Annotated in this window: 57 protein-coding genes, 5 tRNA genes, 4 pseudogenes and 1 riboswitch (2 of these 67 only partly in view); of the genes and pseudogenes, 46 read left to right on the forward strand and 20 right to left on the reverse strand. The window is 39.1% G+C overall.

Annotation, left to right across the window (positions count from 1 at the left end; all coding sequences use genetic code 11):
• The 3 genes in view from JEU79_RS13375 to JEU79_RS13385 are tightly spaced (at most 15 nt apart) and all read left to right on the forward strand, a layout consistent with a single transcriptional unit that may run on beyond the window.
• On the forward strand, positions 1-4,870 hold the 3' portion of the coding sequence (locus tag JEU79_RS13375) for a protein kinase domain-containing protein (protein ID WP_198264505.1). Its footprint begins 74 nt before the window's first position; 4,870 of the gene's 4,944 nt are visible here — the last part of the coding sequence; the start codon falls outside the window, past its left edge; its stop codon occupies positions 4,868-4,870.
• A gap of 15 nt (positions 4,871-4,885) precedes the next feature.
• Positions 4,886-6,238 (forward strand): protein kinase domain-containing protein, encoded by a 1,353-nt coding sequence (locus JEU79_RS13380; RefSeq protein ID WP_198264506.1) that lies wholly within the window; start codon positions 4,886-4,888, stop codon positions 6,236-6,238.
• A gap of 3 nt (positions 6,239-6,241) precedes the next feature.
• Complete coding sequence (locus JEU79_RS13385; RefSeq protein ID WP_198264507.1) at positions 6,242-7,012, forward strand: PP2C family protein-serine/threonine phosphatase; 771 nt, start codon at positions 6,242-6,244, stop codon at positions 7,010-7,012.
• A gap of 206 nt (positions 7,013-7,218) precedes the next feature.
• Here JEU79_RS13385 and JEU79_RS13390 read toward each other — a convergent pair whose 3' ends face one another.
• Positions 7,219-8,007 (reverse strand): carbonic anhydrase, encoded by a 789-nt coding sequence (locus tag JEU79_RS13390; protein ID WP_198264508.1) that lies wholly within the window; start codon positions 8,005-8,007, stop codon positions 7,219-7,221.
• A gap of 206 nt (positions 8,008-8,213) precedes the next feature.
• Between JEU79_RS13390 and rlmD the strand changes: the two genes are divergently transcribed.
• The 11 genes and pseudogenes from rlmD (at position 8,214) to JEU79_RS13445 (ending at position 18,928) form a co-directional block, all read left to right on the forward strand.
• Entirely contained in the window at positions 8,214-9,578 is a 1,365-nt protein-coding gene (gene rlmD / locus JEU79_RS13395) for a 23S rRNA (uracil(1939)-C(5))-methyltransferase RlmD (RefSeq protein ID WP_198264509.1), read from the forward strand.
• Positions 9,579-9,799: 221 nt separating this feature from the next.
• Entirely contained in the window at positions 9,800-11,335 is a 1,536-nt protein-coding gene (locus JEU79_RS13400; RefSeq protein ID WP_246540283.1) for an ABC transporter substrate-binding protein, read from the forward strand.
• Positions 11,336-11,347: 12 nt separating this feature from the next.
• Entirely contained in the window at positions 11,348-11,917 is a 570-nt protein-coding gene (locus JEU79_RS13405) for a L,D-transpeptidase (RefSeq protein ID WP_198264510.1), read from the forward strand.
• The gene (gene nikB, locus JEU79_RS13410) at positions 11,910-12,836 is read left to right on the forward strand and encodes a nickel ABC transporter permease (protein ID WP_198264511.1); all 927 of its coding nucleotides are present in this window, start codon (positions 11,910-11,912) and stop codon (positions 12,834-12,836) included. The genes JEU79_RS13405 and nikB overlap by 8 nt, the downstream gene beginning before the upstream one ends.
• A gap of 15 nt (positions 12,837-12,851) precedes the next feature.
• Complete coding sequence (locus tag JEU79_RS13415) at positions 12,852-13,640, forward strand: ABC transporter permease (protein WP_198264512.1); 789 nt, start codon at positions 12,852-12,854, stop codon at positions 13,638-13,640.
• A gap of 54 nt (positions 13,641-13,694) precedes the next feature.
• Positions 13,695-14,768, forward strand: coding sequence for a beta-N-acetylhexosaminidase (gene nagZ / locus JEU79_RS13420; RefSeq protein WP_198264513.1), 1,074 nt, complete (start codon positions 13,695-13,697; stop codon positions 14,766-14,768).
• A 201-nt stretch (positions 14,769-14,969) separates the two neighbouring features.
• Positions 14,970-16,130 (forward strand): mechanosensitive ion channel family protein, encoded by a 1,161-nt coding sequence (locus JEU79_RS13425; RefSeq protein ID WP_198264514.1) that lies wholly within the window; start codon positions 14,970-14,972, stop codon positions 16,128-16,130.
• Between the two features lie 14 nt (positions 16,131-16,144).
• The gene (locus JEU79_RS13430) at positions 16,145-16,567 is read left to right on the forward strand and encodes a DsrE family protein (RefSeq protein WP_198264515.1); all 423 of its coding nucleotides are present in this window, start codon (positions 16,145-16,147) and stop codon (positions 16,565-16,567) included.
• Positions 16,568-16,598: 31 nt separating this feature from the next.
• Positions 16,599-17,546: pseudogene (locus JEU79_RS13435) on the forward strand (IS1595 family transposase).
• 41 nt (positions 17,547-17,587) lie between these two features.
• Positions 17,588-18,148, forward strand: coding sequence for a hypoxanthine-guanine phosphoribosyltransferase (locus JEU79_RS13440; protein WP_198264516.1), 561 nt, complete (start codon positions 17,588-17,590; stop codon positions 18,146-18,148).
• Complete coding sequence (locus JEU79_RS13445) at positions 18,149-18,928, forward strand: S-methyl-5'-thioinosine phosphorylase (protein ID WP_198264517.1); 780 nt, start codon at positions 18,149-18,151, stop codon at positions 18,926-18,928.
• Positions 18,929-19,079: 151 nt separating this feature from the next.
• On the opposite strand, the gene JEU79_RS13450 is transcribed toward JEU79_RS13445, so the two are convergent.
• On the reverse strand, positions 19,080-19,958 hold the full coding sequence (locus JEU79_RS13450; RefSeq protein ID WP_198264518.1) for a CsiV family protein: 879 nt from the start codon (positions 19,956-19,958) through the stop codon (positions 19,080-19,082).
• Positions 19,959-20,056: 98 nt separating this feature from the next.
• Here JEU79_RS13450 and def point away from each other — a divergent pair, with 98 nt between their 5' ends.
• Positions 20,057-20,602, forward strand: a complete 546-nt coding sequence (gene def / locus JEU79_RS13455) for a peptide deformylase (RefSeq protein ID WP_198264519.1) — start codon at positions 20,057-20,059, stop codon at positions 20,600-20,602.
• Between the two features lie 9 nt (positions 20,603-20,611).
• Here def and mutH read toward each other — a convergent pair whose 3' ends face one another.
• The 3 genes from mutH to JEU79_RS13470 all read right to left on the reverse strand — a co-directional run bounded on the left by mutH (position 20,612) and on the right by JEU79_RS13470 (position 22,308).
• Positions 20,612-21,286 carry a DNA mismatch repair endonuclease MutH gene (gene mutH, locus JEU79_RS13460; RefSeq protein WP_198264520.1) on the reverse strand — a complete coding sequence of 225 codons (675 nt, stop codon included), beginning with the start codon at positions 21,284-21,286 and terminating at the stop codon, positions 20,612-20,614.
• A 79-nt stretch (positions 21,287-21,365) separates the two neighbouring features.
• On the reverse strand, positions 21,366-21,545 hold the full coding sequence (locus JEU79_RS13465; RefSeq protein WP_198264521.1) for a hypothetical protein: 180 nt from the start codon (positions 21,543-21,545) through the stop codon (positions 21,366-21,368).
• Between the two features lie 97 nt (positions 21,546-21,642).
• The gene (locus tag JEU79_RS13470) at positions 21,643-22,308 is read right to left on the reverse strand and encodes a Bax inhibitor-1/YccA family protein (RefSeq protein WP_198264522.1); all 666 of its coding nucleotides are present in this window, start codon (positions 22,306-22,308) and stop codon (positions 21,643-21,645) included.
• Between the two features lie 244 nt (positions 22,309-22,552).
• Here JEU79_RS13470 and JEU79_RS13475 point away from each other — a divergent pair.
• From JEU79_RS13475 to JEU79_RS13530, 12 genes are all read left to right on the forward strand, one after another.
• Positions 22,553-22,642: transfer RNA gene (locus JEU79_RS13475), tRNA-Ser, on the forward strand.
• A 428-nt stretch (positions 22,643-23,070) separates the two neighbouring features.
• Positions 23,071-23,400, forward strand: coding sequence for an IS66 family insertion sequence element accessory protein TnpA (tnpA, locus tag JEU79_RS13480; RefSeq protein ID WP_198263342.1), 330 nt, complete (start codon positions 23,071-23,073; stop codon positions 23,398-23,400).
• Between the two features lie 166 nt (positions 23,401-23,566).
• A complete protein-coding gene (gene tnpB, locus JEU79_RS28645) occupies positions 23,567-23,662 on the forward strand; it encodes an IS66 family insertion sequence element accessory protein TnpB (protein ID WP_425511173.1) in 96 nt (31 codons plus the stop codon).
• Positions 23,662-23,760, forward strand: coding sequence for an IS66 family insertion sequence element accessory protein TnpB (locus JEU79_RS13490; RefSeq protein WP_198262440.1), 99 nt, complete (start codon positions 23,662-23,664; stop codon positions 23,758-23,760). The genes tnpB and JEU79_RS13490 overlap by 1 nt, the downstream gene beginning before the upstream one ends.
• Positions 23,761-23,865: 105 nt before the next feature.
• The gene (tnpC, locus tag JEU79_RS13495) at positions 23,866-25,356 is read left to right on the forward strand and encodes an IS66 family transposase (RefSeq protein ID WP_246540285.1); all 1,491 of its coding nucleotides are present in this window, start codon (positions 23,866-23,868) and stop codon (positions 25,354-25,356) included.
• A 9-nt stretch (positions 25,357-25,365) separates the two neighbouring features.
• The gene (uvrY, locus tag JEU79_RS13500; RefSeq protein WP_198266009.1) at positions 25,366-26,001 is read left to right on the forward strand and encodes a UvrY/SirA/GacA family response regulator transcription factor; all 636 of its coding nucleotides are present in this window, start codon (positions 25,366-25,368) and stop codon (positions 25,999-26,001) included.
• A gap of 21 nt (positions 26,002-26,022) precedes the next feature.
• Positions 26,023-27,882, forward strand: coding sequence for an excinuclease ABC subunit UvrC (gene uvrC / locus JEU79_RS13505; RefSeq protein WP_198264523.1), 1,860 nt, complete (start codon positions 26,023-26,025; stop codon positions 27,880-27,882).
• Positions 27,883-27,899: 17 nt separating this feature from the next.
• Positions 27,900-28,469 (forward strand): CDP-diacylglycerol--glycerol-3-phosphate 3-phosphatidyltransferase, encoded by a 570-nt coding sequence (gene pgsA / locus JEU79_RS13510; RefSeq protein ID WP_198264524.1) that lies wholly within the window; start codon positions 27,900-27,902, stop codon positions 28,467-28,469.
• Positions 28,470-28,558: 89 nt separating this feature from the next.
• Positions 28,559-28,634 (forward strand) — tRNA-Gly (locus tag JEU79_RS13515).
• A gap of 117 nt (positions 28,635-28,751) precedes the next feature.
• Positions 28,752-28,825: transfer RNA gene (locus tag JEU79_RS13520), tRNA-Cys, on the forward strand.
• A gap of 57 nt (positions 28,826-28,882) precedes the next feature.
• Positions 28,883-28,958: transfer RNA gene (locus JEU79_RS13525), tRNA-Gly, on the forward strand.
• A 13-nt stretch (positions 28,959-28,971) separates the two neighbouring features.
• Positions 28,972-29,058 (forward strand) — tRNA-Leu (locus JEU79_RS13530).
• 127 nt (positions 29,059-29,185) lie between these two features.
• On the opposite strand, the gene JEU79_RS13535 is transcribed toward JEU79_RS13530, so the two are convergent.
• Positions 29,186-29,380, reverse strand: coding sequence for a hypothetical protein (locus tag JEU79_RS13535; RefSeq protein ID WP_198264525.1), 195 nt, complete (start codon positions 29,378-29,380; stop codon positions 29,186-29,188).
• Between the two features lie 420 nt (positions 29,381-29,800).
• On the opposite strand from JEU79_RS13535, the gene JEU79_RS13540 reads away from it, so the two are divergent.
• The 8 genes from JEU79_RS13540 to JEU79_RS13570 all read left to right on the forward strand — a co-directional run bounded on the left by JEU79_RS13540 (position 29,801) and on the right by JEU79_RS13570 (position 33,760).
• Complete coding sequence (locus tag JEU79_RS13540) at positions 29,801-30,070, forward strand: type II toxin-antitoxin system TacA family antitoxin (RefSeq protein WP_198264526.1); 270 nt, start codon at positions 29,801-29,803, stop codon at positions 30,068-30,070.
• The gene (locus JEU79_RS13545; protein ID WP_198264527.1) at positions 30,067-30,615 is read left to right on the forward strand and encodes a GNAT family N-acetyltransferase; all 549 of its coding nucleotides are present in this window, start codon (positions 30,067-30,069) and stop codon (positions 30,613-30,615) included. The genes JEU79_RS13540 and JEU79_RS13545 overlap by 4 nt, the downstream gene beginning before the upstream one ends.
• Before the next feature lie 502 nt (positions 30,616-31,117).
• On the forward strand, positions 31,118-31,354 hold the full coding sequence (locus JEU79_RS13550) for a helix-turn-helix domain-containing protein (protein ID WP_198264528.1): 237 nt from the start codon (positions 31,118-31,120) through the stop codon (positions 31,352-31,354).
• Between the two features lie 104 nt (positions 31,355-31,458).
• The gene (locus JEU79_RS26555; RefSeq protein ID WP_246540286.1) at positions 31,459-31,791 is read left to right on the forward strand and encodes a HipA N-terminal domain-containing protein; all 333 of its coding nucleotides are present in this window, start codon (positions 31,459-31,461) and stop codon (positions 31,789-31,791) included.
• Positions 31,792-31,806: 15 nt separating this feature from the next.
• A complete protein-coding gene (locus tag JEU79_RS26560; protein WP_246540294.1) occupies positions 31,807-32,271 on the forward strand; it encodes a HipA domain-containing protein in 465 nt (154 codons plus the stop codon).
• 288 nt (positions 32,272-32,559) lie between these two features.
• Entirely contained in the window at positions 32,560-32,937 is a 378-nt protein-coding gene (locus JEU79_RS13560; RefSeq protein ID WP_198264529.1) for a hypothetical protein, read from the forward strand.
• Between the two features lie 329 nt (positions 32,938-33,266).
• Entirely contained in the window at positions 33,267-33,500 is a 234-nt protein-coding gene (locus JEU79_RS13565) for a hypothetical protein (protein WP_198262780.1), read from the forward strand.
• A complete protein-coding gene (locus tag JEU79_RS13570; protein WP_425511177.1) occupies positions 33,476-33,760 on the forward strand; it encodes an IS3 family transposase in 285 nt (94 codons plus the stop codon). Before JEU79_RS13565 ends, JEU79_RS13570 begins: the two co-directional genes overlap by 25 nt.
• Positions 33,761-34,102: 342 nt before the next feature.
• Here the strand turns inward: JEU79_RS13570 and JEU79_RS13575 are convergent, their stop codons facing one another.
• Positions 34,103-35,308: an ATP-binding protein gene (locus JEU79_RS13575; RefSeq protein ID WP_198264530.1), complete on the reverse strand. Its 1,206-nt coding sequence runs from the start codon at positions 35,306-35,308 to the stop codon at positions 34,103-34,105.
• Positions 35,309-35,597: 289 nt separating this feature from the next.
• On the opposite strand from JEU79_RS13575, the gene dinB reads away from it, so the two are divergent.
• From dinB to eno, 3 genes are all read left to right on the forward strand, one after another.
• Positions 35,598-36,671 carry a DNA polymerase IV gene (gene dinB / locus JEU79_RS13580; protein WP_198264531.1) on the forward strand — a complete coding sequence of 358 codons (1,074 nt, stop codon included), beginning with the start codon at positions 35,598-35,600 and terminating at the stop codon, positions 36,669-36,671.
• Positions 36,672-36,722: 51 nt separating this feature from the next.
• Positions 36,723-37,100, forward strand: coding sequence for a DUF2956 domain-containing protein (locus JEU79_RS13585; RefSeq protein ID WP_198264532.1), 378 nt, complete (start codon positions 36,723-36,725; stop codon positions 37,098-37,100).
• A gap of 68 nt (positions 37,101-37,168) precedes the next feature.
• Complete coding sequence (eno, locus tag JEU79_RS13590) at positions 37,169-38,443, forward strand: phosphopyruvate hydratase (protein ID WP_198264533.1); 1,275 nt, start codon at positions 37,169-37,171, stop codon at positions 38,441-38,443.
• A gap of 54 nt (positions 38,444-38,497) precedes the next feature.
• Here eno and JEU79_RS13595 read toward each other — a convergent pair whose 3' ends face one another.
• From JEU79_RS13595 to JEU79_RS13610, 4 genes are all read right to left on the reverse strand, one after another.
• On the reverse strand, positions 38,498-39,940 hold the full coding sequence (locus tag JEU79_RS13595; protein WP_246540298.1) for a BatD family protein: 1,443 nt from the start codon (positions 39,938-39,940) through the stop codon (positions 38,498-38,500).
• A gap of 163 nt (positions 39,941-40,103) precedes the next feature.
• Positions 40,104-40,367 (reverse strand): hypothetical protein, encoded by a 264-nt coding sequence (locus JEU79_RS13600; RefSeq protein ID WP_198264534.1) that lies wholly within the window; start codon positions 40,365-40,367, stop codon positions 40,104-40,106.
• A 20-nt stretch (positions 40,368-40,387) separates the two neighbouring features.
• Positions 40,388-40,708 (reverse strand): transposase, encoded by a 321-nt coding sequence (locus JEU79_RS13605; RefSeq protein WP_343075010.1) that lies wholly within the window; start codon positions 40,706-40,708, stop codon positions 40,388-40,390.
• A 158-nt stretch (positions 40,709-40,866) separates the two neighbouring features.
• Positions 40,867-41,127 carry a hypothetical protein gene (locus tag JEU79_RS13610; RefSeq protein ID WP_198264536.1) on the reverse strand — a complete coding sequence of 87 codons (261 nt, stop codon included), beginning with the start codon at positions 41,125-41,127 and terminating at the stop codon, positions 40,867-40,869.
• A gap of 408 nt (positions 41,128-41,535) precedes the next feature.
• Here JEU79_RS13610 and JEU79_RS13615 point away from each other — a divergent pair, with 408 nt between their 5' ends.
• Positions 41,536-42,531: an IS30 family transposase gene (locus tag JEU79_RS13615; protein ID WP_198264537.1), complete on the forward strand. Its 996-nt coding sequence runs from the start codon at positions 41,536-41,538 to the stop codon at positions 42,529-42,531.
• A 242-nt stretch (positions 42,532-42,773) separates the two neighbouring features.
• Here the strand turns inward: JEU79_RS13615 and JEU79_RS13620 are convergent, their stop codons facing one another.
• The 5 genes and pseudogenes from JEU79_RS13620 to JEU79_RS13640 form a co-directional block, all read right to left on the reverse strand.
• On the reverse strand, positions 42,774-43,883 hold the full coding sequence (locus tag JEU79_RS13620) for an ABC transporter permease (protein ID WP_198264538.1): 1,110 nt from the start codon (positions 43,881-43,883) through the stop codon (positions 42,774-42,776).
• A gap of 7 nt (positions 43,884-43,890) precedes the next feature.
• Positions 43,891-45,042, reverse strand: coding sequence for an ABC transporter permease (locus JEU79_RS13625; RefSeq protein ID WP_198264539.1), 1,152 nt, complete (start codon positions 45,040-45,042; stop codon positions 43,891-43,893).
• Positions 45,035-46,527 (reverse strand): annotated as a pseudogene (locus JEU79_RS28650) (ATP-binding cassette domain-containing protein). The gene JEU79_RS13625 and the pseudogene JEU79_RS28650 overlap by 8 nt, the downstream one beginning before the upstream one ends.
• Before the next feature lies 1 nt (position 46,528).
• The gene (locus tag JEU79_RS13635) at positions 46,529-47,566 is read right to left on the reverse strand and encodes an HlyD family secretion protein (RefSeq protein ID WP_198264540.1); all 1,038 of its coding nucleotides are present in this window, start codon (positions 47,564-47,566) and stop codon (positions 46,529-46,531) included.
• A 355-nt stretch (positions 47,567-47,921) separates the two neighbouring features.
• Positions 47,922-48,137: a hypothetical protein gene (locus tag JEU79_RS13640; RefSeq protein WP_198264541.1), complete on the reverse strand. Its 216-nt coding sequence runs from the start codon at positions 48,135-48,137 to the stop codon at positions 47,922-47,924.
• Between the two features lie 169 nt (positions 48,138-48,306).
• A riboswitch (cyclic di-GMP riboswitch) is annotated at positions 48,307-48,403 on the forward strand.
• A gap of 99 nt (positions 48,404-48,502) precedes the next feature.
• On the opposite strand from JEU79_RS13640, the gene JEU79_RS13645 reads away from it, so the two are divergent.
• The 3 genes and pseudogenes from JEU79_RS13645 (at position 48,503) to JEU79_RS13655 (ending at position 51,431) form a co-directional block, all read left to right on the forward strand.
• Entirely contained in the window at positions 48,503-49,351 is an 849-nt protein-coding gene (locus JEU79_RS13645) for a rhodanese-like domain-containing protein (protein ID WP_198264542.1), read from the forward strand.
• A 243-nt stretch (positions 49,352-49,594) separates the two neighbouring features.
• Positions 49,595-50,167 carry a chalcone isomerase family protein gene (locus JEU79_RS13650; RefSeq protein WP_246540299.1) on the forward strand — a complete coding sequence of 191 codons (573 nt, stop codon included), beginning with the start codon at positions 49,595-49,597 and terminating at the stop codon, positions 50,165-50,167.
• A 269-nt stretch (positions 50,168-50,436) separates the two neighbouring features.
• Positions 50,437-51,431: pseudogene (locus JEU79_RS13655) on the forward strand (IS30 family transposase).
• Here JEU79_RS13655 and JEU79_RS13660 read toward each other — a convergent pair.
• From JEU79_RS13660 to JEU79_RS13670, 3 genes are all read right to left on the reverse strand, one after another.
• Positions 51,422-51,889 (reverse strand): putative iron-sulfur cluster-binding metallochaperone, encoded by a 468-nt coding sequence (locus JEU79_RS13660; RefSeq protein WP_281400904.1) that lies wholly within the window; start codon positions 51,887-51,889, stop codon positions 51,422-51,424. The pseudogene JEU79_RS13655 and the gene JEU79_RS13660 sit on opposite strands and share 10 nt — an antisense overlap.
• A 203-nt stretch (positions 51,890-52,092) precedes the next feature.
• Positions 52,093-52,416, reverse strand: coding sequence for a hypothetical protein (locus tag JEU79_RS13665; RefSeq protein WP_198264544.1), 324 nt, complete (start codon positions 52,414-52,416; stop codon positions 52,093-52,095).
• 118 nt (positions 52,417-52,534) lie between these two features.
• Positions 52,535-52,930, reverse strand: coding sequence for a peroxiredoxin family protein (locus tag JEU79_RS13670; protein ID WP_343075011.1), 396 nt, complete (start codon positions 52,928-52,930; stop codon positions 52,535-52,537).
• Between the two features lie 30 nt (positions 52,931-52,960).
• Between JEU79_RS13670 and JEU79_RS13675 the strand changes: the two are divergent.
• From JEU79_RS13675 to nhaA, 4 genes and pseudogenes are all read left to right on the forward strand, one after another.
• Positions 52,961-54,115: pseudogene (locus tag JEU79_RS13675) on the forward strand (IS3 family transposase).
• Between the two features lie 416 nt (positions 54,116-54,531).
• A complete protein-coding gene (locus tag JEU79_RS13680; protein WP_198264546.1) occupies positions 54,532-54,957 on the forward strand; it encodes a MerR family transcriptional regulator in 426 nt (141 codons plus the stop codon).
• A 191-nt stretch (positions 54,958-55,148) separates the two neighbouring features.
• Positions 55,149-56,051, forward strand: a complete 903-nt coding sequence (gene nhaR, locus JEU79_RS13685; protein WP_198264547.1) for a transcriptional activator NhaR — start codon at positions 55,149-55,151, stop codon at positions 56,049-56,051.
• Between the two features lie 71 nt (positions 56,052-56,122).
• Positions 56,123-57,502 carry a Na+/H+ antiporter NhaA gene (nhaA, locus tag JEU79_RS13690; RefSeq protein ID WP_198264548.1) on the forward strand — a complete coding sequence of 460 codons (1,380 nt, stop codon included), beginning with the start codon at positions 56,123-56,125 and terminating at the stop codon, positions 57,500-57,502.
• Between the two features lie 7 nt (positions 57,503-57,509).
• Here nhaA and JEU79_RS13695 read toward each other — a convergent pair whose 3' ends face one another.
• A protein-coding gene (locus JEU79_RS13695) for an MFS transporter (RefSeq protein WP_198264549.1) crosses the window boundary here: on the reverse strand, positions 57,510-57,671 show its 3' end. It continues 495 nt past the right edge of the window; the window shows 162 of its 657 coding nt (coding positions 496-657); its start codon lies off the right edge, out of view; it ends in the stop codon at positions 57,510-57,512.

The raw sequence follows: 57,671 nt of genomic DNA on the forward strand, positions 1-57,671 counted from the left end.
CTGTAAAAAGTGTCAGCACCGCTTTACGGCTATTGATAGCAGTTCCCCGCAAGAAACTCAATTATACCCACCTGAGCTTATACCTGATCCTACATCTTATTCTAAATCTGATCCTACATCTTATTCTAAATCTGATCCTATACCAGAAGGAACAATCGATCCCCAGGAAACACGTCTGGCTGCTATGACTCATGAGAGTCAAACTGAATCAACAAAATCATTAAGCGATCATCTGCGTGGTGATAAGGCTAAGCGTGAGTCAACACTCAGTGTATTACTCAATTTAGGTTCAGAGCAGTTTTTCGATGAAAAAAAATTATTATCAGGTGGGGCGACAGATTGGCAAGCAGGAGATGTTTTACTTGATCGTTATGAAATAAAACGACTTTTAGGTGAAGGACAATTCGGCCAAGTTTTTCAAGTACGACATCGTGACTGGGGCTTAGACCTGGCCTTGAAGACGCCTAAGCAAAAAGCCTTATCCGCAGGCTTTGAAAGTATAGAGAAAGAAGCTGAAACCTGGGTGAATCTGGATTTACACCCCAATATTGTTAATTGTTATTATGTTCGTCGTATCGATGGTATTCCACAAATTTTTAGTGAATACGTTGATGGTGGCGACTTAAAAAACTTATTGAATAGTGGGCGTTTATATAAAACTGATCCTGACAATACTTTATTATCGATTCTTGATATTGCCATTCAATTTGCCTGGGGATTAGAATATGCCCATCAGCAAGGTTTAATTCATCAAGATATAAAGCCTGCTAATGTGATGATAAGTTCAGAAGGTATTGTAAAAATTACTGATTTTGGCTTGGCCAAAGCCGGTGCAATGCTGGTCAATAATAAGCAAAGCTTAGTCGTTGCGGGAATGGGCATGACTCCGGCCTATGCATCCCCAGAACAACTGGCCGGCAAACCATTGACTTGGCGTACTGATTTATGGAGTTGGGGCGTTTGTGTTTTGGAGATGATGCTAGGCTATTGCTCTTGGGAAGCCGGTTCAATAGCTCCCGCAATATTGGATGCGTATAAGAAAAAACAACTGGATGAAAATCCGGCATTAGCATCTATCCCCGACGCATTATATGACTTATTAATGGCTTGTTTTAATGAGGATGAATCCAAACGTCCAGACAGTCTTCATGTTGTTGCTGATACCTTAGTGCAAATCTATAATACACTATCCGAAAAAAAATATAATAAAATACAGCCTCAGGGTGGTATAGGAACAGCCTCCAGCTTAAATAATCAGGCCATTTCATTACTGGATTTAGGTCAGAAAAATGAAGCGGTAGATGCCTGGAATAATGCTTTATCTATAGAGCCAGGGCATTTTGAAAGCCTGTTTAATTTCCTCTTTTATCAATGGAAATACGAAGGTTTAGAAGAACAAGACTATTTACAGAAAATAGAAATGTTGTTAGAGAATCGTCATAAAAGCAATATTTCTAAAAGCGATCTTCCTAGAAATAAGGCTCAACAAAAAGCAAGAATCAAGTTCGCATTAGCAAGTTTATACTTACACTTTTCATCATTTAAAAAAATACTATCGCTCTATCTCACTGAAAAAAATCCTTTACAGTCCTTAGCTGATTTATCCTATGAAAATGAGAAAAAAATCGTAGGGCTAGCCTTATGTGAGCAATATCGGCTTGATAAAAACGCCCCACATTGGCAATTGATTGCTAATTGCTTGAAAGATGTTATTGCAAGCAATGCTTCTGATCCCTATACAAATACAGCTTATACTTTGGCTTTACAACGAAGTGGCCAAACACGCTTGGCAAACAAGTTCTTTAAGGCCAGTTCAGCGATGGGTATCATTCCCAGGCAATTAAAACAGGCTGTTGCTCTTTTTCTTCCGGGTTATGAAGTACTTTATCGCATTGCAAAAAAGAGTATCAGTTTTTCTCAATTTGTAAATAATGATGAAAATATTGTTCTCAATCAAGGGAGTCGATTATTTCTTTGGAGTATAAAAGCTAAAAAGACGCTGAGAGAAATGTGTGGGCATATTGGAAAAATAACGGCCTTTTGCATCAGTAGTGATGAAAAACTACTATTAACCGGTTCTGATCAGGGTGATGTAAGAATTTGGTCAATGCAAACGAGCGAATTACTGCACGTTTGGTCTGCCCATGATGAAGCGATTAATGCGCTACAAATTTCTGCCTGTGGACAATATGTTTGGACAACGTGTAATGACAGTCTATTGTACTTATGGCAGGTTGATAAGAAACAGCGCTTAAATTCATTCTATGGTGAAGGCCATAGTGGTGAAATTATGGCCATACATTTATCTCCTTTTGTTGGCTCCTCAGCGTCTGCTATAGAAGACACTTTAGTGCCTAATGGGCTGATTGCTTCTGCATCAGCCGACAATATCATACGTATTTGGGAGCTTGTTACAGGAAGAACTTTAATTCTTTTGTCGGGTCATAGCATGCCCGTTGGTGCGGTTCAATGGCTTGATGAAACTCACGTCTTATCAGCAAGCTATGATAAAACTATTCGCTTATGGGATATTAGCTCTGGTCAGTGTCAGAAAGTCTACAAGGGCCACCAGGGTATTGTTAATACTCTGAAAGCAGCCACAGAAGGTCACTTTTTTCTCTCCGGCAGTAGTGATGGTGACTTGCGCTATTGGGATATCAAAACAGCATCGTCCTTTACCTTAACTCAATTCAATAGTGCTATTAGCCATATTAGCTTAGATCATTCTAATCACTTTGCTAGTGTAGTGACCTTATCCGGTGTGCATATTGTAGAAACTAATAATATTTATCGCTATCATGCTACTTATTTATTTTCCTTGCCTGAATCGGCAATGGAAATTGATCAGCTGTCACGCTTATTTGAGCAGAGTATCAGTCAGGCAAAAGCGGCATTGGATAAAAACAAAATTGCAGCAATCGCTCATGTAGAAAATGCCCGTGCTATTCAAGGTTATGAGCGTGATTATAGTGCTTTTAAATTTTGGGCGGGTTTCTATCTTTATTTCCCCCGGATAAAGTTAAAAGATGTTTGGAAATATAATGAATTAAAAGCGCATCAGGCTAGAGTATTGGCCTTAGAATTATCACCCTCAAATCATTTCTTATATTCACTGGGTCAGGATCAATGCCTTTATCAGTGGGATATTCAGAGTCAAAAAAAGAAGCGGATTTTAGAGCAACATCAACAGGCAATTAATCTTATCAAAGTCAGTGATGATGGTGCAGCCATATTACTTGCCTGTGGAAAAAATATTTTTCTTAAAGATATTAAAACGGCTAAACAACTATCATTGTTTAGCCATCATAATGCTGATGTATTAGCGATGACGCTCACGGCTGAAGGACGTTTTTGTTTGTCTTGCGATGATCAGGGTAAGTTTTATTTATGGCGCTTATTGACCGGCGAAATGATGGCGAACTTGAGTGACAAAAGCCATCATGTTGCGGTTGTTAATATTACTCAGGATGGCCGCTTCATTTTAACCGGACAGCGTAATAATAATCATATTGCATTATGGGATATCGCCACGGGAAAAGTAGTCGATCAATTTTCAGAACATGACAATATCGTCACGAGTATAGCGTCTACCACGGATGGTTTATATTTCGTTTCTGCCAGTGCGGACAGTAGTTTACGTTTATGGAAAACTCAGTCCAGCCGGACAAAATCACTGCGGGTGATGAAAGGGCATAGCCAACGTATTAATCAGGTTTGTATTGATGGACAAGGGAAAATTGCTCTGTCGGTCAGTGATGACAAGTCACTGAGGATATGGAGTTTAGCCAGTGGTGAATGCTTGTATGATTTTGAACGTATTGATACTAAAGATACGAGCATTAATATTAGTCTTGATGGGCAATTTGCATTTTCTGGTGATGCACAGGGCTCGATTATGTTTTGGTGTCTGGATTGGTTTTTAAAGAAAAATATTCAATTGGAATGGAATCATGATGCAGACATCTATCTGCAAAACTATTTTTCTACACATAGCAGTAAAGAGCCCGTTAAAGAACTGAACAATATTCGTCGATTGCTAAAGTATGCTGGCTTTGGAGCGATGAATGATAATGAAATTAACATGCAATTGCTGCATTTTTCACAAATAAATATAAATACGCTATTGCCTGGCAGTCGATTAAATTCACCAAAAACCACTTTAAAACAGGGTGTCAATAAAAAACCAATACGGTCAAATAAATTGACTTATGTCATGCTGTTTTTTATTGTATTTCTGGGCTTAATCTTTGTGACTATCGACCAGCCTATCGAAGAACCGCAGCGGGAGACATTAACACTTAATGTCTCTGAGCAAAACACCATTAATAATATGATGGATTTAATTATTCCTCTTGCCAGACTAAATGAAGCCGCTACGTTTGTGAATGGACGGCTTGACAGAAGCACATTACTGGTACCATTAAATATGAAAAATTTCAGGCAACGTTTTCAATTGGGTGAAAACACGCTTGTCGATGACTGGAATAATAAATATATTTATAAGGGAACTATCACCGGTCCATTTAGAGGACGTATGATTTTACGTTCTGCGGGCAGGGATCAGCAACTTAATACCGAAGATGATCTCTTGCTAACGGGCTTTCCTCATTGGCGCTATCTGGAAGTAAAAAGAAATAATGTGAGCTTGTTAAAACTGTCAGAAATAAAGGTGCGTTATGATATTGAGTCAAATCTGAAAGAAGTATTGCCCGAAAATGATCGAGATCATGTCATCGAAGAAAATAATGATGATGCTGAGCTTATTAATAATGGACTCGATAGTGAAAAGAATGAACAATTAGAAACCATTGATGAGGGAATAGAAGTTATGATCCCTCCCGAAGATAAGCGTCCCGTTCTTGTTGAATAATAGGATTTAGACATATTGAATAAAATATCAATTAAAGTAATACATGGACAATTAAAGTCAAAAGAATTTGTCTTTGAGGAACGTACTACCTGTATCATTGGTCGGGCGATAGATAATCATATTCTGTTGCCGGATGATCAGGCGCATAGCACGATTTCTCGTTACCATTGTTTATTAGATATTAACCCACCCGATATTTGTATTCGTGATTTTGGTAGTTTGAATGGCACTTTTGTTAATGGCGAAAAAATAGGTCAGCGGGAAATAGATGCTGACTTAATCAAAGCCAAACAATTAATTTATCCTGAATATGATTTAAAAAGTGGTGACCAATTTAAAATAGGTGAAAGTGTCTTTCAAGTTAGTATATCGGGTTCTGAAAATTTAGTTGAAAAAATAGAAAATGTGTCAACAGTTGAAGTTGATCCCTTAGATAAAATTAATCTGTTGATGAAAAAGGCCGATGATGAGCAACCGGATCTGCTGGCTATAAAGGGCTTCAATATTATAAAAAAAATAGGCAAGGGGAGTATGGGGGCTGTTTATCTGGCACATAAAAAAAATAGTTCAAGTAAAGAACCGTCTGATATTGCTTTAAAAGTAATGTTGCCAAAAGTACAAAGCAATCCCAGAACCCATCAACAATTTATTCGCGAAGCGAAAAATACCCGTTTATTGAAACACGATAATATCGTCAGAGTGCATGATGTTGGTTGCAATGATGACACCTATTTTTTTACCAGTGAATACTGTGAAGCAGGTAGTGTCTCTCAGTTAATACGAAAAAATGGTGGCAAATTACCCTTGTTTTTAGCCTTAAAAATACTCATCAATATACTTGATGGACTTGAATATGCACATAATATAAAAATTCCTATGCTGGTTTTAGCTGATGGTAAGAAAACATCGGCAGTCGGTTTGGTGCATAGAGATTTAAAACCCGGCAATATTCTTCTGACAAAAAACAAGGGGGAATTACAGGCAAAAATTGCTGATTTTGGTTTGGCCAAAGCTTTTGATGTGGCAGGGCTGAGTGGCAGAACGGCAACCGGTGTTTCTGCGGGGACACCTTTTTATATGCCTAGACAACAAGTGATTAACTTTAAGTTTGCCAAGCCTGAAGTGGACGTTTGGGCTGCAGCAGCGACTTTTTATCGCATGAGTACTGGTCGCTATCCACGACGTTATAGTAAAAAAACCGATCCCTGGCTCACCACATTAAAATCACCTGTCTCACCGATTCGTACTTATGATAAGTCTATACCTAAAGCCTTAGCCAAAGTAATCGATAAGGCTTTACTCGAACAACCCGATTTGTTTTATAAAAGTGCCATTGATTTTAAACTTGATTTGTTAAAAGTGATTTAACTTATGACTAATAATTTATTATCTGTTATTAACATTAAAGCATATGCCGGTCTGTCTGATCCTGGACTGGTGCGTAACAAGAATGAAGATAATTATGCGCTATTGCCTGAGCAAGGATTGTTTTTTGTTGCTGATGGTGTCGGTGGTATGCCATCGGGTGATATTGCCTCAATGCTGGTGCTTGAAGTGTTGCCATCTTTAATACAGCAACGTCTTGAGCAACAGCGATTATTTAAACATGATGAGGTCATAGTCTGTTTACGACAGGCAGTGATCGATTTGAGTAATCGCTTGTTAGCGGAAAGTCAGCATCATGCCAGCTATAGCGGCATGGCTTCAACATTGGTGTTAGTGCAGTTCTTACAAGATCGACTCTATGTGGTGCACTTAGGTGATAGCCGTGCTTATTTGTTAAAAGATAAGACTTTATCCCAAATAACCTGTGATCATACTTTAGTGAGAGATTTAGTACAGGCGGGTGCGATTACAGAAGAAGATGCCTTAACACACCCCGGGAAAAATCAATTAGTACAGTATATGGGCATGGAGCTTGCCCCGAATCCAGATGTGAATACCTTGTCTATCTGGTCGGGAGAAAAAATATTGCTGTGTTCTGATGGTTTGACTGATATGCTGAGTGAACAGGAGATTGCTCAGATATTAATAGACAATCCTAAGCCTGATAAAGCCTGCCAAATCTTGATTGAGTCGGCTAATGCTGCTGGTGGCAAGGACAATGTGACTGCAGTTATTGTTGATTTAAAATCGGGCTAGATCAGCGTTAGAGAGTTAGTGCCTATCCGTAAATAGGTTTTTTATATAAAGAACCGTAGGGTGGGCATGGCTTTATCTGCCCACGCTGACTCAAGCGCTTATTATGTACACTTTCAGCGTGGGCACAAAAAGCGTGCCCACCCTACGGTCAAAATTATCAAATAATTCTAGAATAAACGGATGGACACTCTTTATTTAAGCACTCTTTATTTAAGTACAGTACGTGCATTTAAGGGTTGAACCGGACGACTATTAGGGTGTTGTAGCGCTGTCCTGAACACATTCAGCTGACGTTGAGACATCCCCGGTCTGGACTGCATGACAATCCATGTGACGCCTTCGGTACACGGTGGTGTTGTTAAAGAACCATTGTAACGAAAGTAATTTTTTACTGCTTTTTTACGCTCAAATAATTGTGTATCCTGAGCGCTTAGGCGTGATGAACCACCGACTTTCATCGGCATATTTTTCAGTAATGGAAGCAGGGCAAGGTTATCTAAACCAGGTTGATACAAGAGTGATACAACGGCTAATTCATTGTCATCGCTCACATGCACAAAATGCGCTTCTAAAGGATAGCTGACGCCATCAATTTGATTTTCACTGGGGCTATGAAAATGAAATTGCTTCAAGAAGAATTCTTTGTCATCAAATTTTATACTGCCCCCAGAACGAATATTAACCTGAATTGAATGCCCCGTGTTAACAATATTTTCCGGCACTAACATGGCATAATCAAATGCGATGGGTTTGAGTTTGGCTTTGACGGCACGGCTGATATTCTCCGGAGACTGATTCTTGCCCTGTTTACAAGTAAGAAACTCAGAGGAAAGCTCAGCCCAGTGGATAGGGCCCGTATCACCTTGATAGGACCAGTGAATGGGTGCTTTCTGTGTTTTATTGTCATCATTATCACTACTAGCAGAAACTAATAGAGGACTAATGAGTAGGGCAGAAGCAAGAATTGAATAAAATGATTTGCTCAATACTGACATGGTATAAATCCTTGTGGTTGGAATAGTTAAGTCGTTTCTTTATTAATAATGGCACAAAAATCATCAGGTTTGAACTATCGTCGCTGAAAAAGAGGATTAAATCTCTTTAATTAGCCTGCTTTATTCCTAAATATCTGCCATTCTGCTAAAATTCTTGCTTTACTTACCCCTTTCCCTAATCAAAGAGTTTCAGCAAAAAAGCAATTATGGCCAGAAGAAGACGTAGAGCAAAATTACCTCAAGACCCAATCACAGTTACTATCGAATCAGTCAGTCATGATGGTAAGGGGGTCTGTCATGTGGATGATATGACTGTCTTCATTGATGGTGCTTTAGAAGGCGAAGAAATCAGTTTTATTTATACTAATAAACGCAAAAATATTGGTGAGGGCAAGGTACACGAAATTATTAAGGCATCGCCCTTACGAGTCGAGCCTGAATGTGAGCATTTTTCTTATTGTGGCGGCTGTAGCTTGCAGCACCTGGCTGACGATCAGCAAATTCTCCTCAAGCAGGGAATTATGCTGGATAACCTAAAGCATTTGGGCAAGTCTGAACCTGAAACGGTGCTTGAGCCTTTGCGTGGTCCACATTGGGGCTATCGTACCAAAGCGCGATTGGGCGTACGCTTTGTGGTCAAAAAAGATAAAATGCTGGTTGGCTTTCGGGAAAAACACAGTAATTTTCTGGCAGAACTTGAGACTTGTAAAGTACTACACCCTGATGTGGGGCTACATTTAAGGGGCTTGTCTGAATTAATTTTATCTTTATCTATCTATAAACAAATTCCACAAATTGAAGTGGCCTATGGTGATGACCAAGGGGCGTTTATTGTGCGTCACCTAGCCGCATTTACGGAAGAGGATTTGCAGAAAATATCAGCCTATGCAGAAAAAATGTCCCTGCATATTTATCTGCAATCTAAAGGGCCTGATACTGTTATTCGCCTATATCCACCGCTGGAAGACGATGATAATAAGACTGAGGGTACTTTTCAAGAACTCAGTTATGCCTTGCCGGAATATGATATTGTTAATTATTTTCGTCCCACTGATTTCACTCAGGTGAACATGGAAATTAATCGTAAGATGATTGATTTGGCACTGGAATTAATGGCACCCAAGGCAAATGATAAGGTCTTGGATTTATTTTGTGGCCTAGGGAATTTTACCCTACCAATTGCTCGCCAAGTGGCGCATGTCACGGGAGTTGAAGGCAGTTCTGAATTAGTGATTCGAGCCAAAGAGAATGCTTTGAGAAATGGCATTGTAAATACTGATTATTTTGCTGCGGATTTATTTGAAGATTTCGCCACGATGAAATGGGCGCAACAGCAATATGATTGTATTTTGCTTGATCCAGCGCGTAGTGGGGCAATGGCGATTGTCGAATATCTTCCTAAGTTTGGCGCTAAGACGGTAGTGTATGTGTCTTGTAACCCCTCGACCCTAGCGCGTGATACGGAAATTATGGTACATAAGAATGGTTATACATTAGTGAAAGCTGGGGTGATGGATATGTTTCCTCATACTTCTCACGTGGAATCAATTGCCTTGTTTATGAAAAAATAGTTTGTAAAGAAATAGTGGACCCGATCAACCTGCTTTGCACTTCAAATGTAGGATGTGGTGAGGAACGAACCGCATCAATGGCTTTAAACAAACCTTTTTGATGCGGTTCGTTCCTCACCACATCCTACAAGTGTAAAAATAAAGGGCTTATTTGATCTGTCCCGAAATAGTTCGTATAAAATTAGTTTTTATTGAGGGATTGCTTTTAATGGAGAAACACTGTGATTAAACGGATTTTGCTCATCATTCCCAGTTTCTTTTTTCTATTCATATTATTTGCATGTACTGATGAACAGCATGATGAGCCGGAGGCGGATATTATTCGTTTTGGCCTGACCAGTGCGCCGGTCACATTGGATCCGCTTCAGGCTACTGATGCGACTTCTGCCCGTATTAATCGCCTCATTTATCAACGTCTGGTTGAATTCGGGGCAGATAATAAGCCTATTCCCGGCATTGCTACCTGGAAACTATTAGATGCAAAACATTATCGTTTTACTTTAACGGGAAAATCGGTTTTTCATCATGGCCACGTTTTGACTGCAAACGATGTCAAAGCGACTTATGATGCACTGCTCGATCCAAAAACCGCCTCCCCCCATCGCAATGCTTTAAAGCATATTTTACGCATAGAGGTATTGGATGAGCGTACGCTTGATTTCTTTTTAACCCGTTCAGATCCTCTTTTCCCAGCTTTTTTAGCCGTGGGTATTTTACCCGCTGATGCGCTTAAACAAGCACATACTTTTAATCAACAACCGATTGGTAGTGGTCAATTTGAGTTTCTTCGTTGGCCGTTTGACGGACAGTTATTTTTACGACGAAAATCTGATCAGCAAGTATTTGAGTTTCTTAAAGTAAAAAATCCGACGGTGCGAGTGTTAAAACTTCTCCGAGGTGAATTGGATTTAATTCAGAATGATTTACCACCTGAACACATTGCTTTTCTAAAAAGTTCGGATGAAATTCAATTTTTAACTGAGTCAGGTGCTAACTATAGTTATCTCGGCTTTAACTTGCAGGATAAAGATACCGGGCAACAAAAGCTGAGAAGTGCAATCGCCTATGCTTTGGATAGGGATAAAATTATTCAGTATGCTTTAGGTAATGCCGCGCAAAAAGCCAATGGTTTTTTCCCTGCTCAGCATTGGGCAGGAGCACGCTTAAAAAGCTATGATTATGATCCGATTCGGGCAGTGGCTTTGATGTTGGAACTGGGTTATTCAGAAAAAAAGCATCTCAAATTAGTGTATAAAACATCCAGTGATCCTTTTCGTATTCGTATCGCAACGATTATCCAAAGTCAGTTGAAAGATATCTTTATTGATGTGGAAATACGCAGTTATGACTGGGGAACATTTTATGGTGATATTAAAAATGGTCAGTTTCAAATGTATAGCTTAACCTGGGTGGGCATAAAGACACCGGATGTTTTTCGGCAGGTGTTTCATAGTCACTCATTACCCCCTGAAGGGGCAAATCGGGGACGTTTAAATAACCCAAAAATTGACCAAATGATAGAACTGGCGGAACAAGAAATGGATTTGCAACAGCAGGCAAATTTATATCAAATCCTGCAACAGGAATTGCATCAAGTATTACCCTATGTATCCTTATGGTATGAAGATAATATTGCTTTTTATCGTAAAAATATTCACGGCTATCAGGTTTCTCATGATGGTAATTATGATGGCCTGAAGAACGTTTATCGCTCCTTAAACAAAACAAACAAAATAAACAACAAGCAAAAGGATTAGGCTGAAGCATCTATGCACAATAAAAATACTTCACTCATAAAACCGACACGCTATGTGTTTGTTTCGATAGCAGAACAAAGGCTGTTATTGATAGATAATGATTCAATTGAATTTGATGTCAGTATTGCCACTGGGAAAAATGGTGCGGGTGAACAGTTTGGCAGTGAATGCACACCACGAGGCTGGCATAGTGTGCGGGCAAAAATCGGCCAACACTGTGCTGAAAATACCGTTTTTGTGGGTCGTAGACCCACTGGTGAAATTTACTCTGAACACCTGCAAGCAGAGCATCCGGGGCGAGACTGGATATTGACCCGTATTCTTTGGCTTAATGGCCTAGAACCAGGTTTTAATCGTTCTGGCACTCAGGACACGATGCGGCGATATATTTATATTCATGGTTGCCCTGATAGCCATCCCATGGGTATTCCTAGCTCTCATGGTTGCATAAAAATGCGTAACTCAGACATGATTGAGCTCTTTGATCGCATTGATGTGGGCATTGCTGTGCTGATTAGCGAAGATAAATTTTCCAGTATTGCTCAAGAGCATGACATAGCGAACAACGTCCCAGATGCATAATTATATTCTTAGTCGTCTTGCCAGTGCCTTGATCGTTATCTTGGGAGTAGTTTGTCTGGTTTTTTTGCTTATTCACATCGTACCGGGCGATCCAGTAGAGGTGATGTTGGGTGAATCAGCAAGCGGGGCTGATCGAGAGGCATTACGTCATGCTTTAGGCTTGGATCTACCATTATGGCAACAGTTTTTTTCTTTCCTGAAAGGTTTGCTTTATTTGGATTTGGGCACGTCCTTACATTCTAAACAGGCCGTTGTGGATTTAATTGCCAGCCGAATGGGGCCGACCATCGAATTGGCGCTTGCATCACTAGGGGTCGCTTTTATCATCGCTTTTCCACTGGGGATTCTTGCCGCGCTGAACAAAGATCGATGGCTTGATGTCGGAGCAATGAGTTTTTCTTTGCTTGGGGTGTCTATTCCCAATTTTCTCATGGGTCCCTTATTAATTCTACTGTTTTCAGTGTTTCTGGGTTGGTTTCCCGTGAGTGGCAAGAGTGGTATTGGCTCTTTGGTTTTGCCGGCATTAACACTTGGCACAGCATTAGCCGCAGTGTTGTCTCGGATGATTCGCGCTTCATTATTGGAAGTCTTAAACGAGGACTATATTCGTACGGCACGGGCAAAAGGGCTTTCTAGACTGCGTATCATTGGCGTGCATGCATTACGCAATGCGCTATTGCCGGTGATCACATTGATCGGTTTGCAAATCGGTGCATTATTGGCGGGAGCCGTTATTACCGAAATTGTGTTCTCCTGGCCCGGACTTGGGCAACTCACGATAGAAGCGATTCAAAAGCGTGACTATCCCGTCGTGCAAGCTTGTATCTTATTGATCAGTACCACTTATGTCGTGATCAATACGCTGACGGATATTGCCTATGGCATGCTGGAACCGCGCATCAGACTAGAGCATGGATAAGGGGCAGGAATAATAATGAAACTGTACTTTTCCTTAGGTATTTTAGGTCTGTGGCTATTGATGGTTATAAGCGTACCCTTTATGAATTTACAGCCCAATGAAATTGCCCTAGAAAAAATCTTACAGATGGGTGATTCTACTTCATTTCTGGGCTATGATGATTTAGGACGCTCTATCATTGATCGTTTGCTAACAGGGGCTTACACTTCCTTTTTAGTGACGTTCGGAGTGATATTTATTTCTTTGCTACTGGGCACGGCTATTGGCGTGATCAGTGGCTATGTTGGCGGTCATTGGGATCACTTTATTATCCGGGTGATAGATATTTTTATGGCCTTTCCGGGGATTTTATTAGCCATTGCCTTAGCAGGCTTAATGGGGCCGGGTATCAGTAATGTGATTATTGCTTTGAGTGTTGTTGGCTGGGTGGGCTATGCACGGCTTTCCAGAGCACAGGTGATGGCCATTAAACAACGTGAACATGTGCAGTCAGCCAAAGCATTGGGTGCTTCTCATGCACGTATTATTGGCTTTCATATCCTACCGTTGATTGTTGCGCCCTTAATCATTGAGTTTACCTTTGGCATTGCCAGTGTGGTGATTGCTGAAGCAGGACTGTCTTTCTTAGGCTTGGGTGTACAAGCCCCAGAAGCCTCATGGGGCAGTATGATTCGTGATGGTAGTCAATATCTTTTGATGGCTCCACACATGGTCTTAGCACCGGGTTTGGCATTGATGCTGGTGGTTTTAGCCGTTAATCTGCTCGGCGATGCAGTACGGGATAAATTGGATGTAAAAAGTTAATTGCGTATCTGAGAATAGTGACAACAATAATGACAGCGTTTTAAGGAAATAAATATGACATTAGGTCCCGTTATGGTGGACATTGCAGGTCAAGAACTGACTGCAGATGACAAGGCTTTATTAATGGATTCCTTGGTTGGCGGGGTGATTCTTTTTAGTCGCAATTATCACTCGCTCGCACAATTAGAACAATTAGTGACTGACATACAAAGCCTAAAAAAACCACGCTTATTAATTGCCGTGGATCAAGAAGGCGGGCGGGTGCAACGTTTTAAAGATGGCTTTACCATTTTGCCTGCGATGCGACGCTTTGGTGAAATATATGATGCTGATCAAAAAACAGCCTTGGAACTGGCTCAACATTGCGGCTGGCTAATGGCCAGTGAAGTCTGTACAACCGGTGTAGATATCAGTTTTGCACCGGTGTTGGATATTGATAAGGGAATCAGTTCAGTGATCGGTGATCGTGCCTTTCATAGTGATCCCTTTGTCGTAGGGAAAATCGCTCAGGCTTTTATTGCCGGTATGAACGAAGCTGGTATGCTGGCTACGGGCAAGCATTTTCCCGGTCATGGTTCGATTGCCGCCGATTCTCATGTGGCCATGCCTATTGATGAGCGTCCCATGCGGGAAATTGAAATGGATGACTTGAAACCTTTTCAATTCATGATTGATGCGGGCATTAATGCCCTGATGATGGCACATGTGATTTATTCACGAGTTGATCCGCAGCCAGCTGGTTTTTCCAGTTTTTGGATGAAAACCATTTTACGCGATAAAATGCATTTTCAGGGTGCTATTTTCAGTGATGATTTATCCATGGAAGGGGCAGTCATTGCCGGTGACTATCCGCAACGAGCAAAAGTTTCTTTGGAGACCGGCTGTGACATGATCCTAGTGTGCAATAACCGTGCAGCAGCCTGGGATGTGGTCAAAAGCCTGCACGGTTATGAAAATCCGGCATCGAGTCTGCGCTTAGCGCATTTACATCACAAGCAGGCTAAAACGCGTGATGAACTGGTGAAAGAACCACGTTGGAAAGAAGTGAAAGCCATGCTGGATAAGTATGTTGATGAGCCATCGATGAACCTACTTGACCCAACTAATTATCCTAAAATAATCAGTTGAATCGTAGCGAGAGCGACTTAGGTGCTGAAGATTAAGAGTTTTACAGGTTATTTTGGCTTTATTCGTAGTCACCCTACGGGTGAAGTCAAAATGTTCTGGAAAATCCTTAAGATTCAGTACATAAGGCGGTCGCAGTAGGTTCAACTGATTTTTTTAGGATTATGCTAACTAAACCACTTCATAAATCAATAAGGAGTACTTATGGAATCAGCTGAGTTTGAGTTAAAACAGTGGCTGTTACAATTGGAATTTTTACGGGGTGATGGGCTGTGGGTCACGGAAGCTTTTTTGATCATTGTCATTGCATTGATGTTCAATTTTTTCCAAAAGCGCATGATTCATAAACTGTACACGAAATTAAAAACCACCAAAAATCCTTGGGATGAAGCCTTAATTGAATCCCTAGCCAAACCTATCTCGGCATTTATCTGGCTGTGGGGCATTACCATTGCTGCCAACGTGATGGCGGATGCCAACAATGTCAGTATCTTTGATAACCTGGTCAAACCCACCCGACAAGTCGGTGTCATAGTGATACTCACTTGGTTTGTGTTGCGTTTAATTATTCGCGTGGAACGCAATCTGATTAAAATAGGCCGTCAAAAAGAAGACAATTATGATGTCACGACGGTACAGGCAATTACCAAATTGTTTCGTGTATCGGTTGTTATTACCGGTGCATTGATCATGATGCAAGAATTGGGTGTCAGTGTTTCTGGTGTGCTGGCTTTTGGTGGAATTGGTGGCATGGCCATTGGTTTTGCGGCAAAAGACTTGTTGTCGAACTTCTTTGGTGGACTGATGCTTTATTTAGACAGACCTTTTGCTGTAGGGGATTGGATTCGTTCACCTGATCGCAGTATAGAAGGCACAGTAGAGTGTATTGGCTGGCGACTGACAATCATTCGTACCTTTGATAAGCGCCCCCTCTATGTGCCAAATTCCACCTTTGCCAGTATTTCAGTGGAAAACCCATCACGCATGACTCATCGACGCATTAAAGAAACCATTGGTATACGCTATGATGATAGCGCTAAATTGGAAGTCATTTTAAATGATGTGCGAGCAATGCTGAAAAATCATGATGAAATTGATAGTAGGCAAACCTTGATGGTTAATTTTAATGAATTTGCCCCCTCATCTTTGGATTTTTTCATCTATACTTTTACTAAGACAACCAATTGGATTAAGTATCATGAGGTTAAGCAGGATGTGTTATTGCAAATTTTGCAAATCATTGAAAAGCATGGTGCAGAAGTTGCTTTTCCAACCTCGACTTTACATCTTAATGGTGACTTAGGTTCGAATAATCATAGCCTTGGTATTAATAACGATGGCATCAATAACCCTATCAACAAATAATATATGGAGTAATAATGGCAGATAAGTTGCTCATTATCATGGTTAACACCGATCCCAATAACGGCACTGAATTAGGAGCGCCTTTTTTTCAGGCAACGGTGGCAGCTGCGATGGAATATGAAGTGGAAGTTATTTTAACGGGGCGTTCGGGTGAACTCGCTGTCCGTGGTGTGGCAGAAAAATTATTTATCAAACCGGATAGTAAACAAACGGTTTATGATTATATTCGTGAAGCCTATGAGGCTGGTGTTAAGTTTAAAGTGTGTACCCCCACGCTGGATCTTTGGGGTGATGATTTAATCCCCGAGGTCTCTGAAACCATTGGTGGCGCGTATGTTATTTCTGAAGCCATGGATGATAATACTGTTACTTTTACTTACTTGATTACCCACAAAGCTCCGCCATATTTCGATAATTATACTATAATTATACTATAATTAAAGTATAGATTATGTGTGGAGTAGAATGATGTCAAAAAATAAAATTCAGTTTCAAGAAGGTTATAGTTTATTTGAGCTTTTTAATGATTATGGCACTGACAAACAGTGCCGACAAGCCTTATTTAAATGGAAATTTCCTGATGGATTTGTTTGCCCAGAGTGTGGCAATAAGACTTATTGCACTCTAGAACATCGCCATCTTTATCAGTGCCACCATTGTCATCATCAGACATCAGCAACCTGTGGGACAATATTTGATAGTACCAAACTGCCTTTATCTAAGTGGTTTTTAGCGATTCATCTTATGACTCAATTGAAGACAGCGGTTTCAGCATTAGAATTAAAGAGACAGCTTAAGGTAAGCTACAATACAGCCTGGAGTATGAAACAAAAGATCATGCAGGTTATGAAAGAACGTGATGACAGTAAACCTTTATCAGGCATCATTCAAATTGATGATGCCTACTGGGGGTGGTGAGCACAGAGGCGGCTCCAGAGGTCGTGGTTCAGAAAATAAAACACCGTTCGTTGCAGCCGTTTCTACTAATGAAGATGGACACCCGATTGCAATGAATTTAAATGTGCTTAAAGGGTTTAAATCCAGTGAAATAAAACGATGGGCACAAACTCATTTAACACCTGGAAGTACTGTTTACTCAGATGGGTTAAATTGTTTTCCTGCGGTTAAAGAAGCTGACTGTAAGCATGTTCCAATCGTCACGGGTGGTGGTGCGGCAAGTGTTGATAAATTGAGTTTATCTGGGTTAACACTATGATAGGTAATATTAAAAACTCTATGAAGGGAAGCTATCATTCCATTAACTCAAAACATTTACCTCGGTATCTTGCTGAATTTTGTTATCGGTTTAATAGACGCTTTAACTTAAAAGACATGATGCCAAGGTTTTTATGCGTGGCGATGAAAACGCCACCTATGAATGGAAAGCTCCTAAAAATGGCGGAGCTTTATGGGTAATCAAGTTTACTTATTAATATAAAGCTGACTAAAGAAAAAATATGTCTGATTTAAAACAACTTTTTCACCATAGTGAACAGGTCAAAGCCGACGCTGATTGTTTATTTGAACAGTCAGAAGTAATGCGGGCCATTGTCAATATGGCTCGCTCAATTAAAGATGAATTAGCCGATAGTCATCCAATTGTTATAGGTATTATGAATGGTGCCATGATCCCGATGGGATTATTATTACCTGAGCTAGATTTCCCTTTGCAGGTTGATTATTTACATGCCACGCGCTATCGCGATAAAACTTCGGGGGGTGAAATGCAATGGCTGGCATCCCCTAAAATTCCCCTAAAAAATAGAACGGTGTTATTAGTTGATGACATCCATGATGAAGGGATTACGCTGGAGCACATAAAAAGCTATTGTCATGAACAAGGTGCGGCACAAGTTTATAGTGCAGTATTGGTGAATAAAAAACATGACAGAAAAAATAATACGGGGGCTGATTTCATTGCTTTAGAAGTTCCTGATCGCTATGTGTTTGGTTTTGGTATGGACTATAAAGGCATGTTAAGAAATGTCTCCGGTATTTATGCAGTTAAGGGTATGTAAATGAGTAAGACAAAAAAGCACTTTGGTATTATTGGTGGGACTGGACTGACGGCGCTGGAAAATCTGCAAATAGTACGTCGTGAAATTGCCAGAACTCCTTTTGGTGAGGCTTCATCGACTTTAAGTATTGGTCGTCTGATTGATGAACAACAGGCTGATAATGCAACATCTGAAGAAGTTGTTTTTTTAGCCCGACATGGTCATGCGCATAGTATTCCCCCTCACATGATCAATTATCGTGCTAATATCTGGGGGCTTAAAGAGGCGGGTGTCAATACGATTATTTCGGTTAATGCTGTGGGTGGCATTCGTGAAGACATGGTGCCGGGGAGCTTGGCATTGCCTGATCAAATTATTGATTATACTACTCATCGTGTGAATACTTTTTTTGAAACTAATTTAACATCGGTTACACATATTGATTTTTCTTACCCTTATGACGAAGCGCTCAGTCAGTTGGTTTTATCTACAGCTCAGGAAGAGGGGATTGATATTATAAAAGGTGGGACTTATGCTGCCACTGAAGGCCCTAGGCTTGAAACAGCAGCGGAAATACAACGTCTCAAACGTGATGGTTGCGATTTAGTGGGCATGACAGGTATGCCGGAGGCAGCTTTGGCTCGTGAGCTTGGGATTGATTATGTGTCTATCTGTGTGAATGCTAATTGGGCAGCAGGACTCAGTGATGAGTTGATTACTATGGATGTGATTGAAAAGAATATTACTGATGGGCTTAAACAGGTTCGTCGGCTTCTTGTGGCTCTTTTAAATAAGAGTTAAATCGAAGGCTGGGACTTGGATGCTTAATGAGTGATTAATCCGTCTCTGAATGCGGTGGCTTTATTTCGCTTAAGATTTCATCAATGCGCGAAATAAAGCCACCGCATTCAGAGACTCAGTTTTATTTATAGACTCGGATTTGAGGTTTATTCTACTGTTGTTGTTGTTGTTGTTGTTGTTGTGTTTCGCCGCCGCTGGTAAAGGGGGTGACGTAGACTAGCAGGCCAAAAACTGGGTTGTCGATATAATGTAATTCACGGCTGCGCATTTTTCGATTTTGCTTAAATAAATAGACTTGGTTGGTGCATGAGTTGTTGTCATTTATTGCATCTGTATTTTGCGTTTCGAGTTGCGATGTGCCATTTTCTAATTGCTTATCTAAAGCGGCATCACTGGCTTTTTCTATAGTCGGACTGGTTTGTTCAGATGAATATTCGCATCGAGAGGCTTTTAGGTCAACTTGCATGTGTAGGAAGCGTGAGACATATAATTTTATTTCACCGCTAGGGATTAAACTATCAGAAAATTGATTTGAGATGATTTTAATGGGTAGTGCCTGGTGCTTTGATAGTGAACGTTGTGTCCAGCCAAAATGTGCTAAAAGTTTAAAGTTAGGTGAATAACGCAAATGAGCAGCTGATTCGGCCAGTTTGTAGTTTTCTGCTGAAATGGCTGCGATGTCATTTCTAAGGGCTAAAAAACGTTTATTTTGTAGGTCATATTCGGCTAATGCCGGGCTGTCATCAGTGAGTGTTTGATTGTCAGTTATTGTTTGTGCTGTGCCAATGTTTTTATTCAATGAGCTTTCATTTGTATTGTCATTGAATGTCCCATCAAAAAGATCGGGGCGACTCCAGCGTTCATCGCGTTTGCCTTGTTCATTCAAATGTTGAAAAAGGATGACTTCAACGATGTAGTATTGTTTCTTTTCAGTTGCTACGTCCGTATTGGCTGTTTCTTCTGCTTGAAGCGAGGTGCTGGCGCAGAGTAATAGCAGTAAATAACGTCCATATTTTAACAGAATGTGCATAGTTTAATGATCTCGTTTATTAAGCGATATATTATGCTAAATAGCCTCGCGGAAAGCTATACTAAATTAGTGAATTTGAGAAATAGATGGATAAATAAATGAGTATCCTGGAAATTGTAACAATGGGTGATCCCCGATTGGCTTTAGTCGCATCTCCTGTGGTTGATTTTCAGGATGAGACTTTAGCCCTTAGTATAGCTGATATGGTTGATACGATGAGACATTATCAGGGAGTGGGCTTGGCTGCACCGCAAATCGGTTTGAGCAAACAAATACTGGTGCTTGAGGTGGATGTGAATGAACGCTACCCACAGGCCGAGAGTATTGCTTTGAATGTGCTGATTAATCCGACCATTATTGCAGCCTCAGATGAGCAGGAAAGTGCCTGGGAGGGTTGTTTGAGCTTGCCTGGTTTAAGAGGTAAGGTTGCTCGTGCTGCTCAAATTACTTATCGGGCACAGTCACCAACAGGAGATTTCTTAGAAAAAACGGTGACGGGCTTTCATGCACGGATTATTCAACATGAAATTGATCACTTAAAGGGGGTTTTATACCCACAACAACTGACTGATTTGCATGATTTTGGTTTTGAAGATAGCTTGCCGGGCTTTAACTTAGAAAACAGCTTAGAAAAACCAGTTTAATCAAATGTGCTAAGACTGAACAATTGCTTGTAAAATCCGATTGGTAAAGCTTGTTCTGAGGTAAAAGCCTCGAGGAAGTGTTTGTTTTCTCAGACCATTTTCACCGATGCCGGTAGTGACGACCGAACTATTGGCCGCTTTGGGGCGAATTTGTAATGATTCACCCATGTGGGCGGTAATACTTTCTACCTGTCCTAGGCTGATCAGTTCCATGAATTCTTCCCAGTCGCGTTGTAACTCATCCATTTGTTGTTCAGACGGCGACCAGATAAAGCCCTTGCCCACTCGACGTTCAGCAATAGCAATAGCCGGATCGGCCTCTATCGGTAGCCAGAGAACTCTGGATAGCTTGTGAAAGACACAGGAGTCCTCCCAACTTAAACCAATATTATTGAGCAAGGGAGTTACGCAAACATAGGTGGTTTCTTTGGCTTTGTGCTGTGCTGTGAGCGGGATGGTTTTTAATTCAATGCCTAGATTTTGAAAGTCAGGCTCGGATAAATTTCCGGCTGATGCACCTAAATGGACTTCAATGAGTTGACCTATCCAACCCTTATCGCGTTTGAGATTGTCCGGTACTGTCCAGTGGATATTCAGTGCTAATTGAGCCAATGTTTGCCCCGCAAGCGCTTTTACTCGTGCTTCCAGCTCGGCTTCGGATGTGGGTTTGCTGAATTTTTTCATATCAAATGCTAACTTTTCATATCAAATGCTAACAACGGAAACAGGGAATGCGAATTGTAAAACAAAGGGAGAAAAGGGCTTAGACAGATTTAATCAGTAAAAAAACAAAACCGGCAACAAGCGCAAGAGGTATTAAGACAGACACCAAATCATTGCTGGATGCTTTAGGACTGTTTTTAATCATGTCTTTAGCACGGGGAACAATGTAAACAAGCATCATTACAATCAGTAATGCGGAAAAAATTTTCATCCAATCCATAAAACGTTGTCTCTGATAAAATTGAGGGGAATGTATTTTACCATTCCCTTTCTATGCTGTTGAGGATAGAAAGGGAAGGTAAAATGCAGGGACAGACTTAGTCGTCTGACATGACACCTAATAACATCAACAAATTAACAAAGATGTTATACAGACTTAAATATAAGCCCACTGTTGCCATGATGTAGTTTTTCTCACCACCATTGATGATACGGCTGGTGTCATACAAGATGAAACCACTCATGATTAGGATGATCGCTGCTGACAATGCTAAAGACAGTGCAGGGATTTCCATGAAGATATTGGCCAGCGCTGTAATTAATACCAGAACCATACCAACGACTAACATGCCGCCCATGAAGCTAAAGTCTTTACGTGTGGTGAGTGCATATCCAGATAATGCTAGGAATATCACACCAGTACCGCCTAAAGCGGTCATAATTAATTGACTGCCATTGGCCATTTGTAAGTAGTTGTTGAGCATTGGACCCAGGCCAAGACCCAGTAAACCAGTGATGCCGAAGACCACTGCGATACCTGCTGCGCTATTGGCTGTACGAGGTAATACAAACCAAATTAAACCTAGTGCACCAAATGTTGCCACCAGAGGCATAAAGCCACCGATATTTATTTGCATTGAAATGAAAGCAGTTAAGGCACTAAAAAGTAAAGTGACAGAAAGTAACGCATAAGTATTTTTAAGTACTTTATTGGTTTCTAGAACAGCTGATTGCGGTTGTGCAAACTCTACTGGACGATTCATTATTGATTAGCCTCCTGGCTTTTCTTTTTTAGTAAAAAACGCTAGTAATACGTGGATACACAAATCTGTACTTTAAACTGTAAAGACTGTATTTAATGTGCAGTCTGTATACGAACGTAGTAATTAAGCAATTATGACTTAAACATGCTATCTATGACAATACAAATCAAGGAAAATTCATTTTTTTTACATTTAGGCTAGTATTACTTGAAAAGGTTGTTTATAATCGCCTCACTTTTTCGACGGTGGGCTGGCAGAGTGGCTGAATGCACTGGTCTTGAAAACCAGCAACGGTTTATCCCGTTCGGGGGTTCGACTCCCTCGCCCATCGCCATTATTTTAAAAAGCTGTTATTTTAAAAATAATAAACAATAATGAGCCAAGAAAAAGCTATTATTTTCATCCTATGAAAATAGAATCTATTTCAAAACTATTTCATCGTTCCTTTTAGTAATACCACATAAAAATTAAAATATAATGTTAGTGAATACTTATGCAGGTCTTTTGCTGTAGCATCTTACCTCTAAACAAGTTAAACTTTCACTATAACGGAGATGGGGTTTATTGCTGTGTTTTTTCTTCATTTAGGCAATACTGAGTACATCCACCCATACATAGCTTAGGATAAAGTAACAGGCAACATTAATAATAAAGCCTGGAGGATTTCAGTGATAAAAGGTAAGCGCTTAACCATCTAGCGTTATTCAAAAAATATCTCCCCTGCCTCATAATCAATCCATCGATTAATTATGAGACATATCAATGAAACCAGAAACCCAAGCCAACTCAAAACAATTTTGGCAAGACCACGTTAATCAATGGAATGAAAACAGTATCAGCCAGGCATCCTATTGTCAGGAACATGGGCTATCCATCAAACGTTTTGGCTATTACAAGCGTAAGTTGCTGGGTGCAACAACGCAAACCAGTGCGATGACAAAGGGGAATGGTTTTATTCAACTATCCTCCCCGAAACACTATTCAGCCCGCACCTCAGCATTAATTGTAGAATTACCCAATCAGCTACGCATTGAAGGAGTGACTGCCGATAATGTACAGCTGGTAAAACAATTAGCAGGACTGTTCCAATGAAGTCAGCCATACGTCCATCACTCAGCCTGCCACAGGTGTATCTCTATCTGAAGCCTGTTGATTTTCGTAAAAGTTTTATTGGCCTCAGTGCCATTGTTGAATGTGAATTAGGTCATAATCCTTTGCAGGCCATCTGTATGCCTTTACCAATCGTCAGCGTAATAAAATTAAATGCCTCTTCTGGGATAATACCGGTTTTGTACTCTATTACAAAAGTCTCTCAGAAGAAAAGTTCAATGGCCAAAGGGTGAAGATGACCTGATGAATATCACCGGACAACAAATCAACTGGCTATTAGACGGCTATGATATCAGTGTCATGAAACCGCATAAGAAATTGCATTATGAGTCTGTATTTTAAGTACTTTTTAGTCTATTTTTGTTATAATAAAGCCATGCAAAACAAGGCTGAATCCACAAAAACGACTCTATATTTTCCGCTTTTTCACACGCGGACAAGAATGAATTGTTGAGTGTCATTGAACAGAAAAACCACCGTATAAAAATACTGGAAGAAGCCCTTCGTCTGGCTCGTAGTAAACGCTTTGCACCCAGCAGTGAAAAAAGTGATGGTCAGGAACGCTTATTTGATGAAGCTGAGCAGGCGGCTGACGATGAGGGGCTCCCTGAACCTAAAACCACTTCGCCTAAGAAGAAAGAAAAAACAGGCAGGAAGCCTTTCTCAAAGACTATTCCAAGAGTCCCTGTCTTCATCGATCTGACAGATGAAGAAAAAGCCGGTGCCATTGAGGTTTTTTACACTAAAGTCAGAGAAGAGCTGGATATCATTCCAGCTAAAGTCCAAATACTGGAATACTTCCAGGAAAAAGCCGTCTTTGCAGGCACCAATGACACAGACAGTCGTTCAATGAAAGCTGCGGTCATGCCAAAACATCCATTACCTAAATCAATGGGCAGTATTCACCTGATGGCACACATCATTATCTCAAAATATGCCGATGGTTTGCCTCTGTATCGAATGGAAGGCATATTATCACGCTATGGCGGCGATATAACCCGAGCCACCATGGCCAATTGGGCTATTAAACTGGCTCATCAGTTCCAGCCGCTCATCAACCTCATGCGAGAACATCAACTGTCGGGTGACATCATCCAAATGGATGAAACGGTGCTCAAAGTATTAAAAGAGCCGGGACTCAGTGCTCATTCGAACAAATACATGTGGGTCAGTCGTGGCGGGCCACCTGGACAACCCAGTGTGCTGTTTGAATACGATCCTTCTCGTAAGAAGGAAGTACCACTGCGCCTGCTTGATGGCTTTAGCGGCTATCTGCAAACCGATGGCTATGCCGGTTACAATGCCGTGTGTGCACAAAATAATGCCACATCGGTCGGCTGCTGGGATCACACTCGCCGTAAATTCAAAGATTCTCAGACGGCACAACCAAAGAAAAAGAGCAATCAAAAGCCTACAAAAGCCGATGTGGCACTGGCCCATATCAATAAGCTGTATTTAATTGAGCGTGAGATAAAAGAAGCCAGTGTTAATGAAAAATTTAAGGTTCGTCAGAAACAGAGCCTGCCGCTTCTTGAGAAAATAAGAACATGGGTCGATAACACCCTGGGCAAAGTGCCGAACGACAGCTTGACAGGAAAAGCACTCACCTATATTGATAATCAATGGCCTAAGCTGACTGTTTATTGTGAAGATGGTCGGTTGAATATCAGTAATGTGCTGGCAGAAAATGCTATCCGTCCATTCTGCGTGGGTAGAAAGGCCTGGTTATTTTCAGATACGCCAAAGGGTGCACATGCCAGTGCAGTTCATTATAGTTTTATTGAAACCGCTAAGGCCAATGATATTGAGCCATATGCGTATATGGTCTATGTATTAACCCAATTACCTTATGCGGATACGGTTGAAAAGCTGGAAGCATTGCTTCCCTGGAATTTTAAAAAATCAGAATTGGAAAAGGTAAAGAACGCTGTTCGTTAAGCGCTTACGATAAAAGTGTTACTGGTCGATGACCATGAACTCGTCAGAACAGGGATAAGACGCTTAATCGACGATATCAATGGTCTTGAAGTCGTTGGAGAAGTCGAAACAGGTGAGGCTGCCATTGAGTTCACTAAAAATGAACACGTCGATGTCGTGTTGATGGATCTCAATATGCCCGGTATTGGTGGCATGGAGGCAACCCGTCGTCTCATTGCAAAAGATCGACACCTAAAAATCATTGTCGTCACCGTCCATGACAGCGAACCATTCCCACAACAATTATTCAAAGCCGGTGCCATGGGCTACTTGACCAAGGGCTGCAATATTGAAGAAATTGTCCATGCGATTAAAGAAGTATTTTATGGTCGTCGTTATGTGAGTGTTGATATTGCTCAAAAAATGGCAATGAACGTACAACCTGAAGACGAAAATCCCTTTGACAAGCTGTCACAGCGTGAAATGCAAGTCATGATGATGAGTATGCAGGGCATGAAAGGACAAAAAATTTCTGAACAATTGAATTTAAGTCCTAAAACCATCAGTACTTACCGCTATCGTTTATTTGATAAACTTAATGTCTCCAATGATGTTGAATTAACCCGTTTAGCGATGCAATACGGTCTGATTGATGATACGGTTTAATTCCGTTCCTTAAGCCTTTAAATGTGCGATAAACCCAAACAAGCCTTTCCCCAACTACAATTCGAGCTGGCTGAGTTTTTAGCCGATCTCACCACAAGACCTGGCGTCTATCGCATGATAGATCGCAATGACATAGTGATTTATGTCGGTAAGGCAAAAAATCTAAAAAATCGAGTCAGTAGCTATTTCAGGCAAGCAGGCCAATCACCCAAAACAACCGTTATGGTGGGGCAGATTGCTAACATTGAAATCGTTATCACCCATACTGAAAGTGAAGCCTTACTACTCGAAAACAACCTGATCAAAACCCTTAAACCACGCTACAATATCTTGTTACGTGATGATAAGTCCTATCCTTATATCTTTTTGTCCGATCAGGATGACTTCCCACGCTTGGCCTTTCATCGAGGGGCACGCAATAAAAAAGGCCGTTACTTTGGCCCATATCCCAATGGACATTCGGTGAAGAGCAGTTTAAACCTCTTGCAAAAATTGTTTCCTGTGCGTCAATGTGAAGACAGTTTCTATAAAAATCGTTCCAGAGCTTGTTTGCAATACCAAATCAAACGCTGTAAAGCCCCCTGTGTGGACTTGGTTTCACAGCAGGACTATGCCGAAGACGTACGTCACACCGTATTGTTTTTAGAAGGCAAAAGCAATCAGGTAATTGATGAGTTAGTCAATGGCATGGAGCAAGCAGCACAAAACTTAGAATATGAAAAAGCCGCTGTGCATCGTGACCAAATTGGCGGCCTAAGACGCTTGCAAGAAAAACAATACGTCAGCAATGAAAAAGGTGACTTAGATATTATTGCCATTGAATATCAGCAAGGGGTTGCTTGTATCCAATTATTTTTTGTCCGTGATGGTTTAAATTTGGGAAATAAGAGCTTTTTTCCCAAAAATGCCCAGCATCAAAGTATTTCTGAGCTGTTGTCAGCATTCATTGCCCAATTTTACATCAGCACCACTCAATCTGACCGCTTTATTCCCGACACTATACTGGTGAGCCATGCGTTTGATGACCGCGCTATTATTGAAGGCATACTGCATGAACAATCGGGACACAAAGTTGAAATTAGAGACAAAGTGAGAAGCGAGCGGGCTAGATGGCTACAAATGGCTCAAATCAATGCACAAACAGCATTAATGAGTCGCTTATCCAATCGTGCTAGTGTCTTAAAGCGTTTTGAAGATTTGCAAGATGCACTGAAAATGGACTCATTGCCAGAACGCTTGGAATGCTTTGATATCAGCCACAGTTCCGGCGAAGCCACGGTCGCATCCTGCGTTGTTTTTGATCAGTCAGGGCCACTAAAAAGTGATTATCGACGCTTTAATATAGACAATATTACCCCAGGCGATGACTATGCTGCCATGCATCAAGCTTTAACGCGCCGTTATCGACATCGAGATGAAAAATCGACAGCTAAATTACCGGATTTATTGGTCATTGATGGCGGTAAAGGGCAGGTGAAACAGGCACGGGAAGTGATGCAGTTGCTAGAAATCACCTCGGTAAAAATTATTGGCATCACCAAAGGAGAAGGGCGCAAGGCAGAACTTGATACATTACTCTTGTCTGAGACAAATGAGAAAGTTATACTCCCTGCTAATTCAAAAGCGATGCACCTGATCCAGCATATTCGGGACGAAGCACATCGTTTTGCCATTACCGGACATAAAAACCGACGTGCGAAAACCAGAAAAACCTCTCAATTAGAACAAATTAGCGGTTTAGGGCCAAAACGCAGGCAACAATTATTGAAACAATTTGGTGGCTTACAAGCTGTCACTCGTGCCGGCATAGAAGACTTAGCTAAAATAAATGGTATTAGCAAAGCACTGGCGCAAAAAATATATGACCATTTTCATCAATAAAGAGCATTAAAATTCTTATGCAATACACCATTCCCAATATATTGACCTCATTTCGAATTATACTGGTTCCCGTATTCGTTGTATGCTTTTACCTACCCTTTGAATGGGCACATCAGGCGGCGGCCTGGGTTTTCATGATTGCCGCCATTACTGACTGGTTTGATGGTTACTTGGCCAGAAAACTCGATCAAACGTCAGCCTTTGGTGCTTTTTTAGACCCCGTTGCCGATAAAGTCATGGTGGCCGTGGCATTGATTTTGTTGGTCGATCAAAACCCTACCGATTATCCACCCATCTTTATGACCATGGCTGCGGTGATTATTATCGGTCGTGAAATTACCATTTCTGCACTTCGCGAGTGGATGGCAGAAGTCGGTTCCAGAAACAGTGTTGCCGTGTCTATTATTGGCAAAATCAAAACCACTGCTCAAATGACCGCTCTTATTTGGCTGATCTATGAAGAGCCCATGTTCGGTATTCCTTTAGCAGATGTGGGCTTTGTATTGCTATATATTTCAGTCTTTTTAACACTCTGGTCAATGGTAGACTACATTTCAGCAGCCTTGCCAACACTGAAAGAACGATAATTTTCAAGCCCAGATAAATAAATCTTTTTATTTAAAAAAACCGTTGACATAGCTCACATAAACGTTAAAATACACGCCATCAAAACAAAGCGGGAATAGCTCAGTTGGTAGAGCACGACCTTGCCAAGGTCGGGGTCGCGAGTTCGAATCTCGTTTCCCGCTCCAATTTGATTTTTAACTAAAACTTTTTTTACCAATAAAAGTTTCAAGTTTTAACCAAGAAAAACACTCCACTTATATATGTTAAAATTCACATTTATATTGTGTAGTATTTGTTTATGTGGCTGAATGGCAGAATGGCTATGCAGCGGATTGCAAATCCGTGGACCTCGGTTCGACTCCGGGTTCAGCCTCCATACAAAAACAAACTTTCTTGACTAATTATTTTTAAAATTTTTTTTAAAAATATTGTTGCGGGAATAGCTCAGTTGGTAGAGCACGACCTTGCCAAGGTCGGGGTCGCGAGTTCGAATCTCGTTTCCCGCTCCAAACACATCTGTTTGCCCAGGTGGCGAAATTGGTAGACGCAAGGGACTTAAAATCCCTCGGTGGCAACACCGTGCCGGTTCGATTCCGGCCCTGGGCACCATTCTTTTTGTTTTACATTCAATAGATTATCAATCCAATACCAAATCGCCTGAGACGTGTGACATTTTCAGAGCCATAACCCGTGCGAATGGTTGACCGATCTTCATCATATATCCAATCGATAATCCTTAAGATTCAGTGCATAAGGCGGTCGCAGTAGGTTCAACTGATTTTTTTAGGATAATATAATGGTATGCTTCAAGCGACCAATGACCTCTGACTTTATACAATATTTTTTTAGCAGAAATCTCTTCAACCTTTCTGCTGGTGATACCATAAGCAATTTCAATGGATGCCTTTCCTGTTTTTGTCCACGGTTTCACGTTCAATTTTATAAACCTGAGCAACATGAGGGAATGTGACATAATCATTAAGCTCAGTCGTTACCCATATTCTGCTGATCTCAACTCGCCCATGCGCACTAGTGACTTTATCTTCATGATCGGCAGGTTGCTGTTTATCTGTAAAATAACAATCAATATCTTCAAATTAAAGATAAAAATAGTAGAAAAAAAGGAAGTATAAAATAGCCCAATTCATTATCAGCCTGGGAATTTTATCAAACTCACTGAAGACATGAGTTGAATAAATAACTCCCATATAAAATTAATTTGCTTGCTAAGTATTAAAATTAATCAACAAAACAATTGTACGGATGAGTTCCGTACAATTGATTTGTTGATTGGTTTGAGGTAAAATATCATTAAATTACTGGATTTAACGACTTTAAACTGGAGCAAAAAATGTCAATAACACGGTTTGATATGAGATTGGATGATGCTATTAAGTTAAAAGCAGAAAAAGCTGCTGCATTGCTTGGTTTAAAAAGCCTTACAGAATATGTTTCTAAGTTAATGGATGAAGATGCTTCAAGAGTTATTAGTCAACATGAAACGATAACCCTTGAAAATGATGTGTTTGATCGGTTTGTAAAAGCTTGTGATAGTGCTGGTAGCCCGAACCAGGCATTGAAAGATGCTTTGGAATTGACCAAAAAATCTGGCATTAAATGACATCTACATCTTGGTCAGAAAAATTTATTGAGTTGGACAAAACCAAACATGACAGGGTTTCGTTTGATTGTGGTGAATTGGAATTAAATCATTTTATCAAAACTCAGGCATTGAAGCATATGAAGGCTGGAGTCAGTAGGACGATGATATTACCTTCTGCTTCTCTATTACCTAACGGTAAATATTCAATATGTTCATTTTATACCATTGCCCCCAGTTCAATTAACCGAAACACACTGCCTGAAAGTATTGCAAAAAAGCTACCTCATTATCCGATTCCAGTATTTCTTTTTGCCCAGTTAGCTGTTCATAAAAATGAGCAAAGTAATGGGCTAGGTAAAATAACTTTGATTAAAGCCTTAGAATATTTGTATGAGGTTAATTCATATATGCGTGCTTTTGCTATTATTGTTGACTGTCTAAACCCTAATGCTGAGAAATTTTATTTAAAATTTGGTTTTGAAGAATTATATCCAAATCAAGGCAGAACTCGCCTATTTCTTCCAATGAAAAAAGTGGCTGAATTATTTTCGTCTGAAGGGTGATACTTTTTACTGTTTTAGAGGTTCTTCTCCGCTTTGATGAGTGTAAATTCACATTCAAAACCCTGTTAAGCATTGATACATAAAAACTTTTCTTATCAAGAAGGCTTTTTATAGTTTTACCTATACACATAACCTTGCTTATGTTGCTCAGCCAAATAAAGATGAGCTCTATAGGCTGAAATGGATAAGTTGTTCACTCATCAAAGCGGAGAAGAGCCCTTACTTTTATAATATATCTAATAAAATCAGTTAGATATATTAGAAGGCCAGATGGAAATAATCCGACTACGCCCACTTGCACAAGCAGAAATTGTGGAAAACAGCCTAACTTTCTGAGTCAATTACTTGCAGCAGATTTTGGTTCTGCAACCAATCAAATGGGTGGCAGGTAGAATTAATACATCTGTATTATATTTTATATTCACGCATGTACCATAATTCTAGACAAAATATATCTGTATAGTATTATGTACCATAATAATGGTATAAAAGGTGGTTTATGATGTTTCTTCCTGAACTGGGACAAAATATCCGTCTCGCTCGAAAAAAACAGTTTCCACGGGATAATATGAAAGATTTTTCATTGCGTGTTGGTATTAGTCGTGCCACTTATCAAAAGATGGAAAAAGGTGATTTATCAGTCAGTTTAAAATATTATTATAAAACTGCTAAATTACTGGGAGTGGAAAATGACTTCAGTCAGTTATTCCTGTTAAAGGCAAGTTTATTTGATGACTAAAGCAAACAAACAACGATATGATCTTTATCTAAATACCTTAGAAACTGGACTAATAAAGGCTGCTGAGACTGTTTTTATTAGAGTCATCGGGACAGTTGACGAATATGGGGTTTCGCTACACAGAAGCGTATCGAGAACACTCACATGCATTTGCTTTAGATCCTGTGCAACTGCCACTGATTTCTAATGAAATAGAATTTCACTGTGCAGGTGGTATGCCTGGCATACTGGATGATTATTTACCTGATGCATGGGGACGTAAAGTTTTGGCTATGCTGTCTTTTTATAGGGAGCAACGCAAATTGGATAGGCATAGCGCCATTGATGTGTTATCCCAGTTGAGTAATAGTCGTATTGGTGCTCTTCAATGGACAAAGCCGGGTGAAGAGCCAGATTATGGTATGGGTTGTGATATACAGTTTATTGAACGTGCATAATTAGCTGCTCAGTCAGTGGATACCCCTGAATCACTATCAGACCATCTTGATGAAGTCAGTTTACTCTATTTAGCGAATGCGGGAACAGGGGTAGGGGGAGCAAGGCCTAAGGCTTTAGTTTATGAGAGCGGAACGCCTTATTTGGCTAAATTTAATCGCGCAATTAATAACACCGATGATCATGAAAGAAACTTCAGCTTAATTCATGATGGTGAGGGATATTGTATGGCACCTGCCTATGATATTGTGCCTTCATTGGTAATAGGTGCTTATCCGGTTGCAGGGTATCAATACAGCCCAACAGCACCCAAACCAAGTGAAGTTACAAAAAAAGGCAAAATCTTTGGCTTACCAAAAACAATTGTTAAACAAATTGCAGATGAAGTGATAAATTCTGTTGAGCAATGGCAGAATTGGGCGCAGCAATATAACGTATCAGATGAAGATATTAGTAGCGTATATAAAGTGTTACAAGTTTGATAAAATGTTAATAACAAAGGGCATTATCAGGGGTGGATTAGCTGTACTCCATAATAGAAAAATTCTGTATGTAGTTTACTATAATAGAAATCAAATTATGACAACATCACTAAATAATCCTGGATTTATGGTATTTAAGGTTAAAACTAACGATAGATAATTTTTTTTCAAAACCTGTTTATCTGCCTTCCTGAATTCAATTACTTTGTACGACCGGACAAGTTAATTGTCGCTTAATACTTTATCTAAATACCCGAGAAATTATCAATGGTATAAAGGAGACCTACAATGTCTTTAAAGCATTTAAAACAAAGCTCATGGACTATTGAACAGGCCAATCAACAAATTAATCAAGATTATGATGAGCAATATTGGCAATTTTTGGTCAGGCTAATTGATATCAAAGAAGTGATATGGAATGTTAAAAATAATACCATTGATTTTGCTGAATACATTCCACTCAAAATACTGATTAATGAAATACTTGAACGAATTTCAACAGATGAGTTTATGGTGGAAAAATGTCATGTCTGCCAGCATTTTTTCAATAGCGATAAAGAAGATGGCATTTTTGGTGATGCTGAAAAGTTAGCACATTTTATTTGTAAAAAATGTGCTAATTCATTAACTGCCTGGGAATTTTATCAAAATCATCTGAAGACATGATTTGAAAAATTAAATTTAAACAAAGATAGAACTCGTTTATTTATCCCAATGAAAAAGTAGCTAAATTGTTATCATTAGAAAAGTAGGTACTCTTTTTACTTTTTTATAAAATAGCCGCATAATTAGATGGGACTCTAGAACCATCTACAATCTCTACTATATGATTTGTTACTAGGTGACTGATATTTTTTATGTCATTGATTGAAATGTCCTAATTTCCCCAGAGAATATAAAGAATCAGGTAAAACGTCTGAAAAAAGAATTGGCAAAAGTGATTCAGGAGCGTGATTTATTAAAAAGGCCACAGCGTACTTTGCAAGGGAAACTTTGTGAAGTACGCATGGATAACTGATCAGGCTAAAGATTACCCGGTAACGATTCTGTGCCGTTTTATGGATGTTTCCCGTAGTTGCTATTATGATTGGGTTAGCTCTCCTAAAACGGATAGAGAGAAAGAAAATGAAGCGCTTACTGAGCAGCTAAAAAACTGTTTGAAGACAGTCGCAAGACTTATGGAACCCGTCGTCTTAAAAGAAAACTGGCTGAAAAAGGCGTTCATATAAGCCGCCGGAGAATTGGTCGATTAATGAAAAAAGCCGGTTTGTTTTGTAAAACGAAGAGACGCTTTAAAGCGACGACTAATTCCAAGCATAATAAGCGTATATCTCCAAATTTACTGGAAAGAGAGTTTACTGTCTCTCAACCTGATCGCTACTATGTGGGTGATATTACCTATATCAGTATCGTTGATATGCGGTTTAAGCGCACGCCATGGAATACCGGACGTATTTGCCCAATGCTGAAAATTTTTCTCCGTCACTGAAAACCATTTTGCGTTAGCCTTTCTCGGTGCGTTCGTGTTAAATCACCCGATCGTATGGCCACTAAGCCCCGCTCTTGTAGCTGATGTAGAACCTCAAGGGATTCTGCTAATTTTTCAGATGGGCTAACCGTATGCTATCGTCCTATTCTTCGCTTATCGAGCTGTGCGATAATTCGTTTATTGTGCTGTGACTTAATTGAGAGACTTATCAAAAGGAAAAATCTGCCCAGTTGGACTTGACCAGAACATTCACTAGCAACTCATTTTTGTTTTTTATGATCTCTCACCCGATGCCAGAAAATAACACTGCCAATATTGTTCCAAGAGTTCTTCATCGGCAACTCAATATAAAAAGCCAAACAACCAAAGTGGGATTTTATTGCTAAAGCCTATCTCAATATCATCTGCTACAATGAATGCATTTGGCATATCTTTTATTTGTGCATAGCCTTTGTTTTTTCCACCGATTTCAACCGTATATTTCTCATTGATTAAAAAATCACCTTTTTGAATATAGTGTAGAGTATGATTGACCGCTAACATTGAGGCAAAAAAAGTTTCTCTTTTTGTGCCTGCATTACTATTAATGCATAGGGCATTAAAAAGATTGCTATTGGCAAGATAGAGTTTGTCGGGTTTTCTAATGGCTGCAAATCGTTTCCCTTCATGGGTGATGTGCCTGATAAGTTCAGCATCATTTAAGTAACTTATATATTTATATAATGTTGATTTGGTGATGCCAACCCGGGAGGCCAGTTTTTCAATGGATAATTCCAGTGGTTTGGAAACACAAACGGTTAAGAGTAATTTTTTTAGCACATCAATTTTATCTGGTTGGATTGAAAATATTTTACTTAAGTCGGTATGTAAAATAGTATTGATTGTTTCAATAATTCTATCAGTATATTTATTAGGATCCTCAAAATAGAAGGGGTAACTGCCGACATTCATGAACTCATCAAAATATTTCAAAGGCTTTTTATTGGGTAGTGACTGAATAATCGCACTGGCTAACTCTTCATGATGCGCCCAGATTTCATTGAGTGGATAGGAATGGAGTTTGATATTGAGGCTAAGCTCTAGGTATTCCCTTAAGGATAAAGGATACAAATGATACATTGAATAACGTCTGGCAAAATCAGGGCTTGTGAGGTGTAATGCTGAGGAGCCGGTAAAAATAATTTTGATGTCTAAAAAATCATAAATGGATTTTAATTCTTGCTCAAAATTGTTGGCTTCATGTATTTCATCAATCGCAATGATTTCACCGCCTCTTTTACTGAATTCATCAACAAAGTCAAATAATGAGAGGTCAGTAAAACTGGCGTGATCGCAAGAAATATAGAGTTTACTCTGTTGAGGTACATCAGATGCCTGGAGTAATTGCATGAGCAAAGTGGTTTTGCCAATGCCTCTACTACCATATATAGCGGTTATTTTGGCTGGAGAATTAGCTAAATCCTCAAATAAATAGCGTTTATAAGCCGGGAGTTTTTGCTTAAGTTTAAGCTGATAGAGTCTTTTTAAATTTTCTAATGGGTTTATCATAGACTGAATCTCTATTTAGTTTAATGTATTATACTAAAATAGCTTAATTAGGTCTATTAAGTTTTGCTTGTTTATAACGATTATTCTATTTTTTATTGATTTAAGTTGGATTATGAAGGCGTTTAAACGGTTATCTTATATTTAGCTTATTAGGTCAATCCTATTTTAGGTTATGGTGCTACCTTGAGAAAGACGCTTTTTAATATCATGATTTATCGTTTCAGATCTTGCCATTAATGTATAATGAATCAAATCCAGTATAGCGCTTTATTCAGAGAGTAATATTAGAGTGAAAAAGATCATTCATATTGATATGGACGCATTTTTTGCTTCGGTAGAACAAAGAGATAAGCCCTCGCTACGCGGTAAGCCTGTGGTGGTCGGTGGTCAGCCTGATAGTCGGGGTGTGGTGGCTGCTGCGAGTTATGAGGCACGTCAGTATGGTATTCACTCTGCTATGTCATGTTCTCAGGCCTATCGAAAATGTCACCAGACGGTTTTTATTAAGCCTCGCTTTGATGCATACAAAGCTGTATCAGCCCAGATTAGACGTATTTTTTTAGATTATACCGATACCATAGAGCCATTATCTTTAGATGAAGCTTACCTGGATGTGACGGATAATAAAAAACAACAAGCATCAGCCACAATCATCGCAGAGCAAATTAGACGTGATATTTACCAGCAGACAGGTCTGACCGCCTCTGCCGGTGTGTCTTACAATAAGTTTCTGGCCAAAACGGCTTCTGATATTAATAAGCCTAACGGTATTAAAGTTATTTTGCCTGAAGAGGGTGAGGCCTTTGTTGCTAAACTGCCTATTGGTCAATTTTATGGGGTTGGTAAAGTCACCGAAAAGAAGATGCAGCAGTTAGGTATCCAGACAGGAAAAGACTTAAAAGAGAAATCATTAGAGTTTCTTAAACAGCATTTTAAAAGTTCAGCGAATTATTTCTACAATGTTTCCAGAGGCATTGATGAACGACCGGTAAAAGGGCATAGAAGTCCTAGAAAGTCGCTGAGTAATGAAACGACTTTTGCCCATGATATTGATGACATAAAAGAATTGAAAAGCTATTTGCGACAATTAGCCGAAGAAGTTGCAGACGATTTACAACAGCAGAACTTAATGGGTAAAACGATAACGCTCAAAGTGAAGTACGATAATTTTGAGCAGGTGACTCGTAGTCAGACTTTTCCGCAGGCGCTTAATGATGAGAAACAAATATACCGTATTTGCAAAAATCTGTTGAGGAATACGGATGCGGGTCTAAGAAAAGTGCGTTTGTTGGGAGTGGGTCTTTCATCCTTTAACCATCAGGCATCAGAACAAGTGCAACAGATGGAATTTCAATTTGTTTGATATAGGCATTGAGAAAAAATGAGATAGTGAATGCTATCAAGGAATATTGTAATGGCGAAAAACAAACCAGTGCTGCCAGCATCACCCGAAACAATCGATACGGCAATGAAAATTGCCAAAGCTAATCAGAAGCTAAATCAGACCAAAGAGCAAACTAAATTAATTGCTCTGGGGATCCAGAAAGGGATTGCTGAGTATAAAAAACAGCAAAAGGGCAAAGTGCGTGAACTGAACAGGTTAAAAAAGAAAATTACTCATCAGCATAGCGCTTTACACGGTTCTTTACACGGCTCTTTACACAGCCCTGAGACAGAATCATTGGCTGATGATACGATTCAAGGTAAAACCCAATGGTTGCCTTGGACTTTATTAATATTGAGTTGGCTATTAATGGCGCTATTTATATTTTCTGGAAACAGACTGAACTAAGCAGGTATTGAGTACTCTATTAACTATACGGATTAAATTCTTAAGGCTTTCACATTAAAGGATAAGTAATGAAACAGGCAAAGATCAGCTCTATTCAAGCCATGGAAATATTAGACTCACGGGGAAACCCAACCGTTAGGGTTTTTATTGAGCTGGATGATGGGACGACATCTGTGGCTTCGGTACCTTCCGGGGCCAGTACTGGAGAAAATGAAGCCATTGAGTTGAGGGATCAAGATACCAGTCGCTATGCTGGTAAAGGGGTGCTAAAAGCAGTTGCTAATGTCAATGAAAAACTGTCACCGGCTTTATTCGGTATGACCGTTACGGAGCAATCCTTAATTGATCAGACTATGATCGATCTGGATGGTACAGATAATAAATCAAATTTGGGTGCTAATGCTATTTTGGGCATTTCAATGGCAGTAGCCAGAGCTGCAGCCAAGTCTGTTCGACTGCCTTTGTATCAATATCTTGGCGGAGCCGGTGCAAAAAGATTGACCATTCCCTGTATGAATATTATTAATGGTGGTGAACACTCTGATAATAATGTTGATATTCAGGAGTTTATGGCTGTTCCTATTGGAGCGCCCACCTTTAGGGAAGGTCTGCGCTATGTGGCAGAAACATTTCATGTTCTGAAAAAAATATTAAAGAAGCGTGGTCTGGCTACCAGTGTGGGTGATGAGGGTGGTTTTGCACCGGATGTGGCCAGTAATGAAGATGCTTTAGAAACTATCATTCAAGCGATAGAACAGGCAGGCTATAAACCCGGTGAAGATATTGCCATTGCATTAGACAGTGCGGCAAATTCTTTTGCGGTGGACATGAAGGGAGCTTATGATCTGAAATGGTCCGGTGCGGGAAAAATGCAAAGCAGTGATTTAATTTCACTGGCTAAAGACTGGGTGAAAAAATACCCGATTGTACTTTGGGAAGATCCTCTGGCTGAAGGTGACTGGGCTGGTTTCAAACAGTTTACCCAGGAACTGGGCGATAAAATTGAAGTAGTAGGTGATGATATCTTTGTCACCAATACTCAATATATACAGCGTGGTATTGAGCAGGGAATCGCTAACTCAGCACTGATAAAACTGAATCAAATTGGCACGGTGTCGGAATCTATTGAAGCGGTAAGAATGTGTCGTGATGCTGGTTGGCGTTATTTTATTTCACATCGTTCCGGTGAAACAGAAGATACTTTTCTGGCCGACTTTGCCGTTGCAATGGATGGTGGTCACTTGAAATCTGGTTCAGCCAGTCGTAGTGAGCGTATTGCTAAATACAATCGATTGTTGGAAATTGAAAGGGAATTGGGTGTTTCGGCACAGTATTACTGGTAAAAATAACGCATTAGTCCTTTTTCTAATGCGTTATCAGCAGGCTTTAAGTATGACTTAAGCTGGATATAGGGGAGGTAAATTATGCTTATCAAAATGCTTATTTTGCCTTGTCCTGAGTTGTAGTCCCTTCTGTAATAATTTTGCCAATTCTCGATCTTGCCATGTTTTTTTATTCTCTTGTGGCTGATATAAGAACTGATGTAATTGACGAATATTAGTACTACCCTGGATAATAGAGTCTGCCACATCCAGTAATGAAACAGGTGTTAGTTCCGGCCATTTGACTTTGCTCCACTGTAAAATGAATTGTGCTGCCTGTTTTGCATTACCTGATTCACAGGCAGAAACTGCCTGTTTTAGAAAGCTTTCTGCACGCTGGCGTGTTTCTACTTGCTGTAATTTTTGATTTTTTATAATATTATTATTCTGTGTGCCTGTAACAAATGAAGTGGATTTTTTTCTTAAAATAACCCAGCTTAGAAGTAACAGTATTATCACTAGCAAGACTATGGCAAAACCTCTGGATTGAATTGTACTAGTTAATAATTTACTAACGTTTGATGTGTCACTTAAGTTGTTATTCGCTTTAAAGTGATTGCCTGTATTTATGCTCGAAGAGCTGTTGTTTGAGTCAGGCGTATTGATATGATTACTATCGTTGATAGCAGCACCCTGAGTTACATTGAGTGTCATCGGATAAATTTCTGCTGTCTGTAGGGTATTGCTTTGGGTATTCCACCAAACCTGTTTTATGGAAGGGAAATTCAGTACCCCGGATTTTTCAGGGATGATAGTAAAGCTTTGTTTGCTCACACCGGTGACTGTTTCTCCATCAGTCAGATTTTCTGATTCAATGGGGTCTGCATAAAGACGATAAAGACCTGGTTTGTCCTCAATTTTAAGCGTTGGAATATTAGCACTGGTCAGCCCCTCAGCTTTCAGGGTGATTGTCATAGTCGCGGGTTCTCCGGTTTTTAAAGTTGGCGGATTACTTTCCCATGAACTATTCAGGGTGACATTTCTTGCTGGCAACCATGAGTTGCCCTGCGCCGCTATAGGAATATTTTGTACATAAAACTTAAGACCATCACTGCGTAGGGTCAATGGTTTACCCGAACGACCAAAAAGCATACTGCTGCCTCTGAGCATTCGCTGAATTTGCCCATTACCACCAAAAGCATTTTTAAAAAATGGCTCATTGAACAGATCATTAGTAAAAGGACTATTGCGTGTTGTTTGTTCAGTATCAGGCATGGTTGCCTGCAATATAACGGGTGGTATGACTAAATCACCGGCCTGTTCTGGAAATACAACATAATGCTGTTCAATCACGTTATATTTTCTGCCATTATGTTTAACACGATATTGACGGTTATCGCCCAGTTTTTCAGTAATGGCATTTTCAGGTGAAGGTTTGCTGATGCTGACATCACTTAAAGGTATAGCGGTAAATAATCTGACAGTAATAGGGACTTCCTGTTGTACCATTAACTCCATTTTGTCGGCCTTAAGTGACGTTTCAATTTCTAGCCATACCGCTTCGCCCCGACTATTATGACTTGCCTCAGGAATATCTCTAACAGTTAGTTGTAGAGGCTGTGTTGTACTATTACCTCATAGGCTGGACCTTAAGGAATTATGAATTTTTAACATCATAAATTTACGCTCCATATAGAGGGTTTAGCCCCAGTTTTGATCGCCCAGATTTTTTATCTCGCTTTATACTATCACGCCGAGTATTGTTTTTTAAAAATAGAATCGCTTTTTCAAGAGCCATTCTGATTTTATCGGGGTCATGTATTATTGAATTCATAATATCACCCATAAAGTAACAAGCAGATTTAGCCACTTTGTGTGTTGAAATGGCAACGCCTGTCGCCTTTTGAGCAACATGGGCAATAAACCTTTTAAAATGGCCGCACATAAGGAAGCCCAAATCAGCCCTCAACAATGGCTTTTTTCAGTGACAAATGTCCTCAGATTGGCAAATGATTTCCATTCTTTAAACATCAACTCAATTTGCCAGCGAAGTCGGTACGCTTCAATAATATGTTCTGGTGAAAATGTATCTCGTGGCAAATTTGTCGTTAAATATTGAAAGTAATTGGCCACGGGGTTCCAACTAACAATCATTCGGCAATTAATTATTTTATCTTTTTCTTCCCATTGAATATCCATATCAATTACATCAGTTTTAGATAATTTTTCTTTTATGTCTTTGAGCTTTTTATTTGAAAATTTCTTAAGCTGTTTATCATCGATCAGTACTTTTTAACATTAGGTTTATTGCTGAAGTCGCTTTAATGATGCAATAAACACTGCTTTGTTGTAATACACGATACATGTAATCCTTTTTAAAATAGCCTCTGTCTCCCATAATTAAAGTGTCTTCTAATTGCTCAGGCTTTGGTAAATATTGGGCTTCAGCATTTGTGTCGGGAGTTAATTAATATAATCGTCTCAGGTGTTTCTGAATATAAATCCAATGCAACATGCAACTCAACTGCCGCTGGGTTATAGTGGCTGAAACGACCAGGAAGCTTGTCTTTTAATTTGGGATTAACAGCAAAAGAAGAACCATCCTGTAATAGGATTTTCTTAAATATTTCAAATGGACTACCTTTGTTAAATGCCAGTGATTGATAGGCAAACTCATTGAGTAAATGTTCTAACATATGACGCATAAAAACAGGGAATTGCTTTTTCGTAGTTGGTTATGAAATGGCTTATAAGCAATATTGATCCCAAACAGATTATTAAATCCTCGATGAAGATCTGCTATTGTTTTTATCTCATGTTGTGAAAGAACCGTTATAAAAGCCATGCCCAATCGGTAAGGTGTTATTTGCCTACAGCGTGATGCCAGTTTTAAGGATTTCCCCAAATCATTTAATGTCTTTTCTGAAAAAACTTTTTGCATTTATTTCCAAGTTGTTTAATATAGCGCAGCGATGGCCACCCCGGGAATTTCATGAGCCAGCGACGTGCCTGACGGCGCTACTAAAAAATCATAAGTACAGCAATGATTTGCTCGAAAAATGGCCAATTGCTTGTAAAATCGGCCATTTTCTCCTGCAAGAGTAAAGTGACTTATGAGAACTTACAAGCAATTGACACAAGAACAAAGATACTACATTTCGACTGAGATTAAAAATGGCATTTCCCAGTCTAAAATTGCTCAGGCGATTGAGGTGAGTAAATCTACTATATGCCGTGAAATTAAACGCAACGCTGGTTTACGTGGCTATCGATTTAAGCAAGCTCAAGAAAAAGCCGTTAAGCGTCGCTACAATGCTTCTAAAGCAATTAAAATGACGGATGACATGATTGCCCTTATTGATGAAAAGCTTTCACAGCACCAGTGGAGTCCTGAACAGATATCAGGTTGGTTACTGAATGACAAAATGCTACTTCTTAGCCATGAACGTATTTATCAACACATATGGGATGATAAGAAGCAAGGTGGTGATTTACATCAGTATTTAAGGCGTCAGGGAAAGAAATACCAAAAGCGTGGTAGTAACGGTAAAAGCAGTCGAGGACAAATAATTAATCGAATTTCCATTGATGACCGTCCTAAGATTGTTGATGATAAACGTCGTGTTGGTGACTGGGAAATTGATACAGTGATCGGTAAAGGACACAGTGGTGCTCTGGTCACGATTGTAGAAAGAAAAACGCTTTACACATTAGTAGCAAGAGTGAATGGCAAACAGGTTGATTGGGTGACACAAGCAACAATACAATTGCTTAAACCCTTTAAAGACAGGCTTCATAGTATTACCGCAGACAATGGCAAAGAGTTTGCTTATCATGAGCAGGTAAGCAAAGCTCTTGATACAGCATTTTATTTTGCCCACCCTTATTCTTCATGGGAGCGAGGGTTAAATGAAAATACTAATGGACTGATTAGACAATATTTTCCTAAAGATACAGACTTTAAAGAAGTGACTGATAAAGAGGTTTACAACATGATGGAAAAACTTAATAATAGACCTAGAAAGGCACTCGGCTTTCAAACACCATTCCAGGCAATGAAAAAATCATTTGCAAGAACTGGAACTTCCTGCGTTGCACTTCAGAGTTGAATCCGCGTCTTATTAAAGTATCCAGTTCTATTAGACCAGAACACTATGCCACTTGATACTGAAAAAATAAAGGTATTGCGTGTTGTTATTCGTGAAGGTTTTTTCGAGATATGGCTGATATGTTACTCCTTGATATTACAAGAGTCATTAAAGAATTAGATATTTCCCCACCTGCTTTTCCAAAGAAAGCAGATGATAATTTTCATCATTAACTCGTAATTTTATGCCAGTATCTAAAGAGACTAATACATGCGATGTTTAAATAACCAGCCAGCAAATGTGAGGCTAGTTAATCCTATCAGTGCCATTGGCCAGTATAGATTCATCAGGTCAGCATATGAGTTGCCTTCAAGATAGACTCCACGCACAATAATGAGGAAATACCTCATTGGATTCAAGTAAGTCAGGTCTTGAACTAAAGCGGGCATGTTTTCGATGGGGGTGGCAAAGCCGGATAAAATAACCGCTGGCACTAAAAATAAAAAAGCCCCCATCAAACCTTGTTGTTGTGTGGCGGATAAAGATGAAATCATTAAACCGATGCCCACGGTGGACAATAGAAATAATACCAAACCAATATAGAGCGCACCTAAATTTCCAAGAAAGGGAATTTCAAACCATAATACAGTGAACAACATAATCACACTGCCTTCAATGAGGCCTATCATTACCCCTGGAATGGATTTACCGATCAATATATGTACAGGATGAAGTGGGGTTACTAATATTTGATCAAAAGTACCTGCTTCTCGTTCTCTGGCGACTGATAATGCAGTGACAATTAAAGGAACAACTAATGTCATCAGTGCTACAATACCTGGAATGATAAACCACCGGGATATTAAATTGGGATTAAACCATGAGCGAACTTTAAGAACCGCTGGTAATGGCGCTTTCCCATCATTGGCCAATTGATTTTGATTAAAATTAATCACAATAGAGCGAATATAATTTAAAGCAAGTAGAGCGGTATTTGAGTTTCTACCATCAACTATGACCTGAATATGAGCACCATTTTCTGTGATCTGTTGATGCATAAAATCTGCATTGATGTGGACAACCATCAAGGCTTTTTTATTAAGAATCAAAGGAGCAATTTCAGAATTTTTAGTTATTGTCTTAACCATTTCAAAATGCGGACTCCCTTCAATTTTACTGACCAGTTCACGAGACATTTGTGAATTGTCCTGATTATAAATAGCCACTGGAATATTATTTAAATCAAAGGTAGCGGCATAACCAAAAATGAGTAATTGAGCAATAGGTGGACCAATTAACACCAAACGACTTTGTTTATCACGTAAAATAGCCTGAAATTCTTTCAGGGCAACGGCTAATATTTGATAGAACATGATCCGTTCACTCCAAACGCTTGTGAGATTTTTTCACAATCAAAGTAAAAAATATAATTGACATCAGAATTAAATATGCGCAATTTATTAATATGATAGACCACACATTGCCTGCTAAAAAAATGCTTTGAATAATATCGACGTAATAGCGTGCAGGCACCAGATAGGTGATCCACTGAATAACTGTCGGCATAGAATTAATGTCAAAAATAAAGCCGGAAAGAATAAAGGCGGGTAAGAAGCTTACTAAAATTGAAATTTCTCCGGCAACAAACTGACTTCTTGTCGTGGTTGAAATTAATAATCCCATCCCCAAACAGGTCAGCATAAACAGAGCAGAAGCAACAAACAAAACCCAGAAACTTCCTCTGAAAGGCACATCAAATAACCAATAAGCCATTGCTACTGACAATAACATACCACCCATTCCTAAAATAAAATAGGGAATTAGTTTACCTAGGATAAATTCACTAATATGTATTGGTGTAACTAAAATTGCCTCCATAGTGCCGCGTTCCCACTCACGAGAAACCACCATTGCTGTGAGCATTGCACCTATCAGAGTCATAATGACAGCAATTAAACCAGGCACAAGGTAATTACGGCTTTTTAAAGCAGAATTAAACCAGATACGATAGTCCATATCGACTGGTATCGTCATAATTTGTTTATTCTGAATTGCTTTGTTTTTTAACCAGATCTGCCAAACTGCCTGAATATAGCCTTCTGTGATTCGTGCTTGATTAGCATCCACACCATTTACAATGAGTTCAATAGGCGCATTACCACCAGACATTAGTTGCTCAGTAAAATTATTTTTCAGCCAGAGAATAGAGGATATTTGTCGCTTATCCATTGCTTGTTTTGCATCATGAATAGTAGAGTAATACGATGGTGAAAAGTAATCTGAATGTTTAAATAGGCTTTCAAAAGATTGGGGCTGCGTATCCGATGTTTCAATAACAAAACCAATGGGAATTTGTTTGGCATCGAGTGAAACGCCATAACCAAATAACAATAGCAGTATGACAGGTAAAACAAATGCAATAGCAATACTGGAGGGATCACGGACAATTTGTAATGATTCTTTGCGGATCATACCACTGAGACGCTGGAGGTTAAATGATTTGGTTTCTGATTGGATTTTATTATCAGTCATGGTACTTTTCTCGATTTTCGACAAGTGCAATAAAAGTTTCTTCCATGCTAGGGTCAGGGTTTTTATCAGATTGAAGTTGCTTTCTTAATGCGTGTGGTGTACCGCTAGCAAGTTCGCAACCGTCAGCCATAATAATTAATCGATCACAATAATTAGCTTCGTCCATAAAATGAGTGGTCACTAAAATAGTTACACCCGATTCAGCTAATTTATTAGTTCGTTGCCAAAATTCACGTCGAGCCAGAGGATCGATACCAGAAGTTGGTTCATCCAAAAATAAAATATCCGGTTGATGCATTAGTGCCACAGCGAAAGCTAACCGTTGTTTATAACCTAAGGGTAAATCACTACTATTGGTGTTGTAATATGTTTGTAAGTCAAATTCATCTAAAGCCCATTGAATCCGTTCTTTTTGCTGATCTCCCCTGAGACCATAAACTTTGGAAAAAAACATTAAGTTTTGTTTTACGGATAAATTGCTATAGAGAGAAAAACGTTGTGCCATATAACCTATATGAGCACGTGCAGTCGCAGATGCTGTACGTAAATTGTGACCAGCAACCAGAACCTTACCATCACTGACAGGTAACAGGCCGCACAACATTCTAAATAGTGTTGATTTTCCTGCACCATTAGCCCCAAGCAAGCCAAAGATTTCGCCTTTGTTCACAGAAAAACTGATTCCCTTTACCGCATAAAAATCACCAAAGCGGCGAACCACGTGACTCACTTCAATAATCTTCGTCTCATTACTTGCTGGGTTCGTATTCGATCTTTTAATGATTGACTAAAGGAGTCTGGGCTACCCTGATCGAGAACTTTTCCTTCATGCATTAAGATAACATCATGACAACGTTCAGCTTCATCTAGGTAAGCAGTGCTCATCAAAACGGTAATTTGTTCTTCTTCGAGCATTTGATTAATGATATGCCATAATTCTCGGCGGGATACAGGATCTACACCGACTGTTGGCTCATCTAAAATAAGCACACGAGGAGGGGATACCAGAGTACAGGCTAAACCTAATTTTTGTTTCATCCCTCCTGATAATTTACCCGCTAGGCGTTTGGTAAAAGGAGTCATGTTACTCATTGACAATAATTTATCATAACGATTAGCTCTTTCTTGCATAGGAATATTATGCAAATCAGCATATAAGTTCATATTTTCAAGTACGGTAAGATCTTCATACAATCCGAAACGTTGGGGCATATAACCAATAGCTGATTGTATTTGCAAAGCATCTCGATGAACATCAAAGCCTAATAATTGAGCCTCACCGCTATCTGCTTTTAAAAGTCCACTCAATAGGCGCATTAATGTAGTCTTACCTGCACCATCAGGGCCAATTAAGCCTGTAATTTGTCCTGCTTGAATTTCCAGATTAATATTTTTTAGCGCTTTTATGGTTTTACCGGGACCTGGCAACGTAAAGGATAGATTAATATCTTTTAGTTGGATAATACTTGATGACGTATAAGTCATTTTATAATGCTTTTTTACAATGTTTTTTTACACCAGAATCATCAGCTATTTTTTGCTTCAAATCAATCTTAACGGTCGCTGGCATTCCAAGACGTAATTCATTATTGTCATTACAACTATAAATACGTACTTGATATACTAAATGTGTTCGTAATTCTGCTGTTTCAATATTTTTTGGGGTGAATTCTGCTGTAGGTGAGATATAACCCACCCAGCCAGCATAGTTTTTTTCCGGGTAACTGTCAGTATAGATACTGGCTTCCATTCCTGGTTTAACTTGACCTAATAGGGGGTCAGCTAAATAGGCTCGTATCCAGACAGGTTCAGTGAGTGCCAGAGTGAACACTGGCGTTTGTGGAGAGGCCATATCACCCATCTCAAGTATACGATTGCGAATAATACCATCAGAGGGTGCAGAAAGAGTGGCATCTTTAAGATTTTGAAATGCCCTTATATACTCAGCTTGTTTGGCATTTAATATAGCTCTGGCCTGAGCTATTACTTCTTTTCTGGGACCAGCAATTGCTAAATCCAGTGCTGCCTGCAGGGCTTTAACCTTAGCTGAATCTGCCTGAGCAACTGAACGGCTATGTTCTGCTTCATCAGTTGAAGCAAGATTTTTTTTCGCAAGTTTAGTTATACGTCCAGCCGTATGTTCGGAACTACTCATTATTGCTTTGGCTGATTCTAAATCAGCTTTAGCCTTGCTGATGTCTTCAGGTCGTGTTCCCGCTACTAGAGCGGCAAGTATTTGTTTTTGTGCTTCTACTTGAGCTTTAGCCTGTGCAGAATTGGCTTGCAATAATTCAGTGTGCAAAAAAGCCAGTTCCTGGCCTTTTTTTACATGATCACCTTCCTCAACCATTATTGAGCTAATATGTTCAATACCATTAAAACTCAGATTAACTTCACGGATGTCAACATTACCAAATAAAGTGACTTGATCGGTATGTTGATTGTTCTTTGCTGTGCTATAGAAATACCAGCCAGACAGAATGGCAATAACGATCAATAGGGGAATAATTATTTTCTTTTTCATTTTCTTACCAATATTAATTTAGACTATTTATAGCATAATAATTTTGAAAACATTTGCTAATAAGCTGGATATTTTAACCACGCTGGTAAAGTTAATAATAACGCTTATCAGTAATTTTCTCGATAATATAAATCAAGGAAAATAGAAGCTCAATGATCTCCCACATATAGCATGCTAGCAGATTGAAAGAGATGCATTTAGAACAAAAAGATTAAATAAAACCACACCTAATAATTACAATAGTTATTATTAGGTGTGGTTCACCAGTTCTCATTCTATGTATAGGCTAAATATAAAGCGGAGCAATTGGCAAAGAAGGTAGCCAAATGATTAAAGACACTTTGTTTAATATTTGTTAGGCGTAAACATCTAAACGACCACCTTCAGATGAACTGCTGGATTCTACCTGTTGTGTTTTTTGAGACTCTCTTGATTCTTGTACCGTTGATTCACTGGCTTCAGCACTAGGGGATTGGGTCGCCTGAACCTGTTTTGACTGAGTGGCAATATTTTGTGTGTTAGATGGCTGAGTATAACTTGCGGCGATAGGTGAACTGGCATCAATTTGCATGATATTCTCCTTGAATAGATTGTATAAATGTAAATATAATTATATAAGTCATCTTAAAATTTATCAAGTTAGTGATTTACCGCCAAAATAATATTTATCTGGAGTCATCAAATTTTGTGTTTGATCATTGATTTTTTGCAATATATGATCTACAGTTGAATTAAGTAATCACAGAAAAGGGCAACCTGTTCGAAAGTTCAGGCTCGCAAAGCTACCATTCTAAGGGTGTTATTTTATTTAGCATCTATGAAAGTGGGGTTACCTGGACATCTCATGGTTGTCGATCATTTCTGATTGAATATCATTACGTCCTCCTTGCATTTGATTAATAAACTAACGCTTTAAGTTTATTTAGGAGAAGTATGATGAAAAGCTCTAATTTTTTATTATTGATTGTTTTATTGTGTTTGTGGTTTGCAAATAGTTATGCAAGCGATGAATCAAGCCAATTCCCTAAGCGACATTTTTATCCACAACTCAGTTATATTGATACCAATACATTTGCAGCCGGTGTTAAAGATAATAATTTTGCTGTGATTGATGTCCGTGATAAAACCTCATTCAATGCCTTGCATGTTAAGGGCTCAACAAATATTTTTGTCAAAAGTAAGGATTTTGAGCATCAAATTCTGCAATTCATAGAGACGCATCATAAACCAATCGTGGCATATTGTAATGGCATCTCTTGTTCTAAAAGCTATACTGCATCGGTAAAAATTCTGCAATTATTTAAAGCCAACAATATTCAACAAAAAATATTGACTTATGACTCAGGTATTAATGCTATTGCCTATAGTTATAATGATTTAGTGTTAAAAAATGGCCTTGAAGTTTCAGACAGAAACCCTTTGATCTCATTCAAAAAAATAAAAAAACATACTCTTGAACCAGAAGCTTTTGAACGGTTCGTTATGGACAATAAAACTAATGATTATGCAATTTTAGATATCAGAGAAAAAAGTGATAGATTAGCCTTTAAACTCTTTATGTTTCAAAAAGAAAAAAATATCACACTGAGTGAAAGAGAAGAATTAATTGCCTACTTGAACTCTATTAAAACGAGTAAAAAAACATTATTAGTTTATGATACAGCCGGACGCCAGATTAATGGCCTCTATGAGATGATTAAGATTACCGGCATAAAGAAATGGCATTATATGCAAGGTGGTGAGTACGGTTACTCACAATATGCCCGTCAATCTGTAGGCCTATAAACTCATCAAAGAATATTTGTTCCATGACATTTAGAAAAGCTAAATGTGTCAGGTAATGTGACACTTTAGCGTATTTTATTTTCCAGTCTATTTTTCTCTATCAGCCCGTTATCAATGCTTAAAATTGTGTCTTTATTGATGATACCGTTATTTCTAATGTTGCACCATAAAGTATAAAATGTGACTTTTTGTTTGCTTTGACTTAGACTAATATATTAATCATGATTAAAAAGGACTAACACATTGCTATTTAAACTTATCAATATAATTATTTTGTTATCAATTAGTTATTCACTCCCAGTATTTTCAAGAGAAATTTCTGACGTAAATATTCCTGAAACCATTTCATCGCAAGCGAGTAACACTGAACTTAAGTTAAATGGTGCAGGTATTCGAAGTAAATTTTTCTTTGATATTTATATTGGCTCACTCTATCTTGAAACAAAAGTATCGACATTAGAAGAAATTGATAAACTGACAGGTGAGAAAAGCATTAGAATGCACTTTCTTTATAGTGAAGTCAGTAAAGAAAAACTCAATAATGGCTGGTTAGATGGTTTTGAGAACAACTTATCAAAAGATACTTATGAACAATTACAGCCAAGAATCAAACTATTCAATTCATTTTTTACCAGTGTAAAGAAAGGCGATACTATTAACTTAAACTTCATTCCTAATAAAGGAACACAAGTTGTTATTAATGAAAAACTATCAGGCGTAGTAGAAGGCGATGATTTTTTCCCAGCCTTACTAAAAATTTGGTTAGGATCTGAACCGGCTGATTCAGATTTAAAGCAGGCAATGCTGGGTAACTAAATGAGAAATTTATACATATTACCTAACTTAGATTCAACTCATAAGTGCAACACTATTTGGTTGTATTTGTGATATTTGCTGGTTTATCGCTGGCTCATGAAATTCCCGGGGTGGCCGAGCGTAGCGATGGCCACCCCGGGAATTTCATGAGCCAGCGACGCGCCTGACGGCGCTACTAAAAAAATCATAAGTACAGTAATGATTTGCTCGAAAAAATGGCCAATTGCTTGTAAAATCGGCCATTTTCTCCTGCAAGAGTAAAGTGACTTATGAGAACTTACAAGCAATTGACACAAGAACAAAGATACTACATTTCGACTGAGATTAAAAATGGCATTTCCCAGTCTAAAATTGCTCAGGCGATTGAGGTGAGTAAATCTACTATATGCCGTGAAATTAAACGCAACGCTGGTTTACGTGGCTATCGATTTAAGCAAGCTCAAGAAAAAGCCGTTAAGCGTCGCTACAATGCTTCTAAAGCAATTAAAATGACGGATGACATGATTGCCCTTATTGATGAAAAGCTTTCACAGCACCAGTGGAGTCCTGAACAGATATCAGGTTGGTTACTGAATGACAAAATGCTACTTCTTAGCCATGAACGTATTTATCAACACATATGGGATGATAAGAAGCAAGGTGGTGATTTACATCAGTATTTAAGGCGTCAGGGAAAGAAATACCAAAAGCGTGGTAGTAACGGTAAAAGCAGTCGAGGACAAATAATTAATCGAATTTCCATTGATGACCGTCCTAAGATTGTTGATGATAAACGTCGTGTTGGTGACTGGGAAATTGATACAGTGATCGGTAAAGGACACAGTGGTGCTCTGGTCACGATTGTAGAAAGAAAAACGCTTTACACATTAGTAGCAAGAGTGAATGGCAAACAGGCTGATTGGGTGACACAAGCAACAATACAATTGCTTAAACCCTTTAAAGACAGGCTTCATAGTATTACCGCAGACAATGGCAAAGAGTTTGCTTATCATGAGCAGGTAAGCAAAGCTCTTGATACAGCATTTTATTTTGCCCACCCTTATTCTTCATGGGAGCGAGGGTTAAATGAAAATACTAATGGACTGATTAGACAATTTTTCCTAAAGATACAGACTTTAAAGAAGTGACTGATAAAGAGGTTTACAACATGATGGAAAAACTTAATAATAGACCTAGAAAGGCACTCGGCTTTCAAACACCATTCCAGGCAATGAAAAAATCATTTGCAAGAACTGGAATTTCCTGCGTTGCACTTCAGAGTTGAATCCGCGTAATCTTATAGTTATTTTTAATCGTATTAAAATCTTTTAGGCAACATTTTCCTGAGGGGTGTCTAATATTACATGCGCAGGCATTAGATCGGGTTTGATCGATAACAAATTTTTTTAGTTCAGGTTCATTGGTAGCTTGTGTGTAATCAATGCCAAAACAATAACATAAAGTCTTTTGTCTGGACTTAACTTTTATTCCCACCTCCGTTCTTAATTGATTACTATGAATAATAAAATCATCTTGAGAAAAATACACCACATCACAATTTGGATCTGAACAAAAATAATAGCCCTGTTCGCCTTCAGGTAAATTCCACGGAGATTTTATATGGTGTTTTATGGTTGTTTTAGAAACCAATGAATAGCTTTTCTTATTAATCGGACAGCTATATTTTTTTGGAAAATTTAAAATGTCTTTATTAGCGTTAGTTGTTGAACAACAATTTGACATGATTTATACCTGTGGATTATTTGACTGGCAAACAACACCTTGAACTATTTTTTTAGCATTTTGAAAAAGTGCTAATATTAACAATAAAATTGCAAAAGCAAATAATTCTGTTTGATGTGTCGCTATAAAGCCCTGAAATAATGGCCCTGAACTACCGATAAAGGAGGGTAATAGGCTGGCCATGGAACCAAAGAGAATGGGGATTAATGGCGAACAACAGAGTAGGGGGTGAAAATACCGACTAAGACACCACTGGTTGCAGATGCCTTACTGGATTTTTGTCCTTGCCTGATTAGCCATGTCATTAAACTAATAATTAATGCAACTAAGCTTGCCATGCTAATGGATAATAACACCATGCTGACATCTAAATACTCCAGTGTCATCATGCTTATTTGTCCGCCAGTAAAAGCAGAGGGAAGAGTAAATAAATACAGTATTAGGAAGGCTATAAAAGCCAATAAACTTAGCCAGCGATAACTTATTTGTTGCCATACGGTCATTAAGGCGCAATATATTGTTTTCATTGAGTTTTTCCGTCTTGCTTAGGCTGAGTTTTAGCTTTTGTTTTAACAAAATGCATAATTTTTTTAATGTAAACAGCAGGTGCAGTGCCTTTATCTTGAATGATGCCATTTTCACCAATTAAAAAAAGATATCTGGATATTGAATTGAATTATATTGTTTATCCATCATTTTGGACGTTTCACCTATGACCCAGTTTTTGGTCAGTTCTGTATTTGCAACATAATGGTCAATAAACTCATTGATACTCGGCCCAGGATAGCCCCCATTTTTATGGTTACGCAAGGCGATTAAAGTAATATTGTATTTTTCAAAGTCATCTTTTCTTTTCGCAAAGGCTTTAACACCTGCAGCACAGGTGTGACACCAAGTTGAAAAAAGCCATAAAATGGTTTTCTTTCCCTGAAATTCAGATAGCTTAATCTCTTTGTCCTGACTCATAAAATAGCTATCAGGTGCTTTTATTGGGGAACAAATTCTATAGTGGACCCCGAAAACTGGACAATAGGTTAAGATATAAGAGCTAACCTAACGGGGAACAAAAAAATGAGCACAAAAAGAAAAACATTCAACAACAAATTTAAAGCAAAAGTAGCCATTGAGGCTTTGAAAGGTCAAAAAACAGTCGCAGAAATTGCGTCAGAATTTGAAGTGCACACCACCCAGGTCAATAGCTGGAAAAAGCAGATGCTTGATGGTGCAGCCGATACTTTTTCAAAAAAATTAGAGAATAAAGATGCTGAACATGAAAAGGAAAAAGAACACCTGTACAGCCAAATAGGTCAACTAAAAGTAGAGGCTGACTGGCTGTCAAAAAAGTTGAAGATGTTCAACTGAGTAGAGCAGAAAGCGGTGTTGCATAGAAAAAGAGCACCCTCAGTTGAGCATCAAAAAACAATGTGAGCTTATCGGCCTGAACCGTTCAAGCTATTACTATCAACCTAAAAAGCCTCTGCAAAATAAAGATTTAACATTAATGAATTTGATTGATGAGTTGTACATAAAACATCCATTCTATGGCAGTCGTCAAATTCGTAATGCATTAAGATTGAAATGTTATAAAATTAATCGTAAAAAGTTCAACGGCTTATGCGGATCATGGGATTGGTTTCAGTGGCACCAAAACCCAATACCAGCAAGCCTTGCAAAGTAAATAACCTCTATCCATATTTGCTCAAAGGAATTGATATTAATAGGAATAACCAGGTTTGGTGCACAGATATCACGTATTTACGGATGCCACATGGATTTGTCTACCTAAGTGCTGTTATGGACTGGAGTAGCCGTTTTGTGCTGTCCTGGGAAGTGTCAACCAGCATGGAAGAAAGCTTTTGTATCAGTAGTCTGGAAACAGCACTGCGACGATATGGAAAGCCAGAAATCTTCAATACGGATCAAGGTGCTCAATATACTAGCAGAGCATTTACAGGTGTTCTAAAGGCCAATGATATAAAAATCAGCATGGACGGCAAAGGCAGAGCAATGGATAACATTATGATTGAACGACTCTGGCGAAGTGTAAAATATGAGGAAATTTACCTCAAGGATTACCAAAGTATTGATGAGCTAAAGAGCTCATTAAAGGAATATTTTGAGTTTTACAACCATGAACGACCACACAGTACACACGGTGGAAAAACGCCTGCAGAGATCTATGGCGTGATGAAAGAAGTTGTTCCAGACTTAAAACGGGCAGCATGATGAGAGGATAATCAACTTTACTGGCAACCGCCTTGTCCACATATCCACAGGCCAAGCCAGTAGCCCTGAGATATATCGCAAGCGTCTCTGGACTACTGGCAGACCTGTGGATATGTGGATAAGACTAATACTATAAATAACCAACAGAATTATATCTTAATATTTGAGAAAGCTGTCTTGACAATGGGGTCCACTGTATTCTTTAGACATACTTATTTGTGGAAGACTAACAATGGCAAAAAAGATGAGTAAACTGCTCAGTTTAGGGGGAAAGTAGTTCATTTATATAATCGGCTCAAATATTAATTTATGCGGTACTTGCTTCAAAGCTATTGTATACTCTGTACCATGGTACAGAGTCAATATTCATCAATACTATTTTAAAAACAATTACCATCATATTACATAGGTTTTTTATGAGCAATATAGCCCTAACCATTGGCAGATTAGCAAAAATGGCTTCAGTGAATGTTGAAACAATTCGTTATTATCAAAAACGTGGCCTGATTCAAGAACCCGTTAAACCCGATCAGGGCTATCGAATTTATTCACAAGCAGCTTATGAACAACTATTGTTTATTCAGCGGGCTAAACGGGTTGGTTTTACTTTGGGTGAAATTCAAGAGTTATTAATACTTGATGAGAAGGCAAATTGCAGGGAAGCGAGCTTATTGGCCCAGCAGAAGTTAAATCTGGTGACAGAAAAAATTGCAGAACTGCTACAGATTAAACAAACATTACAACATTATGTTTCAGATTGTGAGCATAATGCAAAAAATAATAGAGATAAGGATAATATAAGCTGTGGTTTTATTAAATCATTCAAGAGCACCAGCAAATAATGAGTGCTTAAAAGATGGCCTCTTCATTGCCAGGGGAGTTAGGTAAGTTGGTCTGGCAACAAAAAGACCATAGGCTAAGATGACTCAATTCACTATGAATCTCGCCGTAGTTTTATAATAACAACTTTAATTATTTATAAAAGTCGATTATACTTGCCTTACTGTTCGAATAAATCGAATCGGGAAGGTGAATGATCAATTATAAGCACTTACATTATTTCTGGACGGTCGCAAAAGAAGGTAGTATTGCCCGTGCTAGTGAGCAATTAAACCTTACACCACAGACGATCAGTGGCCAACTGACTATGTTGGAAAATTACTTAGGGGTTGATTTGTTTACCCGTATTGGTCGAAATCTTGAAATAACTGAGATTGGCCGACAAATTTTGGGTTATGCCGATGAAATCTTTTCCTTAGGTGGTGAGTTAGAAGAAATAATCCATCAACTACCAGAAGGTCGTCCACAATTATTTCGCGTAGGTGTCGTTGATGTAATTCCTAAATCTATCACACACCAAATATTAAAACCGGCCTTACATACCTCAGAATCGGTTCGTATGGTCTGTCGTGAAGCCAGTTTAGACATGCTTTTGGCAGAACTTGCTATTCACAGACTTGATTTAGTGATCGCTGATCGCCCCATCCCTCCGACTATTAGTACTAGAGGTTATAGTCATAAATTAGGAGAGTGTTCGGTGAGTTTTTTTGCAACTAAAGCCTTAAGAAAAAGTCTAACAGGTGATTTTCCTGAATGTCTCAATGGAGCGCCTATACTATTACCCAGTCGTGGGTCACAATTGCGCTCTGCGATCGATCATTGGCTGGATAAATATCGGATTTATCCACGTATGGTGGCAGAATTTGATGATAGTGCTTTAATGAAGGTATTTGGACAGGAAGGGGCGGGGATTTTTATTGCCCCGTCAGTCATTGAATCGGAAGTAGAATGGCAATATCAAGTGTCTTCTATTGGTCAGGTTAATGAAATTAAAGAACATTTTTATGCCATTTCAGTGGAAAGGCGTATTACCCATTCAGTGACCTCAGCAGTATTGAACGAGGCGCGTGATTCACTGTTTGTAAATAATAAATAATTAGTGTTCATCGCATGCGGTAAATTACACTGAACAGTTAGAATTAAGCAAAAGAATTAACGGAAAACATTATGAAAAATAACTTAAAAGATATTTTTAAAAGAAACAAAGGGGTTTATAACTCCCCCTGGGAAAAAAGCTTCGATTCAATAGTCACCCCCTTTGAAGAATTTATTCACAAACAAACCACCAGTGGACTTTTACTTATGTCCATGGCCGTATTAGCATTATTTTTGGCTAATGGCCCCTATGCTAGCGCCTATGCACATTTTATTCACATGCCTGTTTCCATTGGCGTAGGTGACTGGTCTTTAGAAATGAGCCTCAATCACTGGATAAATGATGCCTTAATGGCCTTATTTTTCTTTGTGGTCGGTTTGGAACTGAAACGAGAATTATTGGTGGGCGAATTAGCTAGTTTAAAGAATGCATCCTTGCCGATTGCAGCAGCAATCGGCGGTATGGTTGTACCTGCACTCATTTATTTTGCCATTAATCCTCAAGGTGATGAGGCACTAGGGTGGGGCATTCCAATGGCGACGGATATTGCCTTTGCCATTGGCGCTTTAGCCCTATTAGCCAGTCGAGTACCGAAGGCCTTAATTACTTTTCTTGTGGCCTTAGCGATTGTTGATGACATTGGTGCCGTGTTAGTGATTGCAATCTTCTATACAGAAACAATTTCCATCACACCCTTAATGTTTGGCGTGGGATTATTTGCCCTTTTGTTGGCATTTAATCTACTGGGCATTCGTAAAACCACCCCTTATTTTATTGTCGCTGTGGCATTATGGTATGCATTATTACAATCCGGGGTTCATGCAACACTTGCAGGTATTCTGGGGGCATTAACTGTCCCTGCAACGCCAAAATATGATCCGGAGCTGTTCAGCGAACATGTCAAAGATCTCATGAGTCGTTTTAAAGCCAGCCATGAGCCTGGAAAAAGCATTATGACCAACGACAAGTTACGCGCTGTTGTGCAAACATTGGAAAATGGTGTGCATAGTGTTGAAACACCCTTGCAACGATTAGAACATACTTGGCACTTACCCGTAGCCTATCTCATTATACCTATCTTTGCCCTAGCAAACGCAGGAATAAGCATTGACATTGATTCATTGGCAGAAACCTTTACTCATCCTGTGATGGTAGGTGTTTCTTTGGGCTTGGTTTTAGGTAAATTCATTGGTATTACGGGTGCAAGTTGGTTGATACTTAAGTTAGGAATCGCGGTTCTACCAAAGGACACACGCTTTACACAAATTGCCGGTGTTTCGTTATTGGCAGGTATTGGTTTTACTATGTCGATATTTGTAGCGCAATTAGGATTTTCAGGCAGAGAAGATCTATTATTAATGGCTAAAACAGGTATTTTAGCAGCTTCGCTACTAGCGGGCATTACAGGTTATATCTGGTTGTACGTTGTGAGTAAGCCGCAAGCGAAGTAAATTAAAATTATCCATTAGCGTCGACCTCTGGTAATTTAATTGAGATTAGGGCGGCAATTAAAACAAAAACAGTGGAGCCTATCAGACAGCCTATCAAGCCATATTGTTGATAGGCCAGTCCAGATATTACCGTCCCCATCAATCGCCCACCCGCATTAGCCATATAGTA

The sequence above is a fragment of the sulfur-oxidizing endosymbiont of Gigantopelta aegis genome (genome assembly GCF_016097415.1).
GTDB lineage: Bacteria > Pseudomonadota > Gammaproteobacteria > GRL18 > GRL18 > GRL18.

Coding starts and splice junctions, on each gene's coding strand:
- JEU79_RS13545 (WP_198264527.1), top strand. CDS start 30,067: ATGACATCTACATCTTGGTCAGAAAAATTTATTGAGTTGGACAAAACC.
- JEU79_RS13575 (WP_198264530.1), bottom strand. CDS start 35,308: ATGATAAACCCATTAGAAAATTTAAAAAGACTCTATCAGCTTAAACTT.
- JEU79_RS13560 (WP_198264529.1), top strand. CDS start 32,560: ATGTCTTTAAAGCATTTAAAACAAAGCTCATGGACTATTGAACAGGCC.
- JEU79_RS13470 (WP_198264522.1), bottom strand. CDS start 22,308: ATGAATCGTCCAGTAGAGTTTGCACAACCGCAATCAGCTGTTCTAGAA.
- uvrC (WP_198264523.1), top strand. CDS start 26,023: ATGTGCGATAAACCCAAACAAGCCTTTCCCCAACTACAATTCGAGCTG.
- JEU79_RS13430 (WP_198264515.1), top strand. CDS start 16,145: ATGGCAGATAAGTTGCTCATTATCATGGTTAACACCGATCCCAATAAC.
- eno (WP_198264533.1), top strand. CDS start 37,169: ATGAAACAGGCAAAGATCAGCTCTATTCAAGCCATGGAAATATTAGAC.
- JEU79_RS13405 (WP_198264510.1), top strand. CDS start 11,348: ATGCACAATAAAAATACTTCACTCATAAAACCGACACGCTATGTGTTT.
- JEU79_RS13600 (WP_198264534.1), bottom strand. CDS start 40,367: ATGTGCGGCCATTTTAAAAGGTTTATTGCCCATGTTGCTCAAAAGGCG.
- tnpA (WP_198263342.1), top strand. CDS start 23,071: ATGAAACCAGAAACCCAAGCCAACTCAAAACAATTTTGGCAAGACCAC.
- JEU79_RS13490 (WP_198262440.1), top strand. CDS start 23,662: ATGAATATCACCGGACAACAAATCAACTGGCTATTAGACGGCTATGAT.
- JEU79_RS13540 (WP_198264526.1), top strand. CDS start 29,801: ATGTCAATAACACGGTTTGATATGAGATTGGATGATGCTATTAAGTTA.
- mutH (WP_198264520.1), bottom strand. CDS start 21,286: ATGAAAAAATTCAGCAAACCCACATCCGAAGCCGAGCTGGAAGCACGA.
- JEU79_RS13660 (WP_281400904.1), bottom strand. CDS start 51,889: ATGTCAAATTGTTGTTCAACAACTAACGCTAATAAAGACATTTTAAAT.
- JEU79_RS13680 (WP_198264546.1), top strand. CDS start 54,532: ATGAGCAATATAGCCCTAACCATTGGCAGATTAGCAAAAATGGCTTCA.
- JEU79_RS13425 (WP_198264514.1), top strand. CDS start 14,970: ATGGAATCAGCTGAGTTTGAGTTAAAACAGTGGCTGTTACAATTGGAA.
- JEU79_RS13620 (WP_198264538.1), bottom strand. CDS start 43,883: ATGTTCTATCAAATATTAGCCGTTGCCCTGAAAGAATTTCAGGCTATT.
- JEU79_RS13595 (WP_246540298.1), bottom strand. CDS start 39,940: ATGGAGTTAATGGTACAACAGGAAGTCCCTATTACTGTCAGATTATTT.
- JEU79_RS13465 (WP_198264521.1), bottom strand. CDS start 21,545: ATGGATTGGATGAAAATTTTTTCCGCATTACTGATTGTAATGATGCTT.
- rlmD (WP_198264509.1), top strand. CDS start 8,214: ATGGCCAGAAGAAGACGTAGAGCAAAATTACCTCAAGACCCAATCACA.
- JEU79_RS13440 (WP_198264516.1), top strand. CDS start 17,588: ATGTCTGATTTAAAACAACTTTTTCACCATAGTGAACAGGTCAAAGCC.
- JEU79_RS13415 (WP_198264512.1), top strand. CDS start 12,852: ATGAAACTGTACTTTTCCTTAGGTATTTTAGGTCTGTGGCTATTGATG.
- JEU79_RS13625 (WP_198264539.1), bottom strand. CDS start 45,042: ATGACTGATAATAAAATCCAATCAGAAACCAAATCATTTAACCTCCAG.
- JEU79_RS13385 (WP_198264507.1), top strand. CDS start 6,242: ATGACTAATAATTTATTATCTGTTATTAACATTAAAGCATATGCCGGT.
- JEU79_RS13645 (WP_198264542.1), top strand. CDS start 48,503: ATGAAAAGCTCTAATTTTTTATTATTGATTGTTTTATTGTGTTTGTGG.
- nhaR (WP_198264547.1), top strand. CDS start 55,149: ATGATCAATTATAAGCACTTACATTATTTCTGGACGGTCGCAAAAGAA.
- JEU79_RS13615 (WP_198264537.1), top strand. CDS start 41,536: ATGAGAACTTACAAGCAATTGACACAAGAACAAAGATACTACATTTCG.
- def (WP_198264519.1), top strand. CDS start 20,057: ATGAGTATCCTGGAAATTGTAACAATGGGTGATCCCCGATTGGCTTTA.
- nagZ (WP_198264513.1), top strand. CDS start 13,695: ATGACATTAGGTCCCGTTATGGTGGACATTGCAGGTCAAGAACTGACT.
- JEU79_RS13390 (WP_198264508.1), bottom strand. CDS start 8,007: ATGTCAGTATTGAGCAAATCATTTTATTCAATTCTTGCTTCTGCCCTA.
- nikB (WP_198264511.1), top strand. CDS start 11,910: ATGCATAATTATATTCTTAGTCGTCTTGCCAGTGCCTTGATCGTTATC.
- nhaA (WP_198264548.1), top strand. CDS start 56,123: ATGAAAAATAACTTAAAAGATATTTTTAAAAGAAACAAAGGGGTTTAT.
- JEU79_RS13640 (WP_198264541.1), bottom strand. CDS start 48,137: ATGCAAATTGATGCCAGTTCACCTATCGCCGCAAGTTATACTCAGCCA.
- JEU79_RS13665 (WP_198264544.1), bottom strand. CDS start 52,416: ATGAAAACAATATATTGCGCCTTAATGACCGTATGGCAACAAATAAGT.
- JEU79_RS13550 (WP_198264528.1), top strand. CDS start 31,118: ATGTTTCTTCCTGAACTGGGACAAAATATCCGTCTCGCTCGAAAAAAA.
- pgsA (WP_198264524.1), top strand. CDS start 27,900: ATGCAATACACCATTCCCAATATATTGACCTCATTTCGAATTATACTG.
- JEU79_RS13445 (WP_198264517.1), top strand. CDS start 18,149: ATGAGTAAGACAAAAAAGCACTTTGGTATTATTGGTGGGACTGGACTG.
- JEU79_RS26555 (WP_246540286.1), top strand. CDS start 31,459: ATGGGGTTTCGCTACACAGAAGCGTATCGAGAACACTCACATGCATTT.
- JEU79_RS13450 (WP_198264518.1), bottom strand. CDS start 19,958: ATGCACATTCTGTTAAAATATGGACGTTATTTACTGCTATTACTCTGC.
- JEU79_RS13635 (WP_198264540.1), bottom strand. CDS start 47,566: ATGAAAAAGAAAATAATTATTCCCCTATTGATCGTTATTGCCATTCTG.
- JEU79_RS13610 (WP_198264536.1), bottom strand. CDS start 41,127: ATGCGTCATATGTTAGAACATTTACTCAATGAGTTTGCCTATCAATCA.
- JEU79_RS13585 (WP_198264532.1), top strand. CDS start 36,723: ATGGCGAAAAACAAACCAGTGCTGCCAGCATCACCCGAAACAATCGAT.